Origin of the sequence: Streptomyces sp. NPDC088707, assembly GCF_044752725.1 — a bacterium.
GTDB lineage: Bacteria > Actinomycetota > Actinomycetes > Streptomycetales > Streptomycetaceae > Streptomyces.
Genome location: NZ_JBIVLV010000018.1, coordinates 1 through 54072 on the forward strand (window position 1 = coordinate 1; position 54072 = coordinate 54072).

General features: G+C 70.6%; 70 protein-coding genes and 1 pseudogene (1 of these 71 only partly in view). 42 read left to right on the plus strand and 29 right to left on the minus strand.

What is annotated here, in order from left to right; translation table 11 throughout:
* Positions 1-434 precede the first annotated feature (434 nt).
* From ACIP84_RS36355 to ACIP84_RS36385, 7 genes are all read right to left on the minus strand, one after another.
* Entirely contained in the window at positions 435-1862 is a 1428-nt protein-coding gene (locus tag ACIP84_RS36355; RefSeq protein WP_401804161.1) for an ERF family protein, read from the minus strand.
* Between the two features lie 211 nt (positions 1863-2073).
* A complete protein-coding gene (locus ACIP84_RS36360; protein ID WP_401804163.1) occupies positions 2074-3333 on the minus strand; it encodes a DUF2637 domain-containing protein in 1260 nt (419 codons plus the stop codon).
* 111 nt (positions 3334-3444) lie between these two features.
* Positions 3445-4269: an ATP-binding protein gene (locus ACIP84_RS36365; protein WP_401804165.1), complete on the minus strand. Its 825-nt coding sequence runs from the start codon at positions 4267-4269 to the stop codon at positions 3445-3447.
* A 31-nt stretch (positions 4270-4300) separates the two neighbouring features.
* Positions 4301-5518 (minus strand): hypothetical protein, encoded by a 1218-nt coding sequence (locus tag ACIP84_RS36370; protein WP_401804168.1) that lies wholly within the window; start codon positions 5516-5518, stop codon positions 4301-4303.
* On the minus strand, positions 5515-5838 hold the full coding sequence (locus ACIP84_RS36375; protein WP_401804170.1) for a hypothetical protein: 324 nt from the start codon (positions 5836-5838) through the stop codon (positions 5515-5517). The genes ACIP84_RS36370 and ACIP84_RS36375 overlap by 4 nt, the downstream gene beginning before the upstream one ends.
* Before the next feature lie 74 nt (positions 5839-5912).
* A complete protein-coding gene (locus ACIP84_RS36380; protein WP_401804173.1) occupies positions 5913-6209 on the minus strand; it encodes a WhiB family transcriptional regulator in 297 nt (98 codons plus the stop codon).
* Positions 6206-6772 carry a hypothetical protein gene (locus tag ACIP84_RS36385; RefSeq protein WP_401804176.1) on the minus strand — a complete coding sequence of 189 codons (567 nt, stop codon included), beginning with the start codon at positions 6770-6772 and terminating at the stop codon, positions 6206-6208. Before ACIP84_RS36385 ends, ACIP84_RS36380 begins: the two co-directional genes overlap by 4 nt.
* Positions 6773-7216: 444 nt before the next feature.
* On the opposite strand from ACIP84_RS36385, the gene ACIP84_RS36390 reads away from it, so the two are divergent.
* The 4 genes and pseudogenes from ACIP84_RS36390 to ACIP84_RS36405 form a co-directional block, all read left to right on the plus strand.
* Positions 7217-7846, plus strand: a complete 630-nt coding sequence (locus ACIP84_RS36390; protein WP_401804178.1) for a ParB N-terminal domain-containing protein — start codon at positions 7217-7219, stop codon at positions 7844-7846.
* Positions 7847-7873: 27 nt separating this feature from the next.
* Entirely contained in the window at positions 7874-8488 is a 615-nt protein-coding gene (locus tag ACIP84_RS36395; RefSeq protein WP_401804180.1) for a hypothetical protein, read from the plus strand.
* Positions 8489-8559: 71 nt separating this feature from the next.
* On the plus strand, positions 8560-9492 hold the full coding sequence (locus ACIP84_RS36400; RefSeq protein ID WP_401804183.1) for a peptidoglycan-binding protein: 933 nt from the start codon (positions 8560-8562) through the stop codon (positions 9490-9492).
* Positions 9493-9550: 58 nt separating this feature from the next.
* Positions 9551-9911 (plus strand): annotated as a pseudogene (locus ACIP84_RS36405) (single-stranded DNA-binding protein); the annotation flags it as partial.
* 76 nt (positions 9912-9987) lie between these two features.
* On the opposite strand, the gene ACIP84_RS36410 reads toward ACIP84_RS36405, so the two are convergent.
* The 3 genes from ACIP84_RS36410 to ACIP84_RS36420 all read right to left on the minus strand — a co-directional run bounded on the left by ACIP84_RS36410 (position 9988) and on the right by ACIP84_RS36420 (position 12567).
* A complete protein-coding gene (locus ACIP84_RS36410; RefSeq protein ID WP_401804185.1) occupies positions 9988-11463 on the minus strand; it encodes a hypothetical protein in 1476 nt (491 codons plus the stop codon).
* A gap of 38 nt (positions 11464-11501) precedes the next feature.
* Complete coding sequence (locus tag ACIP84_RS36415; RefSeq protein WP_401804188.1) at positions 11502-11792, minus strand: hypothetical protein; 291 nt, start codon at positions 11790-11792, stop codon at positions 11502-11504.
* Positions 11793-11862: 70 nt separating this feature from the next.
* Positions 11863-12567, minus strand: a complete 705-nt coding sequence (locus ACIP84_RS36420; RefSeq protein WP_401804191.1) for an RNA polymerase sigma factor — start codon at positions 12565-12567, stop codon at positions 11863-11865.
* Between the two features lie 399 nt (positions 12568-12966).
* Here ACIP84_RS36420 and ACIP84_RS36425 point away from each other — a divergent pair, with 399 nt between their 5' ends.
* The 3 genes from ACIP84_RS36425 to ACIP84_RS36435 all read left to right on the plus strand — a co-directional run bounded on the left by ACIP84_RS36425 (position 12967) and on the right by ACIP84_RS36435 (position 16055).
* Positions 12967-13185: a hypothetical protein gene (locus tag ACIP84_RS36425; RefSeq protein WP_401804194.1), complete on the plus strand. Its 219-nt coding sequence runs from the start codon at positions 12967-12969 to the stop codon at positions 13183-13185.
* A 285-nt stretch (positions 13186-13470) separates the two neighbouring features.
* Positions 13471-14019 (plus strand): hypothetical protein, encoded by a 549-nt coding sequence (locus tag ACIP84_RS36430; RefSeq protein ID WP_401804197.1) that lies wholly within the window; start codon positions 13471-13473, stop codon positions 14017-14019.
* 836 nt (positions 14020-14855) lie between these two features.
* The gene (locus tag ACIP84_RS36435; protein WP_401804200.1) at positions 14856-16055 is read left to right on the plus strand and encodes a hypothetical protein; all 1200 of its coding nucleotides are present in this window, start codon (positions 14856-14858) and stop codon (positions 16053-16055) included.
* A gap of 33 nt (positions 16056-16088) precedes the next feature.
* Here the strand turns inward: ACIP84_RS36435 and ACIP84_RS36440 are convergent, their stop codons facing one another.
* A complete protein-coding gene (locus tag ACIP84_RS36440; protein ID WP_401804201.1) occupies positions 16089-16505 on the minus strand; it encodes a hypothetical protein in 417 nt (138 codons plus the stop codon).
* 288 nt (positions 16506-16793) lie between these two features.
* On the minus strand, positions 16794-17036 hold the full coding sequence (locus tag ACIP84_RS36445) for a hypothetical protein (protein ID WP_401804204.1): 243 nt from the start codon (positions 17034-17036) through the stop codon (positions 16794-16796).
* 260 nt (positions 17037-17296) lie between these two features.
* Between ACIP84_RS36445 and ACIP84_RS36450 the strand changes: the two genes are divergently transcribed.
* Entirely contained in the window at positions 17297-18340 is a 1044-nt protein-coding gene (locus ACIP84_RS36450; protein ID WP_401804205.1) for a hypothetical protein, read from the plus strand.
* 127 nt (positions 18341-18467) lie between these two features.
* On the opposite strand, the gene ACIP84_RS36455 is transcribed toward ACIP84_RS36450, so the two are convergent.
* From ACIP84_RS36455 to ACIP84_RS36515, 13 genes are all read right to left on the minus strand, one after another.
* Positions 18468-18887 (minus strand): hypothetical protein, encoded by a 420-nt coding sequence (locus ACIP84_RS36455; protein ID WP_401804206.1) that lies wholly within the window; start codon positions 18885-18887, stop codon positions 18468-18470.
* Positions 18884-20098 (minus strand): recombinase family protein, encoded by a 1215-nt coding sequence (locus ACIP84_RS36460; protein ID WP_401804209.1) that lies wholly within the window; start codon positions 20096-20098, stop codon positions 18884-18886. Before ACIP84_RS36460 ends, ACIP84_RS36455 begins: the two co-directional genes overlap by 4 nt.
* 115 nt (positions 20099-20213) lie before the next feature.
* Entirely contained in the window at positions 20214-20969 is a 756-nt protein-coding gene (locus tag ACIP84_RS36465) for a hypothetical protein (protein ID WP_401804211.1), read from the minus strand.
* 96 nt (positions 20970-21065) lie between these two features.
* A complete protein-coding gene (locus ACIP84_RS36470; protein WP_401804213.1) occupies positions 21066-22058 on the minus strand; it encodes a hypothetical protein in 993 nt (330 codons plus the stop codon).
* 205 nt (positions 22059-22263) lie between these two features.
* Positions 22264-23061 carry a hypothetical protein gene (locus ACIP84_RS36475; protein WP_401804215.1) on the minus strand — a complete coding sequence of 266 codons (798 nt, stop codon included), beginning with the start codon at positions 23059-23061 and terminating at the stop codon, positions 22264-22266.
* A gap of 164 nt (positions 23062-23225) precedes the next feature.
* A complete protein-coding gene (locus ACIP84_RS36480; protein WP_401804216.1) occupies positions 23226-24230 on the minus strand; it encodes a hypothetical protein in 1005 nt (334 codons plus the stop codon).
* Positions 24231-24628: 398 nt separating this feature from the next.
* Positions 24629-24925, minus strand: coding sequence for a hypothetical protein (locus ACIP84_RS36485; RefSeq protein ID WP_401804219.1), 297 nt, complete (start codon positions 24923-24925; stop codon positions 24629-24631).
* Between the two features lie 2 nt (positions 24926-24927).
* On the minus strand, positions 24928-25557 hold the full coding sequence (locus tag ACIP84_RS36490) for a hypothetical protein (RefSeq protein ID WP_401804220.1): 630 nt from the start codon (positions 25555-25557) through the stop codon (positions 24928-24930).
* Between the two features lie 131 nt (positions 25558-25688).
* Positions 25689-26492, minus strand: coding sequence for a hypothetical protein (locus ACIP84_RS36495; protein WP_401804223.1), 804 nt, complete (start codon positions 26490-26492; stop codon positions 25689-25691).
* Between the two features lie 84 nt (positions 26493-26576).
* Positions 26577-27368, minus strand: a complete 792-nt coding sequence (locus tag ACIP84_RS36500; protein ID WP_401804225.1) for a hypothetical protein — start codon at positions 27366-27368, stop codon at positions 26577-26579.
* Positions 27369-27452: 84 nt separating this feature from the next.
* On the minus strand, positions 27453-28052 hold the full coding sequence (locus ACIP84_RS36505) for a hypothetical protein (protein ID WP_401804227.1): 600 nt from the start codon (positions 28050-28052) through the stop codon (positions 27453-27455).
* 175 nt (positions 28053-28227) lie between these two features.
* Positions 28228-28674, minus strand: a complete 447-nt coding sequence (locus tag ACIP84_RS36510; protein ID WP_401804230.1) for a hypothetical protein — start codon at positions 28672-28674, stop codon at positions 28228-28230.
* Between the two features lie 248 nt (positions 28675-28922).
* Positions 28923-29654 (minus strand): hypothetical protein, encoded by a 732-nt coding sequence (locus ACIP84_RS36515; protein WP_401804233.1) that lies wholly within the window; start codon positions 29652-29654, stop codon positions 28923-28925.
* A 269-nt stretch (positions 29655-29923) separates the two neighbouring features.
* On the opposite strand from ACIP84_RS36515, the gene ACIP84_RS36520 reads away from it, so the two are divergent.
* The 23 genes from ACIP84_RS36520 (at position 29924) to ACIP84_RS36630 (ending at position 43379) form a co-directional block, all read left to right on the plus strand.
* On the plus strand, positions 29924-30295 hold the full coding sequence (locus ACIP84_RS36520) for a hypothetical protein (RefSeq protein WP_401804234.1): 372 nt from the start codon (positions 29924-29926) through the stop codon (positions 30293-30295).
* A gap of 104 nt (positions 30296-30399) precedes the next feature.
* Positions 30400-31095, plus strand: coding sequence for a hypothetical protein (locus tag ACIP84_RS36525; RefSeq protein ID WP_401804237.1), 696 nt, complete (start codon positions 30400-30402; stop codon positions 31093-31095).
* A 69-nt stretch (positions 31096-31164) separates the two neighbouring features.
* Complete coding sequence (locus tag ACIP84_RS36530) at positions 31165-31437, plus strand: hypothetical protein (RefSeq protein WP_401804240.1); 273 nt, start codon at positions 31165-31167, stop codon at positions 31435-31437.
* Positions 31438-31571: 134 nt separating this feature from the next.
* On the plus strand, positions 31572-32324 hold the full coding sequence (locus ACIP84_RS36535) for a hypothetical protein (protein WP_401804243.1): 753 nt from the start codon (positions 31572-31574) through the stop codon (positions 32322-32324).
* 73 nt (positions 32325-32397) lie between these two features.
* Complete coding sequence (locus tag ACIP84_RS36540; RefSeq protein WP_401804246.1) at positions 32398-32784, plus strand: hypothetical protein; 387 nt, start codon at positions 32398-32400, stop codon at positions 32782-32784.
* A 74-nt stretch (positions 32785-32858) separates the two neighbouring features.
* Positions 32859-33257 (plus strand): hypothetical protein, encoded by a 399-nt coding sequence (locus tag ACIP84_RS36545; RefSeq protein ID WP_401804249.1) that lies wholly within the window; start codon positions 32859-32861, stop codon positions 33255-33257.
* A 118-nt stretch (positions 33258-33375) separates the two neighbouring features.
* Positions 33376-34020, plus strand: coding sequence for a hypothetical protein (locus tag ACIP84_RS36550; RefSeq protein ID WP_401804251.1), 645 nt, complete (start codon positions 33376-33378; stop codon positions 34018-34020).
* A 136-nt stretch (positions 34021-34156) separates the two neighbouring features.
* Positions 34157-34852: a hypothetical protein gene (locus ACIP84_RS36555; protein WP_401804254.1), complete on the plus strand. Its 696-nt coding sequence runs from the start codon at positions 34157-34159 to the stop codon at positions 34850-34852.
* An 85-nt stretch (positions 34853-34937) separates the two neighbouring features.
* Positions 34938-35861: a hypothetical protein gene (locus ACIP84_RS36560; RefSeq protein ID WP_401804257.1), complete on the plus strand. Its 924-nt coding sequence runs from the start codon at positions 34938-34940 to the stop codon at positions 35859-35861.
* Between the two features lie 97 nt (positions 35862-35958).
* Positions 35959-36387, plus strand: coding sequence for a hypothetical protein (locus ACIP84_RS36565; RefSeq protein ID WP_401804260.1), 429 nt, complete (start codon positions 35959-35961; stop codon positions 36385-36387).
* Positions 36384-36602, plus strand: coding sequence for a hypothetical protein (locus ACIP84_RS36570; RefSeq protein WP_401804262.1), 219 nt, complete (start codon positions 36384-36386; stop codon positions 36600-36602). The genes ACIP84_RS36565 and ACIP84_RS36570 overlap by 4 nt, the downstream gene beginning before the upstream one ends.
* A gap of 76 nt (positions 36603-36678) precedes the next feature.
* Positions 36679-37368: a hypothetical protein gene (locus ACIP84_RS36575; RefSeq protein ID WP_401804263.1), complete on the plus strand. Its 690-nt coding sequence runs from the start codon at positions 36679-36681 to the stop codon at positions 37366-37368.
* Between the two features lie 50 nt (positions 37369-37418).
* Positions 37419-37973, plus strand: a complete 555-nt coding sequence (locus ACIP84_RS36580; protein WP_401804265.1) for a hypothetical protein — start codon at positions 37419-37421, stop codon at positions 37971-37973.
* A 64-nt stretch (positions 37974-38037) separates the two neighbouring features.
* A complete protein-coding gene (locus ACIP84_RS36585; RefSeq protein ID WP_401804267.1) occupies positions 38038-38340 on the plus strand; it encodes a hypothetical protein in 303 nt (100 codons plus the stop codon).
* Positions 38337-38915, plus strand: coding sequence for a hypothetical protein (locus ACIP84_RS36590; protein ID WP_401804269.1), 579 nt, complete (start codon positions 38337-38339; stop codon positions 38913-38915). The genes ACIP84_RS36585 and ACIP84_RS36590 overlap by 4 nt, the downstream gene beginning before the upstream one ends.
* Positions 38912-39214 (plus strand): hypothetical protein, encoded by a 303-nt coding sequence (locus ACIP84_RS36595; protein WP_401804270.1) that lies wholly within the window; start codon positions 38912-38914, stop codon positions 39212-39214. The genes ACIP84_RS36590 and ACIP84_RS36595 overlap by 4 nt, the downstream gene beginning before the upstream one ends.
* Positions 39215-39312: 98 nt before the next feature.
* Positions 39313-39762 carry a hypothetical protein gene (locus tag ACIP84_RS36600; RefSeq protein WP_401804272.1) on the plus strand — a complete coding sequence of 150 codons (450 nt, stop codon included), beginning with the start codon at positions 39313-39315 and terminating at the stop codon, positions 39760-39762.
* On the plus strand, positions 39759-40094 hold the full coding sequence (locus ACIP84_RS36605; protein ID WP_401804274.1) for a hypothetical protein: 336 nt from the start codon (positions 39759-39761) through the stop codon (positions 40092-40094). Before ACIP84_RS36600 ends, ACIP84_RS36605 begins: the two co-directional genes overlap by 4 nt.
* Positions 40091-40552: a DUF4262 domain-containing protein gene (locus ACIP84_RS36610; RefSeq protein WP_401804276.1), complete on the plus strand. Its 462-nt coding sequence runs from the start codon at positions 40091-40093 to the stop codon at positions 40550-40552. The genes ACIP84_RS36605 and ACIP84_RS36610 overlap by 4 nt, the downstream gene beginning before the upstream one ends.
* Positions 40553-40581: 29 nt before the next feature.
* On the plus strand, positions 40582-40938 hold the full coding sequence (locus ACIP84_RS36615) for a hypothetical protein (RefSeq protein WP_401804279.1): 357 nt from the start codon (positions 40582-40584) through the stop codon (positions 40936-40938).
* 90 nt (positions 40939-41028) lie between these two features.
* The gene (locus ACIP84_RS36620) at positions 41029-41394 is read left to right on the plus strand and encodes a hypothetical protein (protein ID WP_401804281.1); all 366 of its coding nucleotides are present in this window, start codon (positions 41029-41031) and stop codon (positions 41392-41394) included.
* A gap of 67 nt (positions 41395-41461) precedes the next feature.
* Positions 41462-42508, plus strand: a complete 1047-nt coding sequence (locus ACIP84_RS36625; protein ID WP_401804283.1) for a hypothetical protein — start codon at positions 41462-41464, stop codon at positions 42506-42508.
* A 373-nt stretch (positions 42509-42881) separates the two neighbouring features.
* Entirely contained in the window at positions 42882-43379 is a 498-nt protein-coding gene (locus ACIP84_RS36630) for a hypothetical protein (protein ID WP_401804285.1), read from the plus strand.
* A gap of 703 nt (positions 43380-44082) precedes the next feature.
* Here the strand turns inward: ACIP84_RS36630 and ACIP84_RS36635 are convergent.
* Positions 44083-44340, minus strand: coding sequence for a hypothetical protein (locus ACIP84_RS36635; protein WP_401804288.1), 258 nt, complete (start codon positions 44338-44340; stop codon positions 44083-44085).
* 252 nt (positions 44341-44592) lie between these two features.
* On the opposite strand from ACIP84_RS36635, the gene ACIP84_RS36640 reads away from it, so the two are divergent.
* The 5 genes from ACIP84_RS36640 to ACIP84_RS36660 all read left to right on the plus strand — a co-directional run bounded on the left by ACIP84_RS36640 (position 44593) and on the right by ACIP84_RS36660 (position 47431).
* Complete coding sequence (locus tag ACIP84_RS36640) at positions 44593-45216, plus strand: hypothetical protein (RefSeq protein WP_401804290.1); 624 nt, start codon at positions 44593-44595, stop codon at positions 45214-45216.
* A 135-nt stretch (positions 45217-45351) separates the two neighbouring features.
* On the plus strand, positions 45352-45735 hold the full coding sequence (locus ACIP84_RS36645) for an HNH endonuclease (protein WP_401804293.1): 384 nt from the start codon (positions 45352-45354) through the stop codon (positions 45733-45735).
* The gene (locus ACIP84_RS36650) at positions 45732-46163 is read left to right on the plus strand and encodes a hypothetical protein (protein WP_401804296.1); all 432 of its coding nucleotides are present in this window, start codon (positions 45732-45734) and stop codon (positions 46161-46163) included. Before ACIP84_RS36645 ends, ACIP84_RS36650 begins: the two co-directional genes overlap by 4 nt.
* Positions 46160-46330 (plus strand): hypothetical protein, encoded by a 171-nt coding sequence (locus ACIP84_RS36655; RefSeq protein WP_401804298.1) that lies wholly within the window; start codon positions 46160-46162, stop codon positions 46328-46330. Before ACIP84_RS36650 ends, ACIP84_RS36655 begins: the two co-directional genes overlap by 4 nt.
* 54 nt (positions 46331-46384) lie before the next feature.
* On the plus strand, positions 46385-47431 hold the full coding sequence (locus tag ACIP84_RS36660) for a hypothetical protein (RefSeq protein ID WP_401804301.1): 1047 nt from the start codon (positions 46385-46387) through the stop codon (positions 47429-47431).
* 248 nt (positions 47432-47679) lie between these two features.
* On the opposite strand, the gene ACIP84_RS36665 is transcribed toward ACIP84_RS36660, so the two are convergent.
* On the minus strand, positions 47680-48360 hold the full coding sequence (locus ACIP84_RS36665; RefSeq protein ID WP_401804303.1) for a hypothetical protein: 681 nt from the start codon (positions 48358-48360) through the stop codon (positions 47680-47682).
* Between the two features lie 231 nt (positions 48361-48591).
* Here ACIP84_RS36665 and ACIP84_RS36670 point away from each other — a divergent pair, with 231 nt between their 5' ends.
* The gene (locus ACIP84_RS36670; protein WP_401804305.1) at positions 48592-48741 is read left to right on the plus strand and encodes a hypothetical protein; all 150 of its coding nucleotides are present in this window, start codon (positions 48592-48594) and stop codon (positions 48739-48741) included.
* 83 nt (positions 48742-48824) lie between these two features.
* Complete coding sequence (locus tag ACIP84_RS36675; RefSeq protein WP_401804504.1) at positions 48825-49724, plus strand: Ku protein; 900 nt, start codon at positions 48825-48827, stop codon at positions 49722-49724.
* 6 nt (positions 49725-49730) lie between these two features.
* On the opposite strand, the gene ACIP84_RS36680 is transcribed toward ACIP84_RS36675, so the two are convergent.
* Together ACIP84_RS36680 and ACIP84_RS36685 are read right to left on the minus strand one after the other, a co-directional pair.
* Positions 49731-50111, minus strand: coding sequence for a DUF6233 domain-containing protein (locus tag ACIP84_RS36680; protein WP_401804308.1), 381 nt, complete (start codon positions 50109-50111; stop codon positions 49731-49733).
* Between the two features lie 11 nt (positions 50112-50122).
* Positions 50123-50515 carry a hypothetical protein gene (locus tag ACIP84_RS36685; protein WP_401804310.1) on the minus strand — a complete coding sequence of 131 codons (393 nt, stop codon included), beginning with the start codon at positions 50513-50515 and terminating at the stop codon, positions 50123-50125.
* A 194-nt stretch (positions 50516-50709) separates the two neighbouring features.
* Between ACIP84_RS36685 and ACIP84_RS36690 the strand changes: the two genes are divergently transcribed.
* The 4 genes from ACIP84_RS36690 to ACIP84_RS36705 form a co-directional block, all read left to right on the plus strand.
* Positions 50710-51081, plus strand: coding sequence for a hypothetical protein (locus ACIP84_RS36690; protein WP_401804312.1), 372 nt, complete (start codon positions 50710-50712; stop codon positions 51079-51081).
* Positions 51082-51196: 115 nt separating this feature from the next.
* The gene (locus tag ACIP84_RS36695) at positions 51197-52963 is read left to right on the plus strand and encodes a hypothetical protein (RefSeq protein ID WP_401804313.1); all 1767 of its coding nucleotides are present in this window, start codon (positions 51197-51199) and stop codon (positions 52961-52963) included.
* A gap of 92 nt (positions 52964-53055) precedes the next feature.
* Entirely contained in the window at positions 53056-53592 is a 537-nt protein-coding gene (locus ACIP84_RS36700; protein ID WP_401804315.1) for a hypothetical protein, read from the plus strand.
* An 81-nt stretch (positions 53593-53673) separates the two neighbouring features.
* A protein-coding gene (locus tag ACIP84_RS36705; RefSeq protein WP_401804318.1) for a hypothetical protein crosses the window boundary here: on the plus strand, positions 53674-54072 show its 5' portion. Its footprint extends 657 nt past the window's final position; only the first 399 of its 1056 coding nucleotides appear in the window; it begins with the start codon at positions 53674-53676; its stop codon lies off the right edge, out of view.

A 54072-nucleotide genomic window follows, 5' to 3' on the forward strand; every position in this document is an offset into this window, starting at 1 on the left:
TGGGTGATCGGGGGGCCCGCTCCTTTTTGTGGGGGGGGGGGGGCCCCCACCCCCCCCCCCCGGGGCGGGGGGGGGGGGGGGCCCCCCCGGGGCCCCCCCCCCCCCCCCCGCCCGCAACGGTCGTACCTCGACCTTCGAACCCAGGCGAGCCCGTACCTCGTACCGGGGCCTGGAGGGCACCCGTACCCCGTACCCCACACGCCCCGGTTCGGCGGTGCCCGTACCCGTACCCTCGCTGGGATGCGTACCCCGTACCTCACCCGCGCGCCCCGTACCCGTACCCCGTCGAGGCTTGGAAGCGCGTACCCCGTACCTCTGCCGAGCGGCGTACCCCGTACCCCTGCGGCGGCGGCATGACGTGACGTGACGTCGTAACCGGGTCGGCGAACCGCGCCCCCGGCCGAACTCCAGGCCAGGGGGCGCGTCACATCACGTCACGTCACCTTGAGGATGTCGGCGAGGAACTTGTTGATCCCTGGTGCGGGAACCCTGGTGCCGAACGCGGCGTACGCGGCCGCCGCCTGGGTCATGCCGGCCTGGGTGAAGGCGGCCACGACCTGAGGGCGGTGCTCGCTGACCAGGTTCATCAGGCGGCTGCCTCCCGCCACCTGCTCGATGTCGGTTGCGCCGGGCGGCAGGAGATCGGCGACGTACTCCAGCGTGTCGATGCCGAGGAACTGCGCCTGCATCTGCGCTTCCGCGATCAGCCGGCCGCGTGCCCGCTCGCTGGTGTCTGACGTCTCCGGGGCCAGCCGAAGGGGGAAAGCAGCCGGGATCGTGTCGGCGGCGGGCGGCTGCGGTGCGCTGGGCGCCGGCGTGGGGCTCATGTGCGCGCGGGCGATTTCTTCCCAGTCCATCAGGGCCATGGTGATGGCGCTGTTGGCGTCCACCGTGCCGAATCGCTCGGTGGCGATGGACGTCTGGGCGAGCGGGCCCACCCCGTAGTGCGAGCGCATGTCGTGCAGCGCCTGCTGTCCGTACGTCGGGTTGGCCACGGCCTTGGCGTACTCGTGCTGCACGCGTGCTGCGTCGGGGAGCGGGTCGGGCTGCGGCGCGGCCGGAGGCGGAGGTGCCGGACGCCGGGTCGCCTGCGGCGGCGCCTGGCGGGCGGGGGTGGCCTGCGACCACTCGTCCTCGTAGTGAGTGGGCGGGTCGGGGTGCTCAGCCAGCAACTGTGCATGGGCGGCGCCGGCCTCTTCGGCTCGGCGCTGGACCTTCTCCTGCTGCTCCGCGAGCAGCTTGCGTCCCTGCTGTTCCACGACCTGGCGGAAGGTCAGCGGTTCGTCCGGCATCTGGAGGTCAGCGACCCCCTGGTCAATCGCCTTGTCGCGCAGCTTGCGCAGGGCCTCCGCGTTGTACCAGATCTTCGAGTCCTGGATCTGCTCGATGTACCAGTCGAGCGGGCCTCTGATGGCGGCCGGATGGTCACGGTCACCGTCGTCGGCTCCGTCACCGATCTGGAAGGACTGGATCATCGCGTACTTCATGGCCGCAGTCATGGCCTTGTTGCTGGCCTTGTCGGACGGGTCCGCGCCCTCGCCGATGACGAGGATCGGCGGCATCGTGTCGCCGGAGGGGCCACGGAAGGTGTACTCCACCTCGATGACCGCAACGTTCATCTTGCCGCGGACGAAGTGCTCGTGGCCGACGATCTTGGGAAGCATGCGCAGGCCGTGCCGGGCCATCGGCCCGCGCGCGGCAGCCACGATGTCCTCCTGAGCGCGGAAGGCGTAGTTCTGGTCCTTGTTCCGGCCGTTCTTCCCGACGGGTCCGATCTCCCGCATGACGGCGATCATGGCCTCATCGACGGAGAGGGGGGGAATCTCTGTGGCGTCGTCGGCCACGCTGGTCATGTCGGCCATGTGTAGACCGTCCTCCTGGCTGGCTGTGGAGCGTTGTGTGCCCGCGGCTTGCTCGTACCGGGGCATGTTCTGCCGCAGGGAGGGCTTGCATCCTCCTTGGACATGGTGTTCAGTTTAGCACTGTGGCCGCACAGGGTGGAACGGGGAAACGGTGACGGCGGGCACCCCCTCGTGGAGGTGCCCGCCGCCGGGGACGGAGTGACTCTGAGGGTCAGCCGACGCCCACTAGCTCCCGCTCAACAGTCTTCGCGCGCAGGTAGTCGCCGTACTGCTTCTCGAACTTCGGCTTCACCTTGGCTCGCCCGGAGGCGTCCGAGCGACCAAGCCGTCGGCCCAGGTTGCTGCCGCAGAAAAGCCCTCCTGGCGCGGCCAGCGGATCGTCCTCCCAGTCGGCGTAGGTGCTCGCGTCCCGAGCGTCGCGGTAGAGCTTGAAGAGAGCCGCCTCCGCGTCGTCGCGAGTCATGCCGGTGAACTCGTTCGTCATGACGACCGACTCGACCACTCGGCCAGGCTTGTGGGCGGCCGCCGGCGTGGTGACGACCTGCCTTGCCGGCCGTGCCGCCGGTACCACGACCGCCGACATCGACACCTGCCGCTCGCGCTCGGCGCGTGCCGCTTCCTCACGGCGCAGCTGGTCCTCGCGCTGCTCCTGCCGCAGCCGCTCAGCAGCCTCCCACTCAGCTCGCTGCCGTTCCACGGCCCATGCGTGCTCCCGAGCGGCCTTCTCCTGCTCCATCCGGGCGGCAAGCTCCCGCGCCTCCTGCTCGGCTGCCGCCTTGCGGGCGGCGTCCTCGCGAGCCGTGCGCTCCTTCTCCAGGGCCAGCGTGTGCTCCCGCTCGTCCCGCAGGCGAGCCGCTTCCCGATCGGCCGCCTCGCGCTGCTGCGCGGCCGCGAGGTCCCGGGCTTCCCGCTCCCGCTGCTCCTCGGCGGCACGTACACGCTCGCGCTCATCCCGCTGCCGCTGCTCCTCGGCGTCCCGGTCGGCGCGCTCCTGCTCGGCGACCGCGGCTTGCTCGCGAGCGATGCGGGCCAGGGCAGTGCTGATGGCGCGCCGGTAGGCAAGCCCCGCCTCGGCGGTGACGATCAGCAGAAGCGGGGCGACGGAGTGGATGGCCATGCCGACCCAGTCGCGGTGAAGAGCGCTGTTGCCGACGTTCAGGGCGAGGGTCATCACGCCCGTCATCCAGCGCAAGAGCGCGGGCCACGCGCCGCCACTTCCTCCCAGGCGGGAGATCACCGAGTCGAGGCGAACGACGATGATCACCGCGGCGTCCACGACGAGCGGCAGGATGGGAGCGGTCCACTCCCAGCCGGCCGGACTGACCGCGCGGACAAGTGGCGTGACAGTGAGCACGCTGAAGAGCAGGGCCCCGGCGGTGATTGCCCAGGTCCCTGCCTTAAGGGTGCGTTCAGCTGAGCGGATCTCCGCCTCGGACATCATGGCGAAGCCGGCCGCGAGTGGTGGGGTCACGAAGCTGTCCTCCTGGAGCGTTGGCGCTGCGCTCTCGCTCGTGAGCGCACCGATCGCTCGACAGCCTAGATCACGGCGCGGCTTTCGGCCGTTCTCGTTCCGCATCCCCCATCAGAATGTCCGCCTCGTTCCCCAGGTCTTCGGCTGACGGCGGTCCGCTCCCAGCATCTCCGCCACCTGTGCGTTCTGGCCGATGCGTGAAGCCAGCCGGTCACCGAGCACGTGCGCGACCTGGTCGGAGTCGAGGTTCGTCGTGAACAGCGTCGCCCGCTGGGAGTTCAGTCGGGACGTGATCAGGTTCGAGGTGTGCGTACGTACGTGGTTCGTGGCGTACTCGTCCATCTCCTGGCACAGGTCGTCCAGAATCAACAGGTCGCATCGCTCGTACCGCTCCACGACCTGCGTCGGGGTCAGGCCTGCCGGCGCGCAGTTCGGCCGGAGCCAGTGCAGGAACGTGGCGTGGGAGACGAAGCGGACCATCAGGCCGCGCTCCACGGCGAACGAACCGGCCGCCACCGCGGCGACCGTCTTGCCCGCCCCGACCGACCCGTAGGCCAGCAGGTGCTGAACGGGCAGCCGCACCGTCCTCCGCTCGCCCTCCGGCTTGCGGGCTTCTTCCCTGCGGAAGTCCCTGGCAGCCGCGATGTCATGAACAAACTTGCGGAGCGCCTTCGGGTGCTGCCCGGCGTCGAGGGCCTCCAGGCGGTAGCGCGCGTAGTCGGCGTGGCCGGACAGGCGCAGGGAGTTCACCCAAGCCTGCCGGTACACGTCCCGCTGGTACTCGTTGGTGCTGTCCGGCCGGTCCTCGGTGTGCGCGGCCTTGCCGGGGTCGAGGCCTCGGCGGCGGAGGATGTCGGCGACGGCGGACATCGCTCCTCCGGCGAGTACCGGCTGCCGGGCCTCCGGGATGGCGGGCGCGGGCATGGTGAGGGACATGTCGTCGGTCCTCCTTTCGTTCGTGGACTGGTCAGATGGGGGCATCGATCTGGATGCCGAAGGCGCTCAGGTCGGGGCCGGCGGACGGGCTTGCGGGCGTGCCGTCCGACTGGTCCTGCGGATCGCGCTTCCACTGGTCGTTGGTGAACAGCGGGGCGCGGCCGTCGCGCGGCCCGGGGGTACGGACCCCGGAGACCCGCCGCAGCGCCCGGTCGAACTCGCGCTTGGCAGGCGACCACTCGCCGATCTCACCCAGCGCCTTCCAGATCTGGCGAGAGTCGTAACCGGCTGCGAGCGCTGCACGGATCTTGGTGCGCAGGTTGTGGAAGTACCCGGTCCGCTGCCGCTCCGTCTCCGACATCAGCGGCCCCATCTTCTTCGCCGCGACGAGCTTTTCGGCTTCCTCCCACCACTTCTTCGCGCCCAGCTGGGCCTGCTTGTCGAGCGCGAGCTCCTCGGGCGTCTTGCCCTGCATGCGCTTGAGCGTGGACTCGAACCGGGACTTCGCCGGGCCCCACTGACCGAGCTCGCGGAGCACCATCTCGATGAGCAGCGTGTCGTGCCCAGCGGCGAAGGCGTCCCGGATCCGCTGCGTCAGGTTGGCCTTCGCACGCTCCGTCTGCCGGTCGGTCGCGAGCGGGGCGAGCTGCCCCTGCGTGACCAGCTCCTGCGCCTCGGCCCACCACCGTTCAGCGACTGCGCGAACGCCGGCGTCGGCTTCGGTCTCCACCGAGTCGTCGGCCGGCTCGGAAACCGGCTGTGCGTCGGGCTCCTTGCGGGGACGGCCGGGGCCGGCGGACATCTTCAACACCTCCTCGTCGCGCCGGTTCTTGTAGTGCTGGCCCACGGTTTCCTCGCCGTCGTACCCGGCGGGCGGCATCTGGTGGACGACGTAGCGCACGCCCTTGCAGCCGTTCGGCCGGGTCATGGGCTCGCGGTCGATCGCGTCGGCCGCGTCCAGCTCCTTCAGGTACGGGTCGACCGACTGCTCGCGCGAGAATCCCAGGATCCCGGCGATGCTCTTGCGGGAGGGCCAGCAGGTGCTGTCCCCGCGGGCGACGTTCACGTGCATGGCCAGCACGGCGTAGACGGCCTTCGCCGTCGGCGAGAGGATCTTGCCCCGGTACTTCGGGTGGCTCTTGCTCCCCGGGAACAGGGTCACCCAGTCGGGGACCATGGAGAACGGCGCCTTGCGGCCGACCACAACCTCGAACTGCTCATCGAGTTCGCCGACCTCCTGGCTGGTCACTGGCCCGCTCCTTCCTGGACGTCCTGAGGGGCGAGGCGGTAGACGACGTAGCGGGAATCCTGCTGGCCGCGCCGCCGCGGGACGATGTCCCGCTCCAGCAGCGCGGCGCGCACGAGCTGGCCAACCGCCGTGCGGGCCTGGTGGGGCGTGATGCCGACGGACGCGGCGAAGTCGTCGCAGCGGTGCCATTCGCGGGGGTCGAGGTTCTTGCTCCGCAGGTGCATCACGAAGGCGGTGAGCGTGGCCGCACTGAGCTGGGCGGTCTCGGCCTTATCGGTGGCGAGGTCGATCAGCGCCAAGCGGGTGTCGCTGGGGATCACGAGTGGTTCCTTGCGGGAGGTGTGCCCGAGCCCCCGCACGTGGAGCAGCGGGGGCGGGCAGGGAGTGCGGAAGTTCAGGAGGCGGCCGGGATGCGCTGGCGCTTGGGCGGGATGGGGCCGACGTTGTACGGCAGCGCCTTGCCCAACTGCCGCTCCTCGATCAGCGCGCGCCGCTCGTCCCCGGTGAGACCGCCGGCGATGCCTTCGGCCACGCGGCCCTCGGCGGAGAGTGCACGCTCAAGGCACGCCTCCCGGCCGGGGCACTGCTGGCAGACCTTCTTGGCGTCAGCGATCCCCTGTACGTCAGCGGCGTCGGGGAACCAGAAGTTCGGGTCGACGGCCGAGCACGGGACCTGGGAAGTGCGCCTCATTCCGCAGCCTCCAGGACGGGCAGGGAGAAGTCGGCGGCCGTCAGCTCGGGAAGGCGTTCGAGGGCCACGTCCACGAAGCCCAGCAGGTCGTCCAGAGCAGCAATGCCGACGTCGTCCCAGCTGGGGCTGACGGTGTCCGTCAGGCCGCCGGGGATGTACGTCAGCCCTTCCACGATCTCGCCCGTGATGTCGATGGCCTTGCCCGACGTCGGGTCCAGCGTCACACGCTTGAGGAGTGCCGTGCGGAACGAGGGGCGGACGGTGTAGTCGGTCTCGCCCTTCTCGTCGGCGTAGTCGAGGAGCGCACTCTCGTCGGTGACGGCCCACTTCGGCTTCGCCATCTTGCGGGTGAAGGTGCCCAGCGGCAGGGGGGCGGTTCCCTCGATGGCGGGCAGCTCGGCCGTCCTGCTGCGGGAGCCCTTGTCCTGCCGGATACGTTCGGCGTTGGCTTCGATGACGGGGTCGCAGATCTCCGCGACTCGCTTCAGTACGCGGTAGGCGACCGCAGCCCTCAGCGCCAGGTCGCTCGTGGCGACCGTGGTTGCGTTGTCCTCTTCGGGCATCGCTTCGTACCTCTCTGGTGTGCAGGTCAGGGACCCGCTTTGGAGCGTTGAGGGGCTGGCGCTCGTGGCCTTCCGTCATATGGACGGAGTGAGACCCGAATTCGTTACACCAGACCCGGTGTGGCTGCTCGCTCGTGCGGCCACAATTTCGAACTGTACACCATGTCCAATCCGCTCGCCAGGACATAGTCGCGCGTCAGATGACTTCCTTCCTCCCGGCCCCGACAGGAGCCGGCGGACGCGCAACCGCCGACCTCCCCGACCGGGCCCCGGCGCCGCCCCGTCCGGACACGTGGGGCGGCGCCGGCCGAGGAGCGGCCGCACGGTCCGGCCATGACGGCATGCCCCGGTAGCGAGCCGGGGCGCCGCGGTTGAAGTCCGCGGGCTCGCTGACCACCCGGCCGCTCCTCACACATCGGCCCCAGCCGCGCACCAGGAGCACCCGTGGGACTCCCCGCCCCCCGCTACATCAGCTACATCCCGCTGACCGACCTCCCGGCAGACCCCGCCAACCCCAAGCGGCACGAGGTCGAGCGGATCATCCAGTCCATCAAGGACCACGGGTTCATCGACACCCCCGTCGTGGACGAGCGCACCAGCCTCGTCATCGCCGGGCACGGCCGCCGCGAAGCCCTGATCGAGATGCAGGTCCGCGGCGAGCCGATCCCCGACGGCCTGCTGCTGGACGACGACGGCGGATGGCTCGTCCCCGTCACCCGCGGCTGGGCCTCCGGCAACGACCGCCAGGCCCACGCCGTCCTGATCCTCCTCAACCGGCTCGGCGCCGCCGGCGGATGGGACTCCCACGCACTCGCCGAGATCCTGGAAGACCTCGCGACATCGGACGCCGACCTCTTCGACTCGCTGTGCATCGCCGACGACGAGATGGAGCAGCTGCTGCGCGAGGTCGACCCCGAGCAACTGCCCCAGGGCCCGGACGGCACCGAGACTCCAGAGCGCGACATGGGCGCAGACGACTTCCCCGACGACGGATACGCCGACACCGGCGACAACGAGCGCGAGGGCTCCACCTGCTGCCCCGCCTGCGGCCATCTGTTCAGCCCGGGACGGTAGTCCGGCCGCCGATCTACGTTCCCCGCCATGTCCCGCCGCAAAGAACGCCGCTCCGCCACTCCGGCGCGCGCCCGGCTGCTCACGCCGGAGGTCGAGGCGCGCCTGATCGAGGCCAGCCGGGCGGGACTCGCCGTCGACCTGGCAGCGGTGGCGGCAGGGGTTTCACGGGCCAGCTTCCTGCGCTGGATGGCGTACGGCCGCACCGAGGCCGTCGACCGGTCCGCCGGCTCCGACCCGGACCCCGAACTCGACCGGTTCGTCGAGTTCTACGAGGCCGTGGAGCGTGCCCGCGCCGCGGCCGCGCTCTCCGCCGCCCTCGACATCCGCCGGGCCAGCCGCGGCGGCATCGTCACCACGCACCGGAAGTTCGACCCGCACACCGGCAAGGTGCTGGAGGAGACCATCACCACTCCCCCGGACTGGCGCGCAGCCGCCTGGTACCTGGAACGGCAGCACCGCAAGCAGTACGGCAAGGACGACCACCTGGAGGTCGAGCTGACGGGCGCCGCCGGCGGTCCCGTCGCCGTCGAGCACAGCGGCCCGGCCGCCGACCTGGCCACCCGCCTTGCCGGAACTCTGCACGCACTCCAGTACCCCGACGACGACCAGGGCGACGACCTGGACGACCCGGGCGCGGAGTGAGCCCGGGACGCTACCCCCGGCCAGAGCCCACGGTGCTCCCTCACCGCCCCCTGGCTCCGGAGGAAGCACCCATGACTACCACCCTCTACCCGGGCTCGATCCGCGGCTCGCACTGGTACGGCGACTCGTACCAGGGCGACCTGATGGACCCGAACGTGCTGGCCCTGCACACCACCGAGGGGACCGGCATCGTCTCCTACCGCGACGGCCGGGACGCACCGAACCTCACCGCCCGGCCGAACTTCACCACGAAGCGGTTCGACATCTACCAGCACTTCGCGCTGAACCGTTCGGCGCGCGCCCTGGTGAACCAGCCCGGCGGCGTCGAGACCAACACCCTCAACGTCATCCAGCTCGAACTCATCGGCACCTGCGACCCGAAGCACAAGACGACCTGGGGCAAACTCCGCGCCGGCGTCGACTACATCTACTGGCCGGACGCCCCGGAGTGGGCCTACGACGCCCTCGCCGAGCTGATCGCCTGGATGAACGTCCACATGGGCATCCCGCTCCGGGGCCCGTCGGAGTGGCCGGCCTACCCGTCGTCCTACGGCGCCACTTCGGCACGCATGACCTTCGCCGAGTGGACCGCGTTCAAGGGCATCTGCGGCCACCTCCACGCCCCGGAGAACGCCCACGGCGACCCGGGCAGCATCCCCTTCGCCCGGATCCTGGCGAAGGCCAAGGCGATCGTCGCGAAGCTCAACGGTGGCGGGAAGCCGCCGGCCGGCGGGGGCTCGACCACGCCGAAGCCCCAGCCGACTCCCCCCGCCTTCCCCGGCCGCGACAAGTTCGGCCCCGGCAAGTCCAACCGGTTCGTCAAGCAGCTCGGCGAGCGCCTGGTCGCCAAGGGCTTCGGCAGCCACTACCGCGTCGGCCCGTCCGAGACGTGGGGGGATCCCGACCGGCTGAACGTCCAAGCATTCCAGCGCTCGCACAAGGATCTGCGAGGCGACGCCGACGGGCTGCCCGGCCCGCTCACCTGGAAGCGTCTCTTCTCCTGACCACCCCGCCGGCCCGCACGCGCGGGCCGGCGGCCCCTCCTCCTCGAAAGGCCCATCAGTGGCAGGCGAGACCGTCATCACCATCGTCGGCAATCTGGTCGACGACCCCGAGCTGCGTTTCACCCCGTCCGGCTCCGCGGTCGCGAAGTTCCGCATCGCGTCCACCCCGCGCACCTTCGACCGCCAGACCAACGAGTGGAAGGACGGCGACGCGCTCTTCCTGTCCTGCTCGGTCTGGCGACAGGCGGCAGAGAACGTCGCCGAGTCACTGACGCGCGGCACCCGAGTCATCGTGCAGGGTCGCCTGAAGCAGCGCACCTACGACGACCGCGAGGGGGTGAAGCGGACCGTCTACGAGCTGGACGTCGAAGAGGTCGGACCGGCTCTATCCAGGGCCACGGCGAAGGTGACCAAGGTGTCGGTGCAGCGGGGTTTGTCCGGCCCGGCGCCCGATCAGTGGGCAGGCGGGGCCGGAGCGCAGCGGGAACCGCCGTTCTAGGCGGCCCACTCCACGGGCAGCGTGTCCATGCCGAGCCCGTCGTCTTCCGGCTCCTCCTCCACAGGGGGAGCCGGAACCGTTTCCGGCGGACGAGCCTCGACGGGCGGCTCGGGTAGCGGCTGCGGTGCTTCAGGGCGCTCAGGGACGACAGGAACAGGCTCCGGTACAACCGCGTCCGGTTCGGGCTCGGGTGCTGGCGTCGGCACGGGGGCGGGCCCAGGTGCCGACCCTTTCGGCGGGAGCGTCGGTTCTACCGGGACAGACTCAATGGGAGCCGGCTGCACAGGATCGGTTGGCGGGCTCGACTCCGTGGGAGCCTTCGGCGTGCGCTCCGGGGCTGGTGGGAGGGCCGTCTCTTCGTTGGTAGCCGGAGGCGGGGCAGGTACCGGATCGGTGGCCGTGTGAACTTCGGTGGCGCTGCCCGTGGAGCTCGGAGCGTCGGCAACTATGGCGACCGCGTCGGCCGCGCCGGACGGGACGAGACCGAGCATGCTGCGGCCAGCGCCTCCCAACACGAGCTCAACAGCGCGCAGGAGCTGCTCCGAGTTCGAGTCAGAACTGAGAACGGCCTGGTGAATAGCTTCCTGAGTGACGCCGAGGGTACCGAAGGCTAGGAAGGCCAGCCGGTCCGGCAACGCAGCGAACGGGTTCGAAACGGCGGTCATGGACATCATGCCGGGCCCACCGGGGGCACCGGGCTGAGCCGTCTGCTGGGAGAGGGTGTCGCCCCACTCGTTGAGGCGGCCGTCATCGGTGCCCCAGAGGACGACGCGGCCGTACAGCTTCACGTTCTGGTAGAGATTCTGGTTCGCCTCTTCGGCCGCCCACGCTTCGGCCGATTCAACGTCTGGGAACAGACGGAAGCCGATCTTCTCCCGGTCGTAAGAGAACGTGAACGCTGTCGAGGTGCCGACTGAAGCCTCGCTGTACATGACCTGCCCGTCGGCATCCACGCACTTCGCCTCGTAGGCGCCGACCGGATCGCACTTCATCCGGCCGCCTTCTGCGATCTTCTGGAACGCTGGGTCGCGGAAGGTGTGCGCGGCTGCCTTGTCGCCCTGGCTGATGGACGTGCCTTCACCGTTGGCAACGGACTTCGCGTCGGGATTGAGCCACTGGGCTATGAGCATGCCGCCGGCAAGCGCGGGCGCGGCCACGGCCGCCACCTTCGCCCACCGCGGCGGGCGCGGCCGCCGGTGCTGTCCGGTCTCCTTCATGGGAACAGCCGGAACGACGCCGGCGTCAGGAGCGGCCTCGAAGCGAGGTACGACCTGGTCGGTGCCGAGCCTTTCGTTCATGTCGATGATGCTCGGGCAGTGGTCACGGACAAGTGCCTGTGCCCGCCGCAGCGTCATGCCCTCAATGGCCTGCAATACGTTCTTGACCGCGTACTCGAAGGACTGCCCGGGGCGGACGAACAGGTAGGTGACGCCTTCCTCCTTCTTCTCGAAGGTGACCGCGTCTCCGCCCATGTCCTCTTCGAGGACACGAAGTTCGTTTGAGGCTCGATTCACTGGTTGCGGTCCGGCGCGTTCTGGCCCAAGCGTGCGGCGAGCCGAGCGGCGATCTCCTCCAGGCGCTCGTCGCTGACGGGCTCGATGTCCGAGACGGTCAGGCGAATGCCGGGGCCGGCCTCGGCCACCCGAGCGTGCACGCCGGGGTCAGCAAGGTCCTCGACCTGGTTGCCCACGCAGGGCCGGGCCCGGCGGTCCACTTCGCGCATCATGCTGTCGAAGGCGCGTTGACGGGCCGCCTCACTGAGATGGCGCCGCGGGCGGAGCGCGGCTGATGCCAGCACCATCCCGGCTATCGAGGGGTCTTCAGGTGCGGCGTCGCCGGACAGGCAGCTGTCTAGCTGCGCTGCGACGGCGCTATCCCTGCGACCCAACATCGTTCTTCTCCCTCAGCCTGACGGGCGTCGCTCGCTCGCCCACTTTCCGCTCCAAGTCGGAGGCGGACAGCAGATACATTGCCAGGTTGCTGTCACGATCCGGCATCAGGCGGCGGAGCTTAGCGAGCGCACGGCACTGCAACACCCGAATCGTACCCACAGCTTTGCCCATGATCTGCGCGGTCTCTGCGGTTGTGTACCCGCAGGTAATGCGGAGGGCGAGCACCATGTGCTGCGCTTCGGGGAGTTTGTTCAGCTTGTCCTTGATCGCCGTACGCAGGTCGTTCCACTCGGCAATCTCCTCTGGGCCCATCTCCGTGCTGGGAGCGTCCAGGTGCCAGAAGTCACCGGTCGGCTGTTCGAATCCACGGTTCTTCATCGGCCGGAAGTAGTCGACGTAGACGTTTCGAGCGATGGTCCAGACCCACGCCCAGATTCCGCCTCCGGTGTAGGTGTGGATGTTCTGCACGATCTTGACGAAGACCTCCTGCGCCAAGTCCTCGGCGGTGACGGGGTCTTGGATGCGACCGTGCATGAACCGCACGACCGGCTCGTACATGGCATCGAACAGCTCCGCGAGCGCGGCCTTGTTGCTGGGATCCTCGGCAGCGAGTGCAGCGGCAGCCTCAAGGGGGTGCCCGAACTCGCCGCTGCACGACGTGTTCGCGCTCGCGCTGGGCGTCAAGGGCATACCGCCTCGCTTCGGTCTTGATCGGGCTCAGGAACGCCATCTTCCGACAGGCGCGATCACGTCCGCCACCATCAATTCGCACGAGAGATCGAAAACTGATGGGCTGAGGCAAATCATCATCTACTGCTAGTACGTTGCAGTTCATCCCGCTTCTGATCCGCAGATAGGCGGGCGAATCCCCCGGCCCCGGTCAGCCGCGGGGGTCCACGTCCTGCATATGCCAGTTGCCAAACTGTTACGGAACCGGCCCTCCGCAAGTCACGTCTGCCCCTCATCCCTCAGTCCATGCGGCCGAATTGCACCGCCCCAGCCGTTCAGGACGCGGTGTGCACTATGGTGTGTGGTCACACCTGGGGACGAGCAACCCGGGCAACCAGTGAGGAGGAGGCAGCCATGGAGGCCACCCCCGTTGCGGACCGGATCAACGGGCTTCCGTTCGAGACGTGGCTGTGCGCCGAAGAGTTGGCTCGCTGCTTCGACCTTCCCGTCGACCAAGCCGTGAAGGTGGTCCGTGCCGGCCGCAGACAGGGCTCGATCACTGTCGACCGCAAGGGCGAAGTGCCACTGTTCATGCGCGTGCACCGGCACCGACTGCCCTGCTCGCGAAGCTGACTGGCTGGAACATGGGCCCGCTCGACTACGGTGAGGTGCCTGGTGGATCGGATTGCATTCAACTTGATAACCGGCCCCAGGCCGGTCCTTCCTCTGTGCCCGCGCGCAAGCGCGGCCTGCTCCTCGCGCGCTGAAAAGACTCACCAGCGCAAGAAGGGCATGGGGCCGGTTATCAACATGGTCGGGTTGGGCATGTCAGTTGAGTACGGGGAGTGCGAGCATGCTCCCCTGCAACCCCACGGGCGGGTGCTCTCCCGCCCGGCAAGACGACTCGGGAACGAACAGATGGCGGAGGAAAGCATCACCGCATGGCGGAATCGCGCCGTCTTCCGGCTGGAGGAAGCCCGAAGAGTTGGCGACGTCTCCCGCCTCCAGAGCATCCTTGTCGAGCTGGAACAGGTCCACGTGGCCCTGGGCGAACGTCGCGTGGGCACGGTCGAAGAGCAGCAGGTCTACCGGCTCGCGCGCTCAACGAGCACACCGGTGCCAGAGCTGAGCGCTGTAGGCGTCAACAGCAACCACTGGCCCCTCCCCCAGGGCAACAGCCCGGCCGTGGCCGAGCCTGAGCTCGCCTCACAGGAGACGCAGGCGCGGATCTCCGACCTGTTCGCCTCCGCAGGCCCCTTGTCCGACCGTCGCCAGCCGCCGGACCGCTACGAGGCGCGCCACCGAGCGCAGGACGGCCAGATGCACCAGGGCAGACCCCTGCCTTGGGCAATCTGGGACGTCCGCGAGGATGTGGCCGTGGCCTACCTGCCGGACAAGGAGTTGGCCCAGTACCAAGCCGGCCTGGCTTCCGACCGGGTCGCAGCCAAGCGAGGACGGTCGACTTGACTAACTCTCACCGACACGGCGCGCACGTCAAGATGACCCGCCCGGGGGACGGAAAGGTCTAGTCTGTGTCCACGATTACCGTCAGCGATCATGTGTCTTCTTGCTTCGGCGAGGAGAGCGGGCGGTAGCCCCAAGCCCATACAACCGAAAAGACCCCGCCGCTCCGCTGCAAATCAGGCTTCCCAACCTTCGCAGCAGAGCACCCGGCGGGGCTCTTTCGGGAGACCTAGCAAGAGGACTGGTCTCTATGACCACCAATGTACCCGCCAGAGGGCGGGGATACGCAACGAGTAGGCCCACCGGGCGGCGCGTCGTGCGCCGGCATCCGGTGGGCCTAGGTGCGTTCTTCGGTGGATCGGGCTGTGCTGTCTCCCCCTCGACGGAGGTCTGCCCTACGCATCAGGCGATCGTGGCATCCGCTCGTCCGTCTCTCCCCCTGTGGAGGTCGTCGTGACCTAACCCCTACCCGACGGGCTGTGATCGTCGGTCGCCGTTACCAGCGGCTTCCGTTGTCCAGCTCCGTCCGCGGATCACTCGTTGGCGACGAGCTGGCCGCTTCCTACTCGGGTCCTGGCGTGGACCCGTTGGCACCCCGCATTACCAGTGCGGTTTAACCGGTTCATCCCTGAACCCCCGTTACCGAGGGCCTTTTGTGTGCGCTCGGAACCCCGAAGCACGGAGTCATGATGCCCCATGCGCCTGCGCGCGGCCAGTCCATCCTGCCGACGCGCCGACAATTCACCGATCGTCGCCGTATCTCTGGCTCATCATCGCCGCATCGTCCCTCTATCTCCCCCCGCACCGCGGCAACCGTCAGCCGCGGTCTGTCGCAAGCGATGGCGGACCTATTGCTCGACGGCGACGTCGAAGGGCGATACCCCGGCAGGGACGACAGTCATGAGGGCTACAGGCTGACGATGGCTCTTGCGGTCGGCGCCTCCCAGCCCGGCCGAGCCTGGAAGCCTGCCGACTTCCACTACGCCCTTCTGTACGCACCGACGGAGGGTGGGAGCTGGGCCCGCCGCCTCCGTGCGAACAAGGGCACGGAGTACGCCGAGGGCAAGCTCACGGGGATGCTGCTGAAGGCCCGGGAGTTCGTCGACCAGCGGCCGGCCATCACCTGTCGCGCAAGTGGATGGGAAGCTGTAGAGCGGCACCGCAACCTCGTGGACGATGCAGAGTGGCCGACCAAGGGTGGCGGAGACACCGACCTGAAGAACCTCACAGTGCGCCTGGCCGAGTGTGAGCGGGGCGGGGGCCTGGATCACGAGCTGTCGCTTCGCCGGCAGGCCGAGCTGATGGGGTGCGCGAAGCAGACCGCGGCCAACAGCAATCGACGGCTGATGGAGAAGGGCTGGCTGCGGCTGAGGAAGTCGGGAGCTGGCTCGGAGCAGGGATCTCAGTGGCGCCTGACTCAGCCTCGTGAAGAGGGTGACATGGGTGCGGGACCAGGACACCCTCCAACCTCAGGCCTTCGGGGGGGCAGGGACGGTGTCCCAGGCGTGCACACGGACACCAAAGCCCTAGCCCGGTTGGTGGGTGACGACGCGTTCCACAGATACGGGCACGGTACGAGCGGTGCTCGCCTTCTCGTGCTGCTCGACCCGGTGGACGGGCTGAGCGCGACAGCGCTCCAAGGGCTGACCGGGCTGCACCGTACGACCATCGCTCGGCGTACCCGTGCGCTGGTTGAGGACGGCCTGGCGGTCGAGGTAGAAGGCCTGTTCTACCTCGCGCCCTCGTTGGCGGGCCCTGCCGGACTTGACCCCACCGAAGCGGCACTGCGCCTGGCCGCGGAGGCTCGCGGGACTGCTGGATTCGGGGAACGCCGTCGGCGCCGGCATGCGAGGGACCGCAGGAACTACCGGCTGTGGAGGTCGGCAAAGAAGGAGAAGCGCCGCGAAGAGCGGCGCAGGATCGTCCCTGAGGGCGTGGTAAGCCTGGTGACCGGAGAGATCGTCGATCGGGAATGGCTGGGTTGGGACGTGTCCGACCCCTATAAGCCCGTCCCACTTCCGGGATGGGCCGCCGCCTGAGTCGCGGTGTTCCCCGTGGGAACAGCCGCGGGATCAGTCGATCCGGATGGCAGCCCAGGTCTGGTAGGCGTTCTGTGCCTCGTGGGTGCCGTGCTCGTCGGAGATGTTTCCGACCGCTCCCATGCTGTGGCGACTGCCGACAAACGGCGGCTGCGTGTGCTCAACCGAGACGAAGACGTGTTGCTGGTCAAGCCAGACCTCGCCCAGCACGCTGTCCTCGACGGTTCGAGAAGAGGCGAACTCCACCAACTCCGTCACGCATGCCTGCACTTGGCGCACCGTGCGCTGCGCCGACTCTCCGGATCGGTTCAGCATCAGCGGCAGTACGCGGCCGACTACAGTCCAGGCCTGCATAGGCGCAGACGCATTGCGGGAGAGCACGAATCGACTTCGGTGAGTGATCGTCAGGCCGACAGGAAGCGTTGCTGCAACGGGCAGTCCTGCCGCCACCGTGCTGGGTCGCCCCCGTGAACCCTCCGGCCAACGAGCCCGCCATGAAGACGCTCGTGCGCTGGACATTCCGGCAGCATTCCTACCGGACATAGTGGTGCTGTTCTCTGCCGAACCGGTCGTCACGGCTTTAATCCCCCCAAAAAGACACACCGAACAAGAGTTCGGTAACGATCTAGTGCGTATCCGGGGACGGGTGGGGGCCGTTCCTGGAGTTGGGCCGTCTGGGAGGCAGGCCCCCCACCCTCCAGACGGCCCTCTAAGAGCAGCGCTGCCCCTAGGTATGGCTCAGCCCCACTCGGGGTCCAGCTTCGCTGTCGGCGTGGCCTCGGCGTTCCCTGCGGGGTCGTCCTGGATCAGGGCGACCGGAGCCTTACCCCACTCCGGATCCGCCAGGACGGCCGACGGCGTTACGACGCCCCACTCGGGGTCGGCCAGGGCCGCCGAAGCTCCACCCGTGCCGGCTATCAGCAGGAGGGCGGCCGCAAAGGCGCCAGTGAGGCCCGCGAGAGCCGTACGCAGATGCTTCATTCGATTCCACCTTCTTCATGGTTGTGCGAACACGCGAGCCTCGGTCGTATCAGAACTGCTTCCGCGCTGTCGCGTTGTCGCGCAAGGCATGGCCGAGTTCACCTCTCCGGTCAGCCCGGCCATGCAGAAACCTGCTGGTGGCCGCCACCTGGAGTCGACGAACATCTACGTTCGAGCTTGATTGATTCTGGCTTCAAAGATCAAGCTGCGGAGCATGCGCGTACACGCACTTGCGTGAACTAGTAAGGGGAGAAACTTACGTGAAAGAGCAAGAAGCGGGCAAAACGTCAGTCGGGGTGAGCTGGCTCTCGCCCGAGGCTCGCTCCTTGTACACCCAGATGGCCGACGGCCTGCAACACGTCCCGGGCGGCACCCCCGGCCTGGCCGAACTGTTGGAGCGCGAGCTCATCCTCGCCAATCACTGGAAGGCAGAGCACTACGTCCTGCTTGACAGGGGCAGCGTCTTCCGGCGTCAGGCCGAGAAGGAGCTGCGAGACGTCCAGGAGACAGTCGCCCGGATCCTGAACACGGCCCAACTCGTCGAGGAACTGCCGCAACGAACTTCCAGCGAAGAAGGCGGCATGAAGTTCCTCGCCACCATCGAGGAATGCCGGGCAGCGATCGTCGAGTCGATGCACGACATCAAGTCCTCCGTCTGGACCGCCCAACCCGTCGACCGCACTCCCGAGACCATGGAAACCACGAAGCAACGCGACCTCGACAACCTCGCCAGGGGCATCCGTTACCGCACGATCTACCTCGACAGCGCACGCCATCAACCACACCAGAAGGAGTGGGCGGAAGCTGTGACCGAGCGCGGAGCAGAAGTACGCACCCTTCCCGGAGGTTTCCACCGCATGGTCCTCGTCGACGCCGGCGTCGAGGGCAACCCCGGCGCCAGGCTCAAGGGGCGCGCCATCATCTCGGACCACCGTCCTGGCCCCGGCTACCTCAGCCGAAACACCGGATGGCTTGTAACCAACCCAGGCATGGTCGCTCAACTTGCCGCCGTCTACCAGGAACAGTGGAACCGCGCAGACCCCTGGACCGGTGGCTACGCGCGCTTCTCGGGCTCCGCCGACTTCACATCCGACGACGAGAAGATCTTTCGAGGGCTCCTCGCCCGGCGGACGAACGAAGCCATCGCGAGCGAGCTGGGCGTCGACCTCAGGACAGTCACCAATCGGCTCGGCCGGATCTACCGCAAGCTGAACCTCAAGCCGGGCGACAAATTCTCGCTCGGAATGGCCTATGAACGTCACCTCGCGCAGGTCCGAGAGCAACGTAACAAGTCCGAAGCCTGACCATCTGACCTGGTTGGCCCCCCGCCAAAGACGCGGTCGCAGCCGGATACGAGGGGCCCCGGATGAACCGTGGCCCCTCGTCTGCTGTCCGCCCGGGAGCAGACAGCATCCGGCTCACAGGCCGCATTCAGGGGGCTTGCGTGCCGAGGTCGCCAGTCCTGAGCTGCGCCGGCTCGTTCGGCGCGGCATCCACATCCTCTGCGGACGGCTTGAGCCGGTGCTCGGCGATGATCGACTTCACGACCCTGACCGGCTCGCCCGTGGCAAGGGCGATGTCGCTCAGCGACGTACGCCGAAGGAGGAAGGCGCTCACCGCCACGGTCAAGGCCTCCATGCGCGCGGCATCCGCAGCACGCAGCCTCTCCAGCTCGGGCGACTCCGCGATGAGCGTCACCTCGGCGGTGACACCCACGAGCGCCAGGCCCTCGGCGACGCTGGCACGGGCCCGCTTCAACGTCGTCCCGTGGCTGTAGACGCCGTGCTCGGGAACCTGCACGACCCACTCGCGCCCGAGGCGCAGCGCCGTGGCCCTGATGCTGTCGCTCATTCCCCACCCTCCAGGGCCGTGATGATCTGCTGGGCGACCATGTCCGGGACCGGCGTGGGCAAAACCCACTGCCGGTCGCCGATTCGGTAGAGCGTGTGGCCGGCGTTGCTGCTGATCGAGGTAACCGTGAGCCCCCGCCTGGCGGCCGCCGCGCGGATCCGCAGCAGCGGGCCGCCGTTGGTTCCCGCCCGCAACGAGGCGGTGACCTCCTGGGCCTGCTTCCACTGCTCCAGGCTGACGACGGCGTCGTGCACGGGCCGCGGCGACCAGACCCACTGAGAGATGGGGTTCCACACGGAGTGGCCCGCCCGCCCGGTCCGGGACGCCTTGCGGTTGTAGACCTGGTAGCCGGCGAGCTTCGGGTTCGCGAGCAGCCCCTCGACGCGGTTGTGCGTCCACCTGCCGTCGATCGGGTACCGGTCCGGCTCGGCCGACAGGATCGCAACGATGTCGGCCGACTTGAGGTGCTCCGCCCGCCGCAGACGGTGGAGCTCTGCGGCTGCCTCGAAGCGACGTTCGTCCGGGTGCCGGGCCAGCTTCCTCTTCGGCCGCTGGTCTCCGAACCGGCCCCGGGCTGCGACCGGCGCGTCCTCGTCGACCACGGTGATGTACGGGTAGGGCGCGTAGCCGTGGTTCCAGCCGCCGATGGCGTGCTGGTGCTGCCCGCCCGTGGACATCTCCATCAGGACGGCGCGGTAGACCTCCGCCTCGACCTGGCCGTAGCGGCGAGAGCGCAGCCGACCGGACTCGGTGCCGCCCAAGGGCTCGTTGGCGTACACCACCTCCACGCCAGCCTTCTGGAGCGCGTGCTCCACGTTGAGGCCGGTCAGCATGGCGCGCGCGACACGGTCCGAACGCTCGGCCACCACGTGCGTGATGCCCATCAACTCGGCCCGGTCAAGCAGGTCTGCAAGGCCGCCGTCACGGGGGGTCGGGACGCGCAGCGCGTCGTACATCTCCTGAGGACCGAGGCCCCGGGATTCCGGCGGGAGCATGCCGGATTCGACGTCCCAGAAGTGCCCCGCGAACTTCTCGCCCTCTTGGAGGGCCTGGGAGGCGAGGACCACCTGCCGGGGGATAGAGCTGGAAGGGTTCTGGTTGTCCTTGGTGGAGACGCGGCCGCAGAAAGCGACTCGGCGGGGGCGGACGTCCACCTGCGCGAAGTTCGGCAGGCTACTGAGATCGATGGGTGGCCCGAACAGCTGATTCATGATGCTCCTGGGGAACAGGCCGGGTCGGGGTGAACCCGGCGAACGGGTCTCAGCGGGCGGGGTGCTCGGCGCGCAGGGAGGCCGCCGCACAGCCGGGCCCGCCTTGTGCTGGCGGTCAGTCGGCGTTGGTGCGCGATCCGGTCCGGCCCATGTCGTAGGCGGTCTGGGGCACGAACCGGACGGGCCAGGGCAGGCGCACGGGACGGTGGCGGCGGCCGTCCTCCGGCTTGTGCACGAGGACCCGGGTGGAGGGACGCCACTCGTGCGACTCGGGCAGCTCGCCGACGCCTCCGCCGTCGAACGCCCTGGTCGTCTCGACGGCGTACACGTCGCCCTGGCGTCGCACCCGTCGGCCGTTGGCCAGGGCCTTCTTCACCGTGGCCGGGGTGAGCCAGTCGAGGGCCTCCTCGACCGTCGTTACGCTGCCTGGCACCCGCGCGGCCCACGGGCCGGATCCGGCGTCGTCCCGGCCCCACAGGTAGCTCAGCCGCACCCGCCGGGCGGGGGACTTGCCGTACGCGCGCCAGCCTTCGGCGTGCACGAGCACCAGGCCGTCACGCTGGTTGGTGAGTTCCAGGCGTGCGGTGCCGTACTGCCCCTCGATCTCCGTCTCACCGCCGCGGCGGTGGATCTCGGTGTGGACGCGCCGCATCAGGTGCTCGTACGCCCGCTGTTCCACCGGCCGCGGGGTGGGCACAGGAGCGTTCAGCCGGGCTCTCTTGCGGCGGAGCAGGGTGATAGCGGTCATCGACCGCTGACCGGGCATCTGGTGGGTCGCCAGGTACGAGGCCAGGGCGGCAGGGTTGGGGACGATGTGCGCTGGCGGGCGACGTGATGGCATGGCGGCCCCGAAGGGCGCGGTGGCGGACATGGTGAGCCTCTCCCTGGTGTGGACAGTTACAGGAACCGGAGTTCCGCACCTCCCCGCCCGTGCCAGGAGCGCGGGCGGGCAGTGCGGCACCCCGGGTCAGCGCTGGCCGACGGTCCGGGCGAAGTTGTCGACGGCGCGGGCGACGTGGGCGGAGTCCTCGGCGATCGTGGAGTCGTCGGGCGCGGGAGTGAGGGTGGTGACGTAGTCGCCGTCTTGGTCGTGGACGCCGGCGCTCCACCGCTCGTGCTGGGAGGCGGGGCGGTCGACACGGTCGTCCGAGTTGATCCGGATGTGGATGCCGATCTCGCTGTCGCTGTCCTCGGTGATGCGCGGGTCCAGCGGGACCACGAGCCAGGTGTGCCCGCCCTCGCTGTCCTGGTAGGAGGTGAAGCCGTACGCGGCGAGCGCGGCCCGGAGAACGTCGCCGCCGGTCTGCGGCGGTGCGATGTCCGTGGGGATCAGTTCCATGCGCAGGCCGGGCGCCGCGACGTACAGCCGGCCGTGCGGGTCGCGCAGCACGTGGGTCTGCTCCCGCTCGAACCACTTCGACAGCATGGAGCGGACCCGGCTGCGGGTAACGACGCCGTGGTGCATCTCCCGCCAGAGCAGGGTGGGGCTGTGCGGGTCGGAATGCAGCACCGTCACGGTGTAGCCGGGGGCGGTCACATCGCGCTGCGAGCAGGACTCCAGGGGGCTCGCGAGCATGCGCACGCGCTGGTCGTTGCTCACGTCCGGCCGGTCCAGCCAGGCGCGCTCCAGCTTCGCGGACTCATGGGCGACGTCGGCGGCCGCGCTCCAGGCCGAGGCGTACCGGTGCTCGGGGGTGCACCGCTTGAGGTCCTCGGTGAGCTGCGTACGCTCCTCGGCCGCGTCCGGGGACGGCGGGTAGAGAACGCTGCGGGCGTCGAGCTTCGCGACGGCCGTCCGGGCGCGGTCGATGTCCAGGTTCAGCCGGTGCATGACGGCCCGCGCTTCGGCGCGGTCCTTGCTGCTGACCTCGATGGCGAGGTTGACCCGGGTGGACTCCATCGTCCGCAGGGCCGAGGTGCGGGCGGAAGTGGGCAGGTGGGCGAAGTCGTTGGGCGTCATCGCGACAGCTCCGTGTGAGTGGGGCAGCACGCCGGCGGGCGCGGCCGAGGAAGAAGGGAGGCGGCAGGGCCGCAGAGGGCGCGGCAGGGCGCGCCAGGACGGGCGCCATGCGCCCATCCACGAAGGAAAAGTGAGCACCATGTCAGAAGGGCTCAGGGGGAGCCCGGCCGCCGCGCCAGGGGAAGCGCGCGGCGACCGGGGGGTCTTACAGCGCGGCGATGGCGCGGAGCTGGTTGTCCATCGAGCCCCACACCGTGAGGGTCGCGGGCCCGTCCTCGCGGAGCAGGTGAAGCTGTACCTCGACGGCGCCGTCCACGAACAGCGACGTGGTGGTGGGGCCGACGCCGTGCACGTTGTGGGTGTCCCCGGCGCGGAGGCCGGGTGCGGCCGCCCGGATCTGCTCGGCGAGCGGCCCGTATACCGGGTTGGAGAGGCGCGGGTCGCGGTTGTGGGTGTTGATCGAGCGGAGCACGGTGGTCGTCTGGTCGACGGTCAGGTGGTGGAACTCCACGCGCGAGGCGGTGAAGTCCGGGGTCTCGTCGTGGTAGCTGTCCCGGGTGACCTTGGTGCTGTGCGTGACCTGGGCGCGGGTCCCCGGGATCGTCCAGTGGGTGCGGGCCTCGCCGTGGTACCACGTGGTGCGGGCGCGGGAGGGGGCGACGCACGCGACCTTCGCGGCCGTCTGGCGGGTGCGGCTGACGGCGGCGAAAGCGCCCTCCAGCTCGCCGGTCACGATGTCGGCGAGGGCCTTGCCGAGGGCGGCGGGCGTTTCCGTGGCGGCGCGCGTGGACGCTTCCCTGTGGGTGCCGTCGTCCAGGAGGGCGCGGGCGTGCACCTCGACGCCTCGGATGCCGACGAGGATGCGGTGTCCGCGGTGGGAGCGGAGGACGCCTGCGGCGCTGGCCATCCAGTCGCGACGCAGGATTCCACGGGCGGCCTCCAGGACCGCGAGGGTGGTGAAGGGCGCTTTGGCCGCGGGGGCGAGGACGGTGGTCTGAGACACGGGCGTGCCTTCCTGGTTGATACGGAGCGTTGTCGTTGGGCCGCTCGCTCGTGCGGTCCAACAAGAAAAACTGTACACCATGTCCATCGGGTGGGGGAAGGGGGCCCTGCTAAATCGGGCCCCCGTGCCGGAGGTGTTCCCACGGGGAACAGTCCGCGCCCCCGTCACTCCGCCGGCGGGAACGCCTCGTACCAGCCGTCCCACGCCGGGTCGGCTTCGACCGTCCAGCCGGCCGCCCGCAGCACCTCCGCCGCGCGCTCGATCTCGCCCGGGTGCTCGCTCCCGATCTCGGACAGGTGCACGCCGCGCCCGATCTCACCGTCGTGCGGCGGGCCGACGAGGAACCCGGACGCCTCGCACATGACGCCACCGTCCCCGAGTTCCACCCCGTACACCACCGGGTGCAGCTCGGCCTCGACGAGCAGCGTGATCGCCGCGTCCATGTCCGCCGTCCGCGTCCACTTGGGGAAGAAGCCGACGGACGGGGCGGAGGCCTTCGGCGCCCACTGCACGACGCTCCCCGGTCGAGGGACGTACGTCACCATGGGCCCGCTGTGCTCCAGCTCGATACCGTGCCGCAGAGCGTTCGCGACGTCGACCAGCGCGTCAAGCCGCTCGCGCTGAACCGGCTCCGGGTGGCCGTCGCCCGTGTCCAGGTCCCGGCGGAGCCACATGAAGCCGTCCCCCAGAACCTTGTCGGCGCTCGTCAAGTAGTTGAGCAGCCCCGGCTCACAGGCCATGCGGGCATCGGTGAGCACGTGGCGTCGTTCGGCACGCATCGCCCCGGACGCGGCCTTCCTCTCGCTCGCCGCCGTCCCGATGTGCACCCGGGTCCACCGGTCCATCACCAGCCATGGAGCCGAGAACGGGATGTCGGAAGCGGCGGGCGCGAAGCGAGGGCTGGAGGTGTCGTGCGGCCGGTCGTTCACGAACACGTCCTCGCGGTCGGGCGCGATCGTGACCGCGTACCCCTCGCGGGTCAGGGTCTCGATGATCTGGTCCTGGATGTTCTGGCGGGTGTGCGCCGACGCCGGCCGGGCGGGCGTGCCGTTGTGCCAGCGGACGAACATGCGGCGCGGCTCCTGCCGGTCGATGGACTCCACGCGGAACCCGTCGTGCCCCTCCCCCGGGCTGTACTCGGGGAAGGTACGTGCGAGTAGCGTCGTCACGCGGGCTGCAAGGTCAACGGACCGGACGACGATGGGCGGTTCGGTGCGGGTCATCGGGATCTCTCCTGGTCTCTGGTGAGGGGGAAGCGAAGCGGGGCCGTAGAGCCCCGAGGACGGCGCGCCACGGCGTTCGGGACACGACGCGGGTGACGGCGACTACGGCACGGAGGTCGAGCCCGTCGGCGGGCATCTCGACCGTCACGGGAGGGCGGGCCCGGTCGTGGCGCCGTACGGTCACGCGCACCACGCCGGCCCGGACGGGGACCACAGTCACGTCGACCCGGACGCGCCGGGTCTCGACCGCCCCGTCAGCCTCGACGGTGCCGCACACCCGCCGGGCGAGTTCGTAGCGCAGGGCATCGGCGCGCAACGCCAGCTGCGCGCGCGCCCACGAGCGTTCAGCGGTCATCGGTCAGGCTCGGCGGCCCGTCGGGGAACATCGCCAGGTACTCCAGGTGCTCGCGGCCGAGCCGGGCGATCTCCTCGTCGTGGAACCGGTGACCGATCATGGCCGCGCACTCCCGCGCGAGCAGGAACCGGCCGTGCAGCCACCGCAGGGTGGAGTCCGGCGGCCACGTGGCGGTGGCCCAGACGGATTCCCAGTCGTGCCCGGCCTCGATCAGCGCGGCCACGTACTCGTTGAACTCCCGCGTCAGGATGTCGCCGAGCCGGCCGCGCTCCTTCGTGTTCGACACGGCTACGCCTCCGCCGGGGCGCCGGACAGCACGAACACGTGCAGGCACTTCACCGGCGGCATGCCCGCGTCCCGCCGCCCGTCCTCGAACTTCTCGTACCGCGCGTAAAGGCGCCCCGCGGCCGCGTCGTAGGACAGCTCGGGGCGGATCTGCTCGGTGAGCATCACGCCCAGGAGGTGAGCCGTGTCCCCGAACTTGATGGTCCGGCTGAAGTCGTACGCGATGTCCTCGTCGTACTCGGCAATCAGGTCCCGCAGCGGCACCAGGTCGCCCGTACGGCTGGACGTCACGTACTGGGCGAAGGACTGGAAGTCGCCCACGGGAAGGTGGCCGAGGTCGAGGCGGCCGTGCAGTGCCGCGCCGGGCAGGATCTCTCCCGGGGCCACGGGCACGAAGCGGTGCCGCACGTCCCAGTGCACGACCGCCCGGTGCAGGAAGGAGCGCACCTCGACGTCGGTGAGGTAGCCGCTCCCGTCGTCCGGGGTCGGCCGCCACCCACCGTCGACACGGGTCCAGGCGGCGCCGGTCTCGGGCCACTCGTAGCGGTCGCCGTCGGCGAAGAGGAGCGGGGTGGACGGCGGCGGGAACACGGCCGGCCGCGGGGTCGGGGTGGACCTGGTGGTGATGGTCACTGGGGGATCTCCAGGAGGTGGGGTTCGACGGGGCACGGTGCGCCCTGCGCACGGCCGTCACGACTACGGCCGAGGGGAGGGAGCAGCGGACCGGCGGCCCGGGACAGTGGCGCCCCGGGCCGGGCGGACGTTCAGATGCGGGAGAGGGCGTCGTTGAGCGCGGTGCGGCGCTCGCCGAAGGAGTACAGGCCGAACGAACGGACCGTGCCCCCGCTGCCGTCCTCGGCGATGCGCTGCACAACCACGGCGCCGTACGGCTCACGGATGCTGGGCGGGTCGACGCGGAACAGGTACACCGCGCCCCCGAGCCGGCGGGCGTACTCCCAGTCCCCGTCGGGCATCGGCTGTCGCATGCCGACGACGAACAGACCGTGCGAGCGGGCGAACTCCACCAGAGCCAGCCGCACTTCCACGAGCGCGAAGTACGGCACCGCCCGCCGGATGGAGCCGAACAGCTTGGTCATCGCCCCGTCGAGCGCCCGGCCGTCAGCCGACCCGCTTACGGCGGACACGATGACCTGGATGGCCGTCGCGCCGTCCCGGTGCGCCCGGTCCCACGCCCGCCGTACCGCGGAGCCGCCGATCGCGGTGTTGCTCCGATGGGTGGCGTGCACGGCGAGCTCCGCCACGGCGAGGATCGCGGCGTCTCCCAGCTCCCGGCTGTCGGGGGTGTGGATGAACGAGGACACGGCGCGCTCCGCCTTGTCGAGCACGGCCCACGTCTCAGCGTCCTTCGCAAGGCTGACGGCCCGAAGCGCATTGGTCACCGCCCGGTGCGCCTGGTCGTCGATGAGGGGGAACGCGCACAGGGCCGTGTCCAGCCCGCGCACAGTGGCCGGGGATCCGTACTCCTCGACGGCGCGCACGGCGTTCTGCCCGGCGGTCAGCAGGGCTCGCGCATCGGTGACGGTCACGGCGTAGGTCTCGGTGGTCATGCGGGAGTCCTCCAAGGGTTCATGGGGAGAGTCGGGGCGGACAGCCGGCGGGGCGCGCGGAGCGCACGCCCCACCAAGGCGGGGTCACAGGGAGCTGACGAACCGGGCGAGCGCCTTGCGGCGGGTGCGGGCGGTCAGTGCGAACGTGCGCGTGGGCTCGTACGAGCCGGAGAGGCGGACAATCACGCGTCCGTGGGGGAAGTCCTCCAGGTAGCCGCCCTCCGTGAGCTCGAAGACCCACCGCTGCGACCCGAGAACCCGGGTCCACTCGGCACGGCCGCCGTTCATCCGGGCGATGCGCGGGCCGATGGGGAGCAGGCCGTACCGGCGTGCGGCGTACTCGGCGAAGTGGGCAGCGGCCATCACTGCCGTCCACGTGACAGCGGATCGCATCCGGTCGGCGAACTCCGTCGACGTGCGCACCATCTGGTCGTTGGCCTGCCGGGCGTCGGTGCGCCGCAGGATGATCCCCACCAGACGCGTCCCCGCCTCAGCGGCCCGGGACCACGGGTCGAGCGGGTGCTCTTCCATGTCGGCCCGGTACTCGTGGCAGAGGGACAGGAGCCGCATGGCATCGCTCATCGCGACTGTCGCGTACGCGGGCGTCCAGCTCGGCATCATCCGGGTGAGGTCGGTGACCGCGTCGTCCATGTGGTCGATCCGCCCGAAGAGCTGGGATTCCTCGGCGCGCTCCAGGACCCGGAGGAGGGACACGTACATCTCGCTGTCCTGGACCACGTTCGAGGGGCCGCCGGGCAGCGCCAGGGCGGCCCGGGACAACGCCGCGAGGGTCGAGAGCCCCGGGGACTGCCGGACGGCGCGGATGGCGGCATGGAAGGCCAGGAGGGGCGTGCGGTAGTCAACGGGGTTGGTCACGGCGGAGTTCTCCAGGAGGCTCACGGTCAGGTGGGGGTGGGCCGGCGGGGGCGCGCACGGACGGCACGCCCCCGCGGCAGGAGGTCAGAGGACGACGACGTACGTCGACAGGTCGCAGAGGGCCAGGACGGCGGCGTAGGTCATCAGGGCGTGCGACTCCGTCTCCGTCGGCTGCTCGGCCGGGATGAACGCGAACGTCACGCCGCCCTCCGCGCAGCGCATGAACACGGTCCCGGTCTCGGCTAGCGACACCTCGAAGTGCTCGCCGCAGGACGGACCGCCGTGCGCGGGGACCAGAGCCGCCTGCACCGCTCCCCACGGGCCGGACCCTCCCCGGACCCCGGCGAGGCCGGTTCCGACGCCGGTCGAGCACACGAGGTACGTCCGACCCGGCTCGAACGGCTTCTCCCCCGAGAGCACCGGCCGCCCGGGAAGGGGCGCGTCGGCCGGGACTTCGGCCGGGGCCACCATCGGCACGCGGCCCAGTTCAGTCAGGCGCGACGGGCTGACGAACAGATCCCGGATCGTCGCGTCGTCCACGCTGATCGGGTCGTCCTTGCACGTCGAGCACTCCCAGACCCCGGACGCGAGACGCACCACGGTGCACGACCCGACGGTGATGCGATCACCGGGCATGAACGCGGAGGGGACCACCGGCAGCACGGACGGGGACAGCAAGGTCATGACGACTCCAGACAGTTCGGTAGGGGCGGGCGCGGATGATGGCCCGGGGCACTCGCTTACGGCGCGCCCTGAACCCGGCCGCGACGGAGAGGGCGGCGCGGCCGGAGACGGGAGGCAGCGGGAGCGGAGAGCCGGAGCGGGGTGGCGGAGGAGCGCATCCCGGCCAGCCGTCGGGTCAGACCCTGAGGGCGTGGAACGAGTGGCACGCGACGGTGTAGGGCCGCCCGTGGTGCAGGAACGGCTGACGGCACCGCAGGCACAGCCGGTTCGACGGGGAGTCCGGGCGCGGCTCGACGTCGAACTTCTCGCACGCGGTGGCGTTCGGGTTGCGGTGCTCGCTCTTCCACTGGCCGCATTCACCGCACGTCGGCGTACGGGGCGTGGGAAGCGGCCGGGCCACCTGCACCATCACGTGGAACATCCCGGCGGCGTAGGTGAACCCCACGGTCTTGGACAGGTCGTCCAGGGCGAGCGCGCCGCCGCACTCCTTCGCGTTGATCAGCAGGGCCCGCAGCAGCGCACCGGACATGGGACGCGGGTTCGGCGTGCCGGGGATCAGGTCAGAGGCAGGGGTAGCGGTGACCGCGTACGCCGCGAACGTCACCTCGGACACGTCGGTCAACGGCCGGAACATGGCGGACCGCCGGTCATCACGGACAGCAGACATGGAGAACTCCCAGGAAGGGCGAAGGAAGAAGAAGGGGCACCCTGGCCGGACCGGACCGCGTCAACGGTGAGACCGAGGGGCAAGGCTGTGAGCAGCGCAAACGGGCTCTCGTGGAACTGATGAGACCGTCCTACGCGCGTGCGGGGGGCGCGGGCCGGCCGGGGCGCACCGGGTGGGTGCGGCGCGCCCCGATGGGCGGCGGGTCAGCGGGGGATGCGAACGGTGACGCGGCGGGTGATGCGCCACCGCAGCAGTCCGGCGCGGTACTTGAAGTTCTTCCAGTGCGGGGTACGGCGCCACTGGGCGTAGGCGACTCGGAGGCGGGCGAGGGGGCGCAGCTCGCCGCGCGTCTCGGTGCCGTCGTAGACGTAGGCGAGGATCGCGGTGGCGACGGTGCGCGGGGACGCGGTCGCGGGGGCGATGGTTTCGGCGGCGGACCACCCGGAGTCGTCGGTGAAGTCCTGCATCGCGATCTCCCACCCGTCGGGGCCCTGGACGACGACGTGGTGTCCGCCGTGGCAGTGGCCGGTGATGACGGTGAGCCCGTAGCCCTGGCACTGGGCGACGCCGGTGGTGACGTCGAGGAGTCCGGCCCGGATGATGTGGGCTTCGATCGTGCGGAGGGTGGCGCGCTCCTGGCTGTGGGTGTGGAAGGCGCGGTTCTGGCGTTCGCCTTCGGACCACGTGTGGCCGTCGCTGTCCCGGTAGTCGGCCGAGAGAGCGAGGTCGAGCACCTTCACGGCCCGTGCGGCGTCCCCGTCGTAGTCGGGGGCCGGCGTGGTCCACACGGTGGTGTCGAGCGTGCTCGTCCAGACGGTCTCGGGGTCGGGGGCGTCGAGGGAGACGGTGACGTCGGCGATGCGGCCGTCCGGTTCGCGGCTGACAGCGATGAACAGGGGCTCGGGGGCGCTGGGCTTGTCGAGGGTGACGGACATGGGTGTCCCCTTTGGTTGGGTGTGGAGCGTTGGTGTTGGGCGGGTCGCTCGTTCCGTCCAACGTTGAGAACTGTACACCACGTCCGATGTTCGTCAACACCCCTGCGCTCATGCATCCCTTGGGTTCCGGTCCCTATAGGGGTGCCCGATTCATTGTTGGACACGGTGTGCACTTTTCATGTGTGGTCGTGTACAGTGGTGCTTGCACCGACCGGCGGTGCGGACGAGCGACCGTCACCGCCGAACGCTCCAAACCCAAGGGGACCCCTGTGTCTGCTTCCACCGCCCGCCGCGCCCACCGCCGTGCTCTCGCCGCCCGGCTGCGTGCCCGCCGCGTCGAGACCCGCGAGCACCGCGACCTCACCCAGCGCGTCAAGGTCAGCGACTACCTGACGATCCTCGGCATGGACGAGCCGGAGATCGACCGGTACGGATCCTGGGCCGGCCGTCACGTCGCCGCCGAGTACCGGGCCGCGCACCACGGCCACCAGCCGCGCCAGACCCGTAGGCGCACCAAGCCGTGCAAGGGCTACCCCGAAGGCCGCTGGATCAAGGTCTTCATCTACCGCCTGACGGACCCCGCGCTCCCCACCGGATGCGGCAAGTACAAGCGCACCGCCGAGTACGTCCCCGCCGCGTAGCCCCCGCTACGCCCCATGACCGGCCGGGCGGCCCCACTCCCCCTCCACGGGCCGCCCGGCCACCCTCACCGCTCACCCCTGCCCACTCCCGACTGGAGACGCCCATGCTCGCGTTCGACCGCCCCGCCCCCGTCCTGCCCACCGTGGTGACCGTCCTCCTGTGCGGCCAGTGCGGCACCGACCCGTTCACCGCACGGCCGGACCGCCGCTTTCACTGCCCGTGCGGCCACGTGCTCACCGTGCGGGACATCGACCTCGACGGTGACGAGGAGTGGTGCGTGACGTCCGCCGGACAGCTGGCCTACCTCCCCGGCCCGGTCGCGGCGCTGGAGCGGTACCGGGCGGCGCTGGTCGTGATGAACGACCGGGGCGCGTGGGGCGTTGAACTGGAGGCCGCGCACACGGAGTTCCTCACCGCGCTCGCCGAGCTGGAGGCGGCCCGCCTGATGGGCGTACGGCTCCCCTCCAATGCGCCCGGGGCGATCGGGCGGGTATTCCTGGCGGTCGTCGTCAAGGAGGACGGGACGTACGGCGGGGGCAACCCTCACGCGCTGGGGTGGCCGTGCACGTCGTGCGCCCCCCGCAACATCGACCCGTCGAATCAGGAGTCCTACCCGTGCCGGAACCCGCGCGGGCACGCGTGGCGCACCGTGGAGGGCTGGAAGCTGTGGGCGGACCGCCGGGACGTGCGCACGTACCGGCTGCTGTCGCCGATCGCGCCGGACTTGGCCACGGCCCGTGAGCGCGCCCGCGCGATGGTGGCCCGCGAGCGGGCCGGCTGGCAGCGCGTCTCCGCGTAGTTCCCCGCCCTTCCCGGGGGCGTGGCACCCCGCTGCGCCCCGCCCCTTCCCTCGAATGGAGATCCCGTCATGTCCCGTGCCCGTCTGTTCCTTGACCGGTGCCGTGCCGCCGCCGTGCTCGCTGGTCTGCTGGCCCTCCTGGTGCTCTTTGCCGCCGCCATGGTCGGCGCCGTACGCTCCGCTCCGCCCGCCCCGGCGCGCCCGGCCCCGCCGGTCACGGTTGTTGCCGACGTCGACCGGGAAGGGCCCGGCGACGACAACGGCGACGGCCGTGTGGATGAGGACGAGTCGGGGTGGGACTGCCGGACGATGGGCAACCGGGTGTGCGGGCCGGCCGCGTGACCTCACCCCTCCCACCATCGGGGGACATGGTGTACAGTTTTACTTGTTGGACCGCGCGAGCGAGCGGGCCAACGCCAACGCTCCGAACCCACCAGAAAGGCACCACCGTGCCCACGACCCTGCCCACGTGCAGCGTGACGTTCATCCCCCTGATCGTCGCCAACCGGCCCGACGAATCCCCCTACCAGCAGGCCCCGCACGGCACGGACATGACCATGCTGCGCATCGTCCCCGCGACCGACGTCCGCGCCGGAGACCTCGTGCTCGGCGGAACCAGCGCCCCGCTGAACCCCAACCGGCTGCGCTGGGCCATGCAGTCCGCCGCCGCGTTCGTCGCCCTCCCGATCCGAATGTGGGGCGCGGTCTGCATCGACGGGCAGACGCCCTTCTGGGAGCCGGACGAGATGGTCATGGTCATCCCGCGCGAGCACCGGCCCGCCGACCGGTGCGCGGTCGGGGACCGGGTGGAACGCACCATCGTGCACACCCCGCCCCTGGACTACATGGGACGTCAGCCCGAGAAGCGCCTGATGCTCCAGCGCGGCACCGTCACGGCCGTGGACGACGGCGCGCTCTCGATCGCATGGGACGGCCGTTGGCCGAACGCGGAGATCCCCGACACCGGCATCCGGCCCGTGGACCACACCCGCGTCGAGCGCGAGCGTGCGGCGACCGGCTTCGCCGTGGGCGACCGCGTCACCCGCCACAACGACACCACCACGACGGGCGTCGTCATGGAGCTCTGCCGCCACTGGTACGACGCCCGCTCGATGGCCCGCGTCGACTGGCCCCGTGACCCCCACTGGGACACCCGCACCGTCGAGACGTCCAGCCTCGCGCACGCCCTCCCCGTGGCGCCCGCCGCGCCCGTGCTCGTCTCCGCCTGACACTCCAGCCGGCCCGGGGCGCGCCCTCCCGCGCCCCAGGCCCCCCTTCCTGCACGTCGAGAAAGGCACGCCCATGACCATCCCCATGTACACCCGCGAGGAAGTTGCCGCCGCCATCGCCAGCGGCCGCACGGTCGCCGAACAGTTCACCGACGACGCGAACGCGCTCGACATGTTCACCAACGCCACCCTTGCCGCGCTGGCCAACCCCCTTGCCCACTACCCGGCCCCCGACGCCACGGCGACCGAGGAGGACGGCCACACGGTCACCGTCCGCGCGGTGAGCAACGGCTACGTCTCCGAGTACTCCCGACTTCCCGGGCGCACCTTCGGCCCGTGGGACAGCGCCGAGATGATCCGCGACCTCACCGTGTCCGCGCTCCTCGACAACCCGGCCGCCCGCGCCCTGGTGATGGACGCCGCCATGAACGGCACCGCCACCACCAACACCAAGCACTGACGGCCCGACAACCGCCCCGGGGCGCGGCCCCTTGCCGCGCACCGGCGGCCCCGCACGCCGAGAACGGAACACCCGTGAACCTGACCCTCCCGCGCTTCCACCCGCTCTCCGACATGCCGCTGTTCGAGAACCAGCGCAAGCTGCGCGGCCACGCGTTCTACCCGACCGACGCCGTTCTCCGCCGTCTCAAGCCGAGCACGCCCCGCCCCCGGCCGGAGGACGCGCCGTGCGTCGTCTACCACTCCCCTTGGGGGCACCTCGTCGTCACCGAGATCGACCCCGAGACGCTGGACGGCTACGGCTGGACGTGCCTGCCCGGCTACCCGAACGGGGCCGAGTGGGGAGACCTCGGGTACCTCGGCGAGTACCAGAAGCGGCGCGACCTCCCGTTCGAGTTCTGGGAGCGCGACACGCACTCCAAGGACGCGAACGCGGCGGCCGCGATCACCCGCATCCTCCGGCGCTACGCCTGACCCGCTGACACCGCAGCCGGCCCGGGGCGCGCCCTCCCGCGCCCCGGGCCGCAAGCACCGCCCCTCTGTCACCCTCGCCCGCCGCTCACCACCCGCCACACCGAGAGGAACCCGTCCCGTGCAGACGCCCGTTCTCCCCCAGCTCGACATCCCGCACGCCATCGCTCGACCGCTCGAAGCTGCGGGGCACTCGTATCTGCTCGCGAACGCGGACCGGCCCGGCTCCGCGGCGCCCGTGTCCGGCGCTCTGGTCCGTTCGCTGCTCCGCTCCGCGCTCCACTGCGGCGGTGCGGCCGCGCTGGAGCCCGACACCGGCACGGTTGCCCTGTCGTGGCCGCAGAGCGGCGGCATGGTCCCGGGGCATCTCGGCCCGGTGTTCCGCGCCGTGCCGTGCGAGCGCCCCGCCCGGTCGGCGTGCTGCGCCCGGTGCCAGCACTGGGCCGGCGAGCATGACCACCCGGCCGTGCCCACCGCGTGCACGCGCTACCGGTTGAGCATCGGCCCGGCCCGGCACTCCGTTCCGGAGCACGGCGGGGTGACGTACGCGTGGGTGCGCCGTCTCGGCCGGACTCGCGTCCGGTTCGACATCACCGCGCCGACCGAGGTGTTCCCCGGGGGAACACTCGTGGTGCACCGGATGCCCGCGCCTGGGGACGGCCCGTACGTGTTCGTCGCACACCACCTGCCGATACCGGCGGAGCGGCGAGCGGCGGTCCTGGAGCGGGCCCGTGCCCGCGTCCACCCGCAGCCCTGCCCGTCCTGACCCGCTCGTGAGCGGCTCCGTGCGGGCCGCTCACCTACATGACGACGCAGGGCCCTGATTCTCGCCTGCGCTCCCCTCGATTGACTCGAACGGGTGACGGCCCCGGCCGTCCCCGCCGTCGCCCTGGAGGCTCCCTGTGCCCGGCCTGATCCTGCTTGCCGACCGTGAGACGACCGAGTTCCGTACGCCGCGCGGCGCCGTGCTGCTGCGGAAGTACGGCAGCGTGCCCGGCAGGGAGCTCGTTCGCGCTGCCGTCCGGGCGGGCAACGGCGACCGGGCCGCGCTCGTGACGCTGCGCCCGGCCGCGTACCCGTACGCCGGGGCGTGGCTGTCCGCGCTTGCCGAGCACGCCCCGGCGGCCGCCGACCACCGGAATCCGGGCGCGGCCCCGGAGTCCGTTCGGCTGGTGGCGCGGATGACCCGGACGCACGCCAACGGGATCCCGCGCGCGTCGGACGGGTCGGTGGGGTGGAGCGTGCCCGGGGCGTCGGTGCGGGTGTGGCCCGACGGCCGGCTCACGGTCACGTCGGCGGCCGGGGTGGAGTTGTCGGCGCGGCTGGAGGGGGCGCAGTGGGATACGGCGCGGGTGGCGGCCGTGGCGGATGCGGGGCTGCGGCTGCTGTGCGCGCCGGAGGCCCGGCACATGACGCGGACGTCCCGGCCGCAGGGGTGGGGGCAGTCGTCTCTGTGGTCGGGGCGGTCGTATGACGGGGCGTCGGAGGCGGTGTGCTCGTGCGGGTGGCGGTCGATGGCCGCGTCCCAGCTCGGGGCGCGGGGGTCTGTGGCTGAGCATCTGCGGGACGTCGGGGCAGGGTCCCCTACCAAACCCTGACGGACATGGTGTACAGTTTTGCTTGTTGGACCGCACGAGCGAGCGGCCAACACCAACGCTCCCAACCAACCCGAAGGGGACACCTGTGTCCACGCCGCGTATCCGCGAGATCATCGCCGGGCTCAACCACAACGCCCGCGCCGCCCTCCTGGCCACCGCCGCCGCCTCGAACGGCCGCGTCCCCTACACCGTCCACGGCCGCACCGTGGACGCCCTAGAGCGCCGCCGCCTCATCCGCGAGGTGAACAACCCCAACGGCGGCTTCAACTGGTGCGTCCTCACCCTCGTCGGCAAGCGGATCGCCGCCGAGCTCGCGGCCCGCACCGGAACCACCCAGCCGGAACAGGGCCCGGCCCCCGCGCCTGCCCCGGCCCCGCCCGTCGCCCCTGCCCGCCCGGCGAAGCCGACCGCCGCCGAGCTGGAGCCGCAGTGCTTCCACGCCGCGCAGCTCTTCGCCGCGCTCCACCCGGCCGCCCGGTACGCGGTCGAGACCCACCGGGGCAACGGCTCCGACACGATCCGGTGGGGCGGCCCCTACTTCACCGCTACGGACCTCTGGGGGCACATCGGCGCCGAACCGGGGGCGTGGCTGGCCGAAGGGGACTGGGCCACGGCTGATGGCCTCAACGAGGCGTACGCCTACCTCGACCGCCGCGCGGCCGCCGGGACGCTCACCCCCGCGACGTCGCAGGAAGCGTTCCGGGAGGCGCTGGCCATCCTCGGCGCGCACGCCTCGCCCGCCCCGGTCATCACGGACAAGACCCTCGCCGCGCGGATCGTCGTGTTCTCGTCCGACACGGACCCGGAGGACGGCTTCCCGGTCCACTCGGTCTCCCTGGCCGACCGGCTGTGCCTCGGCCGCCCGTGGCACCAGGTCAAGGCCGAACTCCTCACGCAGGGGCTGACGGGCTGGCACGTGCGCGCCGCCAGCGACGGCGAGGCCCTGAGCCGGGCCCGCGCCCGCTGGACCGCGCACCAGGAGAAGGCCGCGCGCCTCGCCGCCGCCTGACGGCCCCCGACGGGCGGGAGCGCGCGACCTAAGCCGCTCCCGCCCGCCACCCTCCCTCCCCACGTATAGCGCCCCCAGCACTCTGAACGGAGCCCCCGTGACCGCCGCCGCCCCCGCCGTCATCGAGCTTGCCGACACGACCGACCTGCTCTCTCACCCGGTCGTGAGCGAGATGGCCCTCGACCTGCTCGCCGTCCGGCCGCACGCGCTCGCCCAGCTCACCTACCCGGACGGCTCGCCCACCTCCCAGTTCATGGCCCTGACCAACAGCCGATTCCGGGAGCGCACCGGCCAGTCCGGGCCGTTCCTCGGGAGCATCGCCCGCGCCGTGCACGCCCGGCTCACGGAGATGCAGCCCGTGTTCGCCCGTACGGCCGTAACCGAAGCGGAGGCGGCCGAGCTGGAGGCGAAGCAGGCCATCCGCGACATGTGGAACCACGGATACCCGCGCTGCCCGCTCACCCGGTACGCGGACGTCTCCGGGGGCCTGGCCGACGACCTCACCGCCCGGGAGGCCGCCGAGTGAACCGCGAGGGAGCCGAGGCCGCGCTGAGCTCTTACGTCGCCACCTGCGGGCCCGCCGAGGCCGAGGAGCCGGAGGCGTGGCAGGCGAGCGACCTCGTCACGGACCTCCTGCTCCTCTTCGGGCCCGACGCAGCCGCGCTCATCCTCCACCGCGCCGAACGGGACTACGCCGCCGAGCAGCCCGACGTGACCCCGGTCTACGCGGACACCGACTGACCCGCCCCTGCCGCGCCCCCGGTGCCCCAGCCGGCCAGGGGGCGCGGCCCCGAGCCTCACCGCAAGGACCCACCCTGTGACCAGCACCCTTGAACTCCCTGCCGCTCCCGTAGTCGATCTCCTGCGCGACTACTGGACGTTCGCCGACGCGCGGCGCAAGACCCTCGGCCAGTACCTCGACGCTGACGGCGACGTGATGGACGACGACCGCGCCGACTACGACGAGAGCCGAACCACCACCGCGCACGATGCGGCCGACCTCCTCGACGCGGTCATGCTCCAGCTCGGCGAGATGGCCCCGCTCCCCGACGGCATCACCATGACCGTGCCCGGCGTGTTCCACGCCCAGCACTCCGTCACCACGGGCCAACTGAACGACGCGGCCCGAAAGGCGTTCACCAGCGGCCAGTGCCACGCCATGGCCCGCGCCCTGTCCGAGGCCACGGGATGGCCCATGGCGGTCCTCGTGGACAACGAGTGCTCCTACGACCCCGACGACTGCGGCTACGAGCCGGTCGTGGAAGACGTGTGCACCTGCCAGCTCGTGCACCTGGTCGTGATGCGGCCGGACGGCTTCCACGTCGACATCAACGGCGCGCACGCCCCCGGCACGGTGCCCGGCGCCGAAGGCCGGGACGTCGTCCTCGCGAACGAGGGGCTGTGGCAGTTCCTCAACGGCGCCTCTCCGCACTGGCGCCGCCCGGCGCTGGCCGTCGCCCGGACCTTCGTCAAGCCCCTGCTCGACTCCCTCGCCCCCGCCGCCTGACTCCACCCCCGTCGCCCGGCACGCCCCGGCGGCTCCCGAAGGGACATTTCATGACCGGCACGACCACCCCGCCCAGCTCGGCCACCGCCGTCATCGACCACCTGATGAGCGCCGCCTTCCTCTCCCAGCAGGTGGCACTCACCGACCTGGCGCAGCACACCGGCCTGCTGTGGCGCTGCATCTGCTCGCAGCTCAACGGGCTGCACCTCCAGGCCTGCGAGCGGTGCGAGAAGCCGCGCCTGTGGACCAAGGACCACACCCCGCACGCGTACGGCACGCTTCTGGAAGACCTGCGTGCCGCCCTGGCGGAGTGGTTCGACGACCGGCCCAAGCTGCGCCGCCCGGCCGCGATCAGCTTCGGCGTCACCTTGGACTACGACGACGGCCCCGCCTGGGACACCGCGAACCCGACCGCGTACTTCACCGACTCCCCGAACGGCCAGGAGTACCCCGACGACTTCGCGAAGTCGCGCGTGGCTGACGCCCTGGTGGACATCGACGACTTCGACCAGCCGCAGCCGCACGACACGCTCCGCGTCGTCGTCCCGCCGCCGTTCACCACCGGGACGACTGCGGCGGCCGCCGACGAGCCGACGAGCGACTGACCTTCCCCGCCCCGCCGGGGCGCCGCCCGCGCTGCGCCCCGGCCCGTCCCAGGAGAGCCCACCCGTGAACCCTCCCGACGCCCTGTGCGGCGCGCCCGGCCGCGACAAGGAAGCGGGCGTGGACGTGACGTGCGCCCGCCCCTCACACGGTCCCACGGAGCAGCACCGCGCCACGTACTTCGGCCCCTTCTTCAAGCCCCGCGAGCTGAAGTGGTCCGACCCCGAGACGGCCACACTCCTGCGGATCGTCGCCGAGTACGTCACCGAGTCCAACGACATCGGCAGCCTGGACGCCAACGACCTCGTGGCGCGTCTGGAGACCGCCGGATTCACCCTGCCCGAACTCCCCGAAGAGGTCCCCGCATGAACCTGTACCCCGGCCCCTCCATCGACGTCGGCGTGACCCGCACGCCCCAACCCGCCCCGGCCGCCCCTCAGCCGGCCGCCGTGCAGGGGCTCGTGTTCGGCTCCTCCGCCACCGGCCCCACGGTCCGCCTGGACGCCGACTTCTTCGCCGACCGCGAGCGCGTCCTCGCGCTGACCGCGCGCTGGAGCCGGGACGAGCTGTACGCCCTCGGCAACGTCCTGGTGGGCGAAGGGGACCGCCGCATCGAGGGGGAGCTGTTGGAACTGCTCCGTGACGAGCACGCGGGCCCGCCCGGCAGTCCCCGCGTCACGCACGTCGAGTTCGTGACGGACAACGACTACCCGGAGGGCGTGTACTGGCACGACCGCGCGATCTACGTTCACGTCTCTGGGCATGTCGAGCCCCATCGCGTCGACTACGACGATCTCACCCAGGAACAGGCCGTCCAGTACCGCAAGCTCCGGGATCTGCTGGCGGACTACTCCCGCGCGGACCGGCCGAGTCACGGTGACCACCTGGTCGTGGATCTCGGGACCGGGGAGTTCGAGCGGTCCGGGAAGTGGGCGCGGGCATGAGCGACCGGAAGGTGTGCGGCGCCCCGGGCCGCGAGGAGGAAGAAGGCATCGACGTGACGTGCGACCTGGAGCCGCACGGGCCCGGCACGGACCATCACGCCGTCCTGATCGGCCGGTACGTGCGCGAGCCGATCGGCGAGACGTGGTGGCCGGTCGGCCCGCCCGAGCCGCACGAGCGGATCCTGCGGATCATCGCCGACGTCGTCCACGAGGCGACCGCAGGAGACGGCGCCGACCTTGGCGACCTCGTGCGGCTGCTGGAGTCCGAGGGGTTCACGCTCCCGCCGACAAGCCGCTGACACCAGCTGCGCCCCGCTGCTTCCCGGCAGCGGGGTGTAACGGTTTCGGCCCCTCACTCCGTCTACGTCTTGAACCGATCCTGTCCTGGAGGCACGGCATGCCCATCACCACCCCGCCCCCGTTCGTCCTGAGCACCGGGTGCCCGTCCTTCGCCGTCCGCAGGAGCCCGGCCGAGCTGGAAGCGGAGAACGCGTTGCTGCGGGCGGAGGTGAAGCGCCTGCGGGCCGGGGAGGTGCCGTGCGACCCGTTCCAGCCCCTGAGTACGGGCGGGAACCTCCTGTGGGTCCTCGGGAACTCCAGCGCCGACATCCGCAGGGACATCGCACAGTCGGCGGTGCGCGCCATGGAGATGGCCGAGCACTGCGCGGTACAGGGCCACGACGTCACCCTGCGCTCCCTCCGGGCCCGGACCGCACACCTGGAGGAGGTAGTGGAGAGGACGCGGGCGGAGGCGAAGCGTCTGGCCGCCGTCAGCGACGGCACCGGGCGCGGCGTGGCCCTCACCCTCGGCTTCGTCCTCGCGCAGAACGCCGGAGGACGTGGGTGAACGGCACCCGGGTCTTCCTCCTCGACCACGCCCCCGTGCGGGTGCGCGTCCGTGGCGGTGAACCCGTGTGGTTCGTCCGGGACGTGGCGGCCGCGCTCGGCGTGCGGTTCCCGCCCGGCCCCCTGCTCCCCCCGGCGCCGAACGCGCTGCTCGGGATGGCCACGGCCGCCCAGGTGTGGCCGTTGGTGGAGGCGGCCGGCTGCCGGGCACCGGACGCGTTCCGGGCCTGGATGACGGACGTGTCCTCTCACATACTGGACACCCCTGCCCCGCAACCGGCACAGGCGCCGCCTCCCCGGCTGCGCCCCGTCCCCGTACGGAGGACCGCGTGAGCGTCAGCTACGACCTCTTCAACGACAACACCAACAGGTGCTTCCCCCAGCCTGTGTTCCCGAGCTTCCCCATGGACAGCGAGATCATCTGGGTGGAAGCCCCGCACAGCGATGAGCCGCCGTTCGGGTACTCCCTCGGCCTGGCCGACCAGCGCCGTCGCGGCTACGAGGTGGCTGTGTTCGGGCTGCCAGCGTGGCCGACGCTCAACCTGATCGGACACGTCGCCGACCTGCTCTCCCAGGACTCCCCCAAGCCCTTCGAAGGCCTGGAGCTGGACAGCAGCGCCCTGGAGACCGGCTACGCGGCCCGGCTGCGTCGAGTGCAGGACACCAGCCGCCTGGCCGGCGTCGCCCCGGACGCCCCGGTGTGGCAGGTCGTCGTCTCCGACAAGTGGGGCCACTTCCCCGGCAATCCCCGCCACCGCGCTGGTGACCCGTGCGTCCAGCCCCTCCCCTGATCCAGCCACACTCGCTGAAAGGCTCCTTCGTGACACGCCTCATCGGCCACCGCCGTCCGACGGCCGCGATAGCCGCTGCCCTGTGTGCGGTCGCCGTGCTCGTCTCGCTGGGCCTGCTCACGGACGATGACGGCTTGCCGACATGCCCTGCCTCCCGGTCCGGCACGGTGGACATAGTGCACTCCGGTGCCCGGCCGTGCGTGCTGCACGCTCCGCCGGTCTTGCCCGCCCCGGCCGCCGACGTGGACCTCGACATCGACGGGGACCTCGACATCGACGGGGACCTCGACATCGACGGGGACCGCTCGAAGAAGACGACGGCCCCGGCCCGCAGCAGACGGCCGGCCGCGTCGTCGCCCGCGAAGGTCCCGGCGAAGCGTCGCTGACCCGATCGCCCGAACGCTGCGCCCCCGTACGTGGGAACCTCTCGTGCGGGGCGCAGTGCTGTGTCAGTGCCTGGTGCGACCGTGGAACGTATGACCGCATCGACCGTTGAAGCCGACCCGGCCGCCCTCGCGGCAGCGCTCCGGTTGCCCGTGTGGAACGCCCTGGCCGACCGCGCCGACACGATCCGCCGGGCACTGCCCAGGCGCCCCGAGGGCGCCGAGGAGCGGTACGAGTGGGTTCTGTCGCTCGCACCGGGCCAGGCCCGGCAAGCGGCGCTCCTGGACCGCCTGGACGCCCTGTGCGCGCACCTCGCGGGCCGCCCGATGATCGGCTGCTCCCCAGCGGACCCGCTGCCCGTCGCCGCCCTGGACGAAGCCGACGGGTTCACCAGTCCCGAGATCGCCGAGCTGATGGCCGCGTACCGCCGGGTCGTGCCCAGGGCACACGTGATCTGACTCTGCCGCCGGAGCCCCCGCGCGCACCCCAGGACACTAGTTCGGGGGTGTGTCTACCTTCCGCGCCATGACGAAGACCTCTAAGCCGACTCGTGGCCGCCCGACCCGCCTTGATCTGCCGACGATCAACCGCATCGCGCGGTCCGTCCAGAAGGGCAAGACCCGCTCGCAGATCGCCGAGCAGATCGGTGTGCCTCTGTCGACGTTCCAGGGGTGGGTCCGGACCGGCCGCCGCCTCCGGGAGAACGGAGGCGGCGCGACGACCGGGAAGGAGCTGCTGTCGCTGCGCCTGGTGCTGGAGATGGACACTGCCGAACGGAAGCGCGTGGCCATCGCCAAGATCATGTCCGATGACGAGCTGGGTGCGACGGTCCCCGTGGGCCAGACGCCCATCGGCCGCCCGGCCGTACTGAGCCCGCAACTGCTGGAAGCGGTGTCACCGCTGTGCGCAGCGGGCCAGCTGGACGCGGCCGCCAAGACGGCGGGCGTGGACCGGCGCAGCGTCACCCGGTGGCTGGCGCGCGGCCGGAGGGTGCACGCGAACGGCGGCGCGAGGACCGAGCACGAGCGGCTGTGCGGGATCCTCGCCGGCCGCGTCGAGGCGGCCCGGCCCGCCGGGACCACTGTGGTCCTCGCGCAGGGTGAGGCGTCCGTGCCGCGACAGCGGTCGGTCGCCACGAACGAGAAGGTGCGGATCCTGGTGGCCGCCGTCCGGGACGGGGCGACGCGCGTCGAGGCAGCGGAGCGGGCCGGGATCTCCTACCGGACCTTCGCCCGCTGGCTGGCCCTCGGGGACAAGGTCGGCGCGCAAGGCTGGGTGGCCAACGACCACGAGCGGCAGTGCTCGCTCCTGCTCACGCTCGTGAAGCGCGCCGACGACGACAGGCGGAGGGTCGAGGCCGCGGGGCCCCCGCATGCTGCGCCCGATGCCCGGCCGCTGGCGACCGGGGGCGTCCTCCAGTCCGCGTCGGCTGTGCGCTCGATCGGCGAGGCGAGCACGGCGCCGGTGGAGCCGGTCATCGTCATCGGCAGCACGCGGCGGGGGAAGCTGCGGCGCCTGCTGGCGGAAGGGTTCGGCCTGCGATCGGCACGAGCAGTTCCGCACCGCGCGTGACCTGCGGAAACTAGACCAGATGCGGTGTAGCGCATGTGGGTTTCCAAGTGCGGTGTAGCGCATGTGGGCAGACCTACATGCGCTACACCGCACTTGGTACGTGCGCTACGCCGCATCTGGTCACATGCGCTGTGGCGTACGAGAACAAGAAGAACCCAACACAACCGAAGGAAGAAGACGAAGAACTGTCGGTGGGCAACCCAATCCGGTCGCTGCGGGCTCTTGGTGGGCTGACCAGCCCTACTCGGCCGACAAGCGGCCTCACGCCGAGACGCTAGCGCTCGCAGCCGGCACCTTCACCAGCTCGACCCCCGCTCCAGGCCGGGCAGCCGAATCCGTCGGCTCCTCGGCACGAACGAACGGAAACGAGCACATGAAGCCCACCGTGATGCAGGCCCTCGAAGAGTGGAAGGACGCCTCCGACCAGCTCCAGGAGTGCGCCGTCAACGCCCTATGCCTGGCCCTTCCCGGCCTCGGCCCTCACCCGACCCCGTCCTACTGCTGCCCGGTCACCCTCAGCATCAACAAGCCGGGTGAGGTCGGCGACGGCCGCATCTGCGTCGATGACGACACCCGGGCCACCATCGAGCTGGACGACGTCCCCAACGACGTCATCGCGGAAGCGGTCGACGCCGTCTTCGGCATCGGCTGGTTCGACCAGACCGAGGGCCCGCTGGAGGACGAGGGCCCCGGCACCTACAACTACGACGACGAGCAGACCGGCGCCGAGTACGAGGTCGTCCTCGGCGACAACGACACCCACACAGGCCGGGTCCACATCAGCTACGTACCGGTCCCGTACGCCGCCGAACTCCTCGACGCCATCACCACCGCCCGCGAGCGCCAGACGCCAGAGCCCGCGAGCGGCTGACCCTGTGGCCGGCGCTCGTCACGAGCGTCGGCCACCGCCCGACGATGGAGAGGAGCCGAGACGCCAGGTAGAGGGCGCCTGGCTTCGGTACGTCTCCCCCGACAGCACCGCCTGACGGTTGCGCTCGAACGCACCAGCCGCCCCGGATGCCGGGCGGGTCTCGGGAGGAAAGACGCAGTCGCTGTGAGCCCACCCGGCGAACACCTTCGTCACCAGCGTCTTAGCCGGATACGGCGTGTTGCACATCGGGCAGCGCCCCCCGTACCGCGATGGCGTACCGGGCCCGTCCTGCCGGGCGGCCGGCTGCGCCTTGACCTTCGGCTCCCGGGTCTTCCGGGGCTCCCGAACCTGCCGCGGCTCGCGCGCCTCTCGGGGCTTTCGAGGCTGTCGGGGCTCTCTGGGCTTCCGGGGCTGTCGGCCGACCGGCGCGGGCGGCGCTACCGAGCGCTGTCCCGCCTCCGTGGCCGTTTGCAGACAGGACTCGTGGCAGGGCTTGCCCGACTTGCTCAGCTTCCACGGAGCACCGCCGCGCGGCAGCCGACAGATGGCACACGACTCGCCGCCGCTCCCTGATGAACTACCGCGCCCAGAGCGCGGCTTTGGGGTCTTCACGAGCCGGATCGTAGCTGCGGACCGGCATGGTCGACATGGGTTCGAGAACCCTTCACCCGTCCGGGACGGCCTCGGGTCGGGGTGCTGCCGCCTACACCGGCATCTCGTCGATCCGGGAAACAGGCACCATGTGGCCGAGCCCGGCTGCCGTCCACTCGCCCTTCGGCACGTAGCCCATGCTCATCAGCTGCCGGTCCGCCTCGTCTCCGTTGAACTTCTGCCAGTCGGGCAGTTCAGCGACTTCGTTCACGTGCAGGCCCTCGTCCAGAACGGTGAGCTGATAGCCGTGCGGCGTGGATCCGTTCACGGGAAGCGAGTTCGGGGTACAGGCGGCGTGGTGGTCGGACATGACCGAGCCCTTTCTCCTCAGCGAGTGGCCGTCACGCTACCGGGGCTACCAGCGGGTACAGCCGTGCATCACCCTCTCGGGCGGTCCAGACGTACACTCGACCCCGGCGGCGCGCGGCCGCCCGGTATCCGTGATGAGGACTTCGCCCACGCTCGTCCTCGACATCCGGCAAGTCGTCCCTGACGCACCGCGCGAGAAGACGTCCGCTCTGAGCGGTACGTGCGTGGGGCGTACCGGCCTGGAGTGAAGCTGATGTCGAGAAACCGCGCCCGCGACCGAGCTGCCCGCGCGCACATGCAGGCCACCGGAGCTCGCCGAGCCCGCGCCTCCCGCGCCGTCGACACCACCACGAGCAACGAGCCCACCCTCGGCTCCACCGCGTTCCTGCTGGACGCGTCAATCCCCATCGGACGCGACCACGGCCTGGACGACGCCGCGTCCATGGAGGAGTTGTTCGGCGCCCTCGTCGCCCGCAGCGCCGCCTTCGTCGAGCGCGACGGCCACCCGTACTCGGCGTACTTCGAGGTCCACGTCGTGCCGCCCGTCGGATCCCGACCCGGCGACGCCCCGGACGGCTGGCGCAACGCCGCCGCCCTCGTCCTGGTCGTGGCCCGCAGGCCTTGGCACCTTGACGACGAAGCCGACGACGTCGTCACCGACGCATACCGCGCCGCCCGCGAGACCCTGCACCGCTACTGGCCCGGCCTGCCCGAGGAGCACGATCACGCGGCGCTCCCCATGCACCTCCTGGCCGCACTGCGCGGCCGGCTGACGGAGGAGGGCGCCCAAGCGTTGCTCCAGGAGATGAAGGACTCCGCACTCTTCCGCACACGCACCCTCGGCGCCGACCCGGAAGTCGACCCCGCCAACTGGTGACCCGAGGTACTTCCTCGCGGGTGACGCCGCGACGGTAGCTCCCGCTGAAGTGCATGTTCCCGTCCTCGCCCCTGCCGCTCCGCCGCGGCCGCCCCCGGCGGCCCAGCGCGCAGGAGCAGGACGGAGAACGTCGCCGTGGCCTCACGACGCCGCACGGGCCCCACCGACACGGTGCGCCAGCTCGTCCACGACCGCGACGGCGGGCGTTGCGTGCGCTGCAACACCCCGAGCAGCCTGACGATTCACCACCGGGTCAACAGAGGCATGGGCGGCGCCCGCGAGGAGTGGATCAACCAGCCCCACAACCTCCTCCTGGTGTGCACGACGTGCAACTCCTGGTTCGAGGACCACCCGCGCGAGAGCTACGGCCACGGCTGGAAAGTCCGCCGGCCGATGCTCCCCGGCGAGATGACCGTCTGCTACCCCGACGACCACGAGTACGTGCTCTACCCCGACGGCACTCGCACCCGGGTGTGCACCCCGGCCCCTCGCGTCCGGCACCTGGACGGTGCCCGATGAAGACCTGGACGTGCCAGCTCACCCTGGCCTGGTTCCTGCTCGCCTGGGGCGGCAGCACCAACCGGTTCGCCTACGGACCCGTCCGCGCCTACGACCACGACCAGGAGCGCGCCCGCACCATCGGCTTCACCGTCACCCTCTTCGGAGGCACGATCGGCCTCGCGAAGCTCGGCTCCACCCACACCCTCCACACCACCGGCACGTGGCACCGCGACTTCGGCGGCCGGCGAGTTCCCCGGTGGACCGTCGGCGGCCACCGCACCACCCACCCGGTGCCGATCAGCATCGGGTGGGTGCGCTGGGTCGCCCGCTGGCCGTCCGGCCTCACCATCACCCTCGCCTCACGCACCCTGTACGCCAGCTACCTGTGCTCGATCGCCGAGTACCGGCCCGTTCTGCTCGCCAAGCAGCCGAAGGAGACACGATGAGCACCGCGGCGCCGCCCGCCCCGACCATCCCCCGACGCGTCCGCCTCGACGCCGGTCAGCCGGCCTCCGTCGACCTCCTGGTGCTCCTCGCGGCGCGCGACCGCCGACGAACCAGACCCCGCACGAAGGACGTGGTGTACAGTTTCGAGACAAGGACACACGGCTAGGGGAGGCCCCTGCCACCAGCGCCACCCGGCGCGCACCCGGAAACGGGACACACCATGAGCAGCATCGACTACGACGCGCTTCGCGCCGCCGCAGAAGCCGAGGTCAGCGAAGAACTCGCCAAGGTCACGGACCCCCACGAGCGGCGCGCACTCGCCGAGGAGATCCGCGACCAGGCGCACATGGAACTCTCGCTCCTCAAGGCCGAGCGCCAGCAGCTCATTGCCGCCGCGGCCTGGTACGAGTACCACCCCCACCTCCACGAGGAATTCGGCATCGGCCGCCTGTCGCTCCGCCGGCTGGCCATGGCCGAACTCCTTGGCGGGTTCGAAGACCGCGAGGACGTCCTCAACCCGCCCCGCTGGCCCGAGGACCGCGTCAAGGCCGCACGCAAGGCAGGCATCCCGCAGCCGCCCGCGGACGTCATCGCCCAGGCCGCCCAGGTGGCAGCACGCTACGAGGCCGCCGAAGCCCGCCGCGACGCGGCAGTCGCCCAGCTCGAAGACACCTACGACGCCGTGCGCACCGCCGGCGGCCGAGTCACGGTGAGCGCTCTGGAACGCCCCGACTTCGAGGCCATTCGGCAGGCTGCACGGACTGAGCTCGCCGAGGAGTTCGACCGCCTCGACGCGTCCGACGAGGAGCGGCTGCGGCGCGCGGCCGACGCCGTCGACCAGGCCGAGGAGACCATGGCGAAGCTCCTGCCCAAGCGGGACGCGGCCGTGAGCAGCCTCAGCGCGTACACCACCGCCCGCGGCGTGTACTACTCCGCCGGCGTCAACCGGAACTCCCACACACGGATCCTCGCCCGCGCCCTCGGCCTGCCGCGCGACTCCGATCCCCCCAAGCGGGCCGAGCTGCCGGCCGCCGCCCGCGCCGCCCGCGTCAAGTTCATCAAGAACGCCGACAAGCAGCTCCCCAAGATCGCCCAGGAGTACGAAGCTGCGAAGGCGCGGCAGGCCGCGGCCATCGAGATCCGCAACGAGATGATCGGCATCATGCACGGCGCCCCGCACGAGTGGACGCGGTCCCAGATTGCCGAGGCCATCGACCGCGACCCCAAGATCGTCGCCCGGGTCGTGGCCGCCGACGAGAACTCCTGAAGATCCTCTCCAGAAGGTGTAACACCTGGACGGCTCACTCCGTCTAAGGCAGTGAAGGGAATCTCAGCCCTCCCTTCACTCCCGGCAGGTGCACAACCTGCCCGGGGCGGCCCCCACATCCCCCGGGGGCCGCCCCGCCCCCTACTCCGGCCCCCGTCCCCGAATCAGGCGCCGCTCCCACCAACCTCCCCCGGTGGCCGCAGCGGAAGTACTGAGACCGGGCGGGGGCCGAAGACGTTGCTGATCGTTCAGAGCCAGGCGCCGGCCGTGTTGCTCCTGTCGAGCGTCTTCGTTGCCGCGTCCCACACCCAGATCGGCGACTTCAGCCACAGCTGGGGCAGTTCACCCTCCTTGTTGACCGGCCGCCACGAGGCATCCCCGATCACGATGGCCTTCACGACCGTCGAGATCCCCACCCACTCGGAGGTGCGGAACGCCGGCATCCGCCACTCGCGTTCCCAGGTCCAGTCGTTGCCCCCGTTGGTCGGCACCGCCAGGTGACCAAGGCGCTGCTGCCGCAATCCCAGATGCGCGTCGCCCTCCTCCAGCACGTACATCACGGAGCCGCCGCCCCTGCACAGGACCGCGGATCGGGACACGACGACCGCGTAGGGCTGATAGTCGCGTCGCGGGCCCATGAGGTACGCCAGGTCTGCATCGGTGGCCTCGGTGAAGCATGCGCAGCGTTGGCCGTTGCCGTCCTGGACTCCGTGCTGATAGGTCGCCATCAGCTTCCCGTCCCACAGGATGCTGCGGAGTTTGGCCTGAGCCCGAGCCCGGCCCGGATAGGTGGGCGCGATGTTGACAAGCCGTTCCCGCGCCTCCTTCGTATGCGGGCGCATCCCTCGCTCGGTGAAGTGGTACAGCGCGTCACTCTGCGACGGCGCCATGTCCTTGCGGTCGGTGTTCAGGATCTCCGGGTGGTCCACCGTCTGATTCCTCCCCCGGCGACCCTCCCCAGGGCCGCCCCAGTCTGGCGAACGCTCTGTAATGGCGACGTCGCCCTCCGAGCAGGTTCGCGTCAACGCTACGCGCCCGGGCCAGCGCTTTCCCGGGTACGGCCGATCCCGCTGTCAGTGGTCCGTGGAACCCTGACGGGCACGGCGGTCCTCCAGCCGATGCGGCCGCCGGGCGGGCAACCCCAGGAATCAGGAGCAGCCATGCAGAACTACAAGGTGCAGTGGACCCAGGACGGCCGGAAGCGGGAATCCCAGGTCAGCTACGACAAGCCGAGCGCTGAGGATCGCAAGGTACGCCTGGAGAAGCAGGACGACGTGAGCGACGTGATCATCGTCCCCGTGGCCCCGTAGCAGTGCGATCACCGCACCCATCTGCATAGCCTGAGGTCAGACCCTAGGGGGGCGTCGTGGAGGAGCAGCGAGTGCCCAGGACCATGTGGAACGGCGCAATCTCGTTCGGGCTAGTCACCGTACCCATTTCGCTCGAACCTGCGACCGATTCGCATGACGTCCACTTCCGCCAGGTCCACCTTGAGGACGGCGGCCGCATCCGGAACCAGAAGCGCTGTGACCTGGATGGCGAGGTGCTCACCGAGGACCAGATCGGCAAGGCGTACGAGGTCGACAAGGACACCTTGATCCCGATCACCGAGGAAGACCTCGCCGGCATGCCGCTTCCCACCGCGCGCGCCGTCGAGGTCGTCGCCTTCATCGACGCCAACAGCGTCGATCCGGTCTCCTACGGCGCCGGCGACTACTACGCGAAGCCGAAGGGCGATGTCTCCCACAAGCCGTACGCCCTGCTCCGGCAGGCCTTGACGAGGACCGAGAAGGTAGCCGTCGTGAAGTACGCCCTCCGCGGCCGTGAGCGCCTGGGACTGCTTCGGCCGGTCGGCGAGGCCCTGTGCATCCAGGGCTTGCACTGGGCAGACGAGGTCCGCTCCCCTGCCACGCTCGCGCCACCTGAGACGGACGTGAGCGAGGAGGAGATCAAGGGCGCCCTCACGCTCATGGACACCATGGCCGTCGAGCACCTGGCCGACATCGGCGACACTCTCACGGACCGGTACACCGAGGCGCTGCACGAGGTGATCGACGCGAAGGCCGAGCACCGGGCGCCGAAGCCTGCCGGAGGCGAGGAGAAGGAGCCGGCGCCGGTCGTCGACCTCATGGCCGCGCTGGAGGCCTCCGTGGCGAAGGCGAAGGAGTCCCGCGGCGAGGGTGGTGGCCCGGCGACGGTGCACGAGATGCCGAAGAAGAAGGCCGCAGCCAAGAAGGCGCCCGCCAAGAAGACCGCGGCGAAGAAGACCGCGTCGCGGCGCAAGTCGGCCTGACCCTGCCTACGGGAACTCGATCCCTGTCGCGGCCTGGCCACCACGCGCAGCCGGCTTGTCGATCCCGAGACTCCCCCAGGGCGCGCAGACGTCGCACATCTCCGCGCCAGGGAACTGCTCGAAGAAGGTGACCACCTCCTGCCGGTCAAGGAGGCCGCCGCCGCGTTCATAGAGGCCACAGTTGCCCCGGTGAAGCATCGGCTGGCCCTCCGGCGTACGAGTGGGCTGGACCTTCCACCGCATCTCGCGACGGGCGACCTCCTGCCTTCGGGCCTCCTCCGCCTTCTCGTGCTCCAGGCGCCGGATCGTCTCCCGGGTCGTCTGCACCTGGAACTCCAGCCAGGACAGGAGGACGCGCTGCTTCTCCAAGCGCTCGGCTATCTCCACGGCGGACGCTCCTACACCGCAGCGGTCTCGACCGCGTCGGTCGAGGACGTCCCGACGACCTGAGGGTGGTTCTTGAGCTGGGCGCGCGCGTCGACCCGGCTGCCGTCCTGGGGCAGCTTCGCCCAGAACGGGTGTCCCGAGACCCGGATCGACAGCGTGCCCGCGAGGGCCAGGAGCTGCGCGTGCTGGGTCTTCTGCTCCTCGGACCACCCGGGGCTGGCCGGCCGGCTGCCGACAACCTGATCCGTGTGCGGGTTCTTGTTGCCGGGCCAGCCAGGATCGGGTTCGACCGACCAGGGCAGGGTCGCGCAGAGCGCGGAGAAGTCGCGCTGCGCCTGGTGAAGGGACCTCTGGAGGTCAAGCAGGTCGTCCGGGAAAGACGGCGAGGGTGTCGTATCAGCCACGGCCGAAATACTACGCCTGTTCGAATGGCGGTGACAGCGACGTCTCCGCGACCCAGGCAAACGCCACCCGATCGGCACAGTCCGCCCGACAGCCCGCCCGCGCCCGCCCAGGCGCGCGGGAGAGCGGGAGACGCAAGGCCGTCGCGTAGGGCACGGTCCGCGAGCCCAGTTGCTCGCCAACCGAAGGATCAACCGTGTCCGACCCCACTTCCTGCTCCACGCCGACGTCCTGCCCCCGCCGCCAGCCGCGGTCACGCCGGACGCTCGCCCTGTTCGCCGCGACCATCGCCGTACTCATCGTGGCCTCCGCGACCCTCGGCTTCCTCGTGGGCCGGGCGGACGGCTCCTCGACGGCGCCGAAGCCGAGCCCGACGACTTCGGCCCCCTCCACGCCGCAGGCCACCGACCCGACACCGCGACCGACCACGCCGATGCCGACCACGAACCCGCCCACAACCGCCCCGAACCCGACGACGCCCCCGCCCACCCAGGAGCCGACCGACGGCTGCAACATCTTCGACCCGGAGTGCGGTGGCACCGGGGGCCCCACCGGCGTCGAGGGCTGACCCGCTCGACCAGCTGCGCCCCGTCCGACTTCCCGGCCGGGGCGCAGCGCTGTTCGGGCCAGGAGCAGATGGCCGCCCGGGACGGTAGCGGCGCAGGCCATGCACCGTGCGCGCCATGGCCGCCCCGACTCCCCCGACCCCCGCCGTGGCGGCCGCGCACGCCGCCGTGGAGAACCGTTCCGGGGTCCGCTCCAGCATCGCCTCCGGCGAGGCCGACATGCTGCTGCGGGCCCCGATCCACGTCCGCCGCGCAGCGCTCAAGACCCTCGACACCCACGACCTCGGCTACATCCTCACCGAGGTCGAGAGAGAGACCGGCAGCCTCTACGGCCTGTGGGCCGACACCCCCTCCGGCTTCATCGAGGACGTCTTGGGGGAATCGATTTGGTCGAAGCAGCGGGCGATCGTCGACGCCGTCCCCCGCTACAAGCGGACCATGGTCCCCGCCGGCTTCGGGGTCGGCAAAACTTACATTGCGGCAAGACTCTGCGCCTGGGCCGCGGCGACGAACCCCGTCGGCACCATGCTCGTCGTCACCACCGCGACCCGATTCCGGCAGGTCCGGAACCAGCTCTGGCCCCACATCCGCAAGATCGTCTCGCGCGCGAGCCTTCCCGGCTTCTGCGACGAGGTGCAGTGGAAGATGCCGGACCAGTGGGGCAACAACGTGCTCGTGGCCTATGGATTCACCGCCCAGGCCCACGACGAGGCCTCGATGCAGGGCATCCACGGAAACCCCAAGCTGCTCATCATCGTGGACGAGGCCGGCGGTATCGCTCGCACCATCGGCGCCGGTACGAACAACCTCCTCACCGGTGACGCCCGGCTCCTGGCGATCGGGAACCCGCCTGCCGACGACCCGCGGAGCTGGTTCGAGGTCACCTGCGAGGAAGGCGACGACCCCGAAGAGCCCGGCACCGTCACCATCCCTATCGCGACGTTCGACAGCCCCGCGATCACCAACGAGCGGGTGCCGAACTGCCTCGACTGCCCGCCATCCGTCGCCCCCCACTCCCTCGCCCTCCACCTCCCCGACCAGGACTGGATAGACCGCACGCTCCGCGAGTACGGCGAGGATCACCCGTACGTCATCGCCAAGGTGTACGCCCGCTTCCCCAAGGGCGGCGGCGGCAAGGTCATCCCCGTCACCTGGGTTGAGGACGCCAAGCAGAACGAGGACCCGACCGGCCCCGGCTGGGTCCGTCCGTGCGACCTCGGCCTGGAGGGCGAGACCGCCAAGCACACCGTGAAGCGCGGCTCCTGGGTCCGCCTCGGCGTGGACGTGGCGGCCGACGGCGGCGACGAGTTCACCATCTACCGGATCGTCGGCGACGCGATCGAGCACCGCCACCACTCCAGCGGCGCCGCCAACGACAACCAGGTCAAGGTCGCCAAGCGGATCTTGGAGGAGATCCACGCCGCGGAGCGCCTGGCGCAGGCCCTCGGCTCCACCGCGAAGGTCCACGTCAAGGTCGACAAGAACGGCCTCGGCCACGGCGCCGTCGGCATGCTGGAAGTCTGGGGAGAGAACGGCAAGCACAACAGCGAGATCATCGGCGTCATGGTGTCCGAGTCTCCCGAGCGCGACGACCCGGGCGCCGTGATGCGCCCCTTCCGCAAGAGGGACGAGATGTGGCTCGCGACCCGCGCCCTGCTTCAGCCCGACCCGGCCACCGGCTCCGGCCGGCTCCGGCTCCGCGTCGACCGCGAGGCGGCCATCCAGCTCACCACCCCGAACCTCGGTCACAACTCCGGCGGCCACGCCGTCGTCGAGTCGAAGAAGCAGATGAAGGCCCGCGGCATGAAGAGCCCCGACCGCGCCGAGGGGATCCTCCTCGCCGTGTACGAGCCGTTCGCCCGCCGACGCGGCCTGATCGCCTGACCGCCCGCCTGGTTACGCACCCCGAGGGTGCGGTTCGCCCGAATGCCCCATGCGCTGTCGCGGGGCGCTCTCGGGTGCCGTGCGATGGATGTATGTCCGAGACCGTTCTTGCTCTGTCCAAGTGGGATACCACGTGGATTGCTGTTGGGGCCATCGCTCAAGCGATCGTCGCACTTGGCCTAATCCTGGGGCTGTTCAATCTGAGGCGGGCCAGCAAGCTTCGCATCCTCAGTTTTGAGGACCGCTTTGAAGAGCGCTACCAGCAGCTGATGGAGCGATTGAGCCTGGAGGGCCTGCGTGGGGCCACCCTAGAGACTCCTCCTGCTCAGGTGAGTGAGAAAGATCAGCTGGTCGTGCGCGCCTACTTTCGACTCTGCGAATCGCAGCTCAATGTTCGGGCCGCAGGATGGGTCAGCGACGGTACTTGGGCCCACTGGAAGCAGGGAATGACGGACAGAATGGGCCATTGGCCCTTCACTGCGGTCTGGGATGAAATCCGCACAGATCTACGAGCCGGGCACCTATATCGGCGTCTCCGTGCTTTCAAAAACGACAACTACACCGACCCCTGCACGATGAAACTCCCGCGCCGTTGGTGGCGAGGTCTTACGGGGCCGAACCGTCGGTAGCCGACGTCGACAACCCCACCTCTCTGCCCGAATTCGGGCGCACGCTGCCATCCCTCGCTACCCACCGGTCATGATGGGGGCATGCTCGCTCCTGCACATCCGCCCGCCGCACCGTCTCTCGCCGCCCTCGGCCGCGCAGTGGACGAGCTGTGCGCGCTCCCCAAGGAGCGGATGGGCACCTCCACCAAGAAGCACCTCCGGGCCCTCCAAGGCGCCTTCGAGCGCGCCCTGACGAACCACGGCTTGGTCCCGGATGCCTACGACGACCTCGCATCCCTGCTCGCCCCCGCCTCCGTGGATGAGTTCCTGCGCCTGGCCGTCAGCGGCCTCATCCGCGGCGACGGGAAGCACGAGCCCGAGTCCAACGCGCAGATCCGTGCCCGCATCCGGGCCATGGAGATCGTCGCCAGCCACACCCGTACACCGTTCACCCGCCCCGAGATGCCGCCCGCCCCCGCACCGGCCCCCGTCGTCCCGCCG

Excerpts from the sequence above, each read along its gene's own strand:
- ACIP84_RS36355 (WP_401804161.1), bottom strand. The coding sequence starts at position 1,862 with ATGGCCGACATGACCAGCGTGGCCGACGACGCCACAGAGATTCCCCCC.
- ACIP84_RS36365 (WP_401804165.1), bottom strand. The coding sequence starts at position 4,269 with ATGTCCCTCACCATGCCCGCGCCCGCCATCCCGGAGGCCCGGCAGCCG.
- ACIP84_RS36380 (WP_401804173.1), bottom strand. The coding sequence starts at position 6,209 with ATGAGGCGCACTTCCCAGGTCCCGTGCTCGGCCGTCGACCCGAACTTC.
- ACIP84_RS36385 (WP_401804176.1), bottom strand. The coding sequence starts at position 6,772 with ATGCCCGAAGAGGACAACGCAACCACGGTCGCCACGAGCGACCTGGCG.
- ACIP84_RS36395 (WP_401804180.1), top strand. The coding sequence starts at position 7,874 with ATGTCCCGCCGCAAAGAACGCCGCTCCGCCACTCCGGCGCGCGCCCGG.
- ACIP84_RS36400 (WP_401804183.1), top strand. The coding sequence starts at position 8,560 with ATGACTACCACCCTCTACCCGGGCTCGATCCGCGGCTCGCACTGGTAC.
- ACIP84_RS36410 (WP_401804185.1), bottom strand. The coding sequence starts at position 11,463 with ATGGGCGGAGACGCGGTCACCTTCGAGAAGAAGGAGGAAGGCGTCACC.
- ACIP84_RS36415 (WP_401804188.1), bottom strand. The coding sequence starts at position 11,792 with ATGGTGCTGGCATCAGCCGCGCTCCGCCCGCGGCGCCATCTCAGTGAG.
- ACIP84_RS36425 (WP_401804194.1), top strand. The coding sequence starts at position 12,967 with ATGGAGGCCACCCCCGTTGCGGACCGGATCAACGGGCTTCCGTTCGAG.
- ACIP84_RS36430 (WP_401804197.1), top strand. The coding sequence starts at position 13,471 with ATGGCGGAGGAAAGCATCACCGCATGGCGGAATCGCGCCGTCTTCCGG.
- ACIP84_RS36435 (WP_401804200.1), top strand. The coding sequence starts at position 14,856 with ATGGCGGACCTATTGCTCGACGGCGACGTCGAAGGGCGATACCCCGGC.
- ACIP84_RS36445 (WP_401804204.1), bottom strand. The coding sequence starts at position 17,036 with ATGAAGCATCTGCGTACGGCTCTCGCGGGCCTCACTGGCGCCTTTGCG.
- ACIP84_RS36455 (WP_401804206.1), bottom strand. The coding sequence starts at position 18,887 with ATGAGCGACAGCATCAGGGCCACGGCGCTGCGCCTCGGGCGCGAGTGG.
- ACIP84_RS36460 (WP_401804209.1), bottom strand. The coding sequence starts at position 20,098 with ATGAATCAGCTGTTCGGGCCACCCATCGATCTCAGTAGCCTGCCGAAC.
- ACIP84_RS36465 (WP_401804211.1), bottom strand. The coding sequence starts at position 20,969 with ATGTCCGCCACCGCGCCCTTCGGGGCCGCCATGCCATCACGTCGCCCG.
- ACIP84_RS36470 (WP_401804213.1), bottom strand. The coding sequence starts at position 22,058 with ATGACGCCCAACGACTTCGCCCACCTGCCCACTTCCGCCCGCACCTCG.
- ACIP84_RS36495 (WP_401804223.1), bottom strand. The coding sequence starts at position 26,492 with ATGACCACCGAGACCTACGCCGTGACCGTCACCGATGCGCGAGCCCTG.
- ACIP84_RS36505 (WP_401804227.1), bottom strand. The coding sequence starts at position 28,052 with ATGACCTTGCTGTCCCCGTCCGTGCTGCCGGTGGTCCCCTCCGCGTTC.
- ACIP84_RS36515 (WP_401804233.1), bottom strand. The coding sequence starts at position 29,654 with ATGTCCGTCACCCTCGACAAGCCCAGCGCCCCCGAGCCCCTGTTCATC.
- ACIP84_RS36525 (WP_401804237.1), top strand. The coding sequence starts at position 30,400 with ATGCTCGCGTTCGACCGCCCCGCCCCCGTCCTGCCCACCGTGGTGACC.
- ACIP84_RS36530 (WP_401804240.1), top strand. The coding sequence starts at position 31,165 with ATGTCCCGTGCCCGTCTGTTCCTTGACCGGTGCCGTGCCGCCGCCGTG.
- ACIP84_RS36540 (WP_401804246.1), top strand. The coding sequence starts at position 32,398 with ATGACCATCCCCATGTACACCCGCGAGGAAGTTGCCGCCGCCATCGCC.
- ACIP84_RS36580 (WP_401804265.1), top strand. The coding sequence starts at position 37,419 with ATGACCGGCACGACCACCCCGCCCAGCTCGGCCACCGCCGTCATCGAC.
- ACIP84_RS36590 (WP_401804269.1), top strand. The coding sequence starts at position 38,337 with ATGAACCTGTACCCCGGCCCCTCCATCGACGTCGGCGTGACCCGCACG.
- ACIP84_RS36595 (WP_401804270.1), top strand. The coding sequence starts at position 38,912 with ATGAGCGACCGGAAGGTGTGCGGCGCCCCGGGCCGCGAGGAGGAAGAA.
- ACIP84_RS36600 (WP_401804272.1), top strand. The coding sequence starts at position 39,313 with ATGCCCATCACCACCCCGCCCCCGTTCGTCCTGAGCACCGGGTGCCCG.
- ACIP84_RS36620 (WP_401804281.1), top strand. The coding sequence starts at position 41,029 with ATGACCGCATCGACCGTTGAAGCCGACCCGGCCGCCCTCGCGGCAGCG.
- ACIP84_RS36625 (WP_401804283.1), top strand. The coding sequence starts at position 41,462 with ATGACGAAGACCTCTAAGCCGACTCGTGGCCGCCCGACCCGCCTTGAT.
- ACIP84_RS36630 (WP_401804285.1), top strand. The coding sequence starts at position 42,882 with ATGAAGCCCACCGTGATGCAGGCCCTCGAAGAGTGGAAGGACGCCTCC.
- ACIP84_RS36635 (WP_401804288.1), bottom strand. The coding sequence starts at position 44,340 with ATGTCCGACCACCACGCCGCCTGTACCCCGAACTCGCTTCCCGTGAAC.
- ACIP84_RS36640 (WP_401804290.1), top strand. The coding sequence starts at position 44,593 with ATGTCGAGAAACCGCGCCCGCGACCGAGCTGCCCGCGCGCACATGCAG.
- ACIP84_RS36650 (WP_401804296.1), top strand. The coding sequence starts at position 45,732 with ATGAAGACCTGGACGTGCCAGCTCACCCTGGCCTGGTTCCTGCTCGCC.
- ACIP84_RS36655 (WP_401804298.1), top strand. The coding sequence starts at position 46,160 with ATGAGCACCGCGGCGCCGCCCGCCCCGACCATCCCCCGACGCGTCCGC.
- ACIP84_RS36660 (WP_401804301.1), top strand. The coding sequence starts at position 46,385 with ATGAGCAGCATCGACTACGACGCGCTTCGCGCCGCCGCAGAAGCCGAG.
- ACIP84_RS36670 (WP_401804305.1), top strand. The coding sequence starts at position 48,592 with ATGCAGAACTACAAGGTGCAGTGGACCCAGGACGGCCGGAAGCGGGAA.
- ACIP84_RS36675 (WP_401804504.1), top strand. The coding sequence starts at position 48,825 with ATGTGGAACGGCGCAATCTCGTTCGGGCTAGTCACCGTACCCATTTCG.
- ACIP84_RS36695 (WP_401804313.1), top strand. The coding sequence starts at position 51,197 with ATGGCCGCCCCGACTCCCCCGACCCCCGCCGTGGCGGCCGCGCACGCC.
- ACIP84_RS36700 (WP_401804315.1), top strand. The coding sequence starts at position 53,056 with ATGTCCGAGACCGTTCTTGCTCTGTCCAAGTGGGATACCACGTGGATT.